At 72.5% G+C, this 54744-nt stretch carries 59 protein-coding genes and 1 riboswitch (2 of these 60 running past the window's edge); of the genes, 30 read left to right on the top strand and 29 right to left on the bottom strand.

The genetic code is table 11. The annotated features are described in order from the left end of the window. The 8 genes from DEJ43_RS04145 to bioB form a co-directional block, all read right to left on the bottom strand. Positions 1-50, bottom strand: partial view of a hemolysin family protein gene (locus tag DEJ43_RS04145; RefSeq protein ID WP_015032057.1) — the start only. The gene continues 970 nt to the left of window position 1, outside the view; 50 of the gene's 1020 nt are visible here — the first part of the coding sequence; the start codon lies at positions 48-50; the stop codon falls past the left edge of the window. Beyond that, positions 47-1390, bottom strand: a complete 1344-nt coding sequence (locus DEJ43_RS04140) for a hemolysin family protein (RefSeq protein WP_015032056.1) — start codon at positions 1388-1390, stop codon at positions 47-49. The genes DEJ43_RS04145 and DEJ43_RS04140 overlap by 4 nt, the downstream gene beginning before the upstream one ends. A 184-nt stretch (positions 1391-1574) precedes the next feature. Beyond that, positions 1575-2036 carry a GNAT family N-acetyltransferase gene (locus DEJ43_RS04135; protein WP_015032055.1) on the bottom strand — a complete coding sequence of 154 codons (462 nt, stop codon included), beginning with the start codon at positions 2034-2036 and terminating at the stop codon, positions 1575-1577. A gap of 65 nt (positions 2037-2101) precedes the next feature. Then, positions 2102-2767: a class I SAM-dependent methyltransferase gene (locus tag DEJ43_RS04130; RefSeq protein ID WP_015032054.1), complete on the bottom strand. Its 666-nt coding sequence runs from the start codon at positions 2765-2767 to the stop codon at positions 2102-2104. Positions 2768-2800: 33 nt separating this feature from the next. Continuing rightward, positions 2801-3145 (bottom strand): VOC family protein, encoded by a 345-nt coding sequence (locus DEJ43_RS04125; protein ID WP_015032053.1) that lies wholly within the window; start codon positions 3143-3145, stop codon positions 2801-2803. A gap of 38 nt (positions 3146-3183) precedes the next feature. Continuing rightward, positions 3184-3918: a dethiobiotin synthase gene (bioD, locus tag DEJ43_RS04120; protein WP_015032052.1), complete on the bottom strand. Its 735-nt coding sequence runs from the start codon at positions 3916-3918 to the stop codon at positions 3184-3186. Positions 3919-3998: 80 nt separating this feature from the next. Further along, entirely contained in the window at positions 3999-5279 is a 1281-nt protein-coding gene (locus tag DEJ43_RS04115; protein WP_015032051.1) for an adenosylmethionine--8-amino-7-oxononanoate transaminase, read from the bottom strand. Between the two features lie 4 nt (positions 5280-5283). Continuing rightward, on the bottom strand, positions 5284-6528 hold the full coding sequence (bioB, locus tag DEJ43_RS04110; RefSeq protein WP_041662080.1) for a biotin synthase BioB: 1245 nt from the start codon (positions 6526-6528) through the stop codon (positions 5284-5286). Between the two features lie 143 nt (positions 6529-6671). Between bioB and DEJ43_RS04105 the strand changes: the two genes are divergently transcribed. Together DEJ43_RS04105 and DEJ43_RS04100 are read left to right on the top strand one after the other, a co-directional pair. Next, positions 6672-7853 carry an 8-amino-7-oxononanoate synthase gene (locus DEJ43_RS04105; protein ID WP_015032049.1) on the top strand — a complete coding sequence of 394 codons (1182 nt, stop codon included), beginning with the start codon at positions 6672-6674 and terminating at the stop codon, positions 7851-7853. Positions 7854-8010: 157 nt separating this feature from the next. Then, positions 8011-8448 (top strand): ATP-binding protein, encoded by a 438-nt coding sequence (locus DEJ43_RS04100; protein WP_041662078.1) that lies wholly within the window; start codon positions 8011-8013, stop codon positions 8446-8448. Positions 8449-8515: 67 nt separating this feature from the next. Here the strand turns inward: DEJ43_RS04100 and DEJ43_RS04095 are convergent, their stop codons facing one another. The 3 genes from DEJ43_RS04095 to DEJ43_RS04085 form a co-directional block, all read right to left on the bottom strand. Then, positions 8516-8992, bottom strand: coding sequence for a C40 family peptidase (locus DEJ43_RS04095; protein WP_015032047.1), 477 nt, complete (start codon positions 8990-8992; stop codon positions 8516-8518). 3 nt (positions 8993-8995) lie between these two features. Next, positions 8996-9177, bottom strand: a riboswitch (cyclic di-AMP (ydaO/yuaA leader). A 339-nt stretch (positions 9178-9516) separates the two neighbouring features. After that, positions 9517-9822 (bottom strand): hypothetical protein, encoded by a 306-nt coding sequence (locus DEJ43_RS04090; protein WP_015032046.1) that lies wholly within the window; start codon positions 9820-9822, stop codon positions 9517-9519. Positions 9823-9829: 7 nt separating this feature from the next. Then, positions 9830-10453 (bottom strand): ATP-dependent Clp protease proteolytic subunit, encoded by a 624-nt coding sequence (locus DEJ43_RS04085; protein WP_015032045.1) that lies wholly within the window; start codon positions 10451-10453, stop codon positions 9830-9832. A gap of 58 nt (positions 10454-10511) precedes the next feature. On the opposite strand from DEJ43_RS04085, the gene DEJ43_RS04080 reads away from it, so the two are divergent. Continuing rightward, the gene (locus tag DEJ43_RS04080; RefSeq protein WP_015032044.1) at positions 10512-10790 is read left to right on the top strand and encodes a type II toxin-antitoxin system Phd/YefM family antitoxin; all 279 of its coding nucleotides are present in this window, start codon (positions 10512-10514) and stop codon (positions 10788-10790) included. Positions 10791-11017: 227 nt separating this feature from the next. On the opposite strand, the gene DEJ43_RS04075 is transcribed toward DEJ43_RS04080, so the two are convergent. After that, the gene (locus tag DEJ43_RS04075) at positions 11018-12025 is read right to left on the bottom strand and encodes a hypothetical protein (protein WP_015032043.1); all 1008 of its coding nucleotides are present in this window, start codon (positions 12023-12025) and stop codon (positions 11018-11020) included. Positions 12026-12129: 104 nt separating this feature from the next. Between DEJ43_RS04075 and DEJ43_RS04070 the strand changes: the two genes are divergently transcribed. The 8 genes from DEJ43_RS04070 to DEJ43_RS04035 all read left to right on the top strand — a co-directional run bounded on the left by DEJ43_RS04070 (position 12130) and on the right by DEJ43_RS04035 (position 19159). Next, the gene (locus tag DEJ43_RS04070) at positions 12130-12756 is read left to right on the top strand and encodes a TetR/AcrR family transcriptional regulator (protein WP_015032042.1); all 627 of its coding nucleotides are present in this window, start codon (positions 12130-12132) and stop codon (positions 12754-12756) included. Positions 12757-12912: 156 nt separating this feature from the next. Then, the gene (locus DEJ43_RS04065; protein WP_015032041.1) at positions 12913-13215 is read left to right on the top strand and encodes an urease subunit gamma; all 303 of its coding nucleotides are present in this window, start codon (positions 12913-12915) and stop codon (positions 13213-13215) included. Between the two features lie 13 nt (positions 13216-13228). After that, positions 13229-13573 carry an urease subunit beta gene (locus tag DEJ43_RS04060; RefSeq protein ID WP_015032040.1) on the top strand — a complete coding sequence of 115 codons (345 nt, stop codon included), beginning with the start codon at positions 13229-13231 and terminating at the stop codon, positions 13571-13573. Further along, positions 13566-15287 carry an urease subunit alpha gene (locus DEJ43_RS04055; RefSeq protein ID WP_015032039.1) on the top strand — a complete coding sequence of 574 codons (1722 nt, stop codon included), beginning with the start codon at positions 13566-13568 and terminating at the stop codon, positions 15285-15287. Before DEJ43_RS04060 ends, DEJ43_RS04055 begins: the two co-directional genes overlap by 8 nt. After that, entirely contained in the window at positions 15287-15952 is a 666-nt protein-coding gene (locus DEJ43_RS04050; RefSeq protein WP_015032038.1) for an urease accessory protein UreF, read from the top strand. The genes DEJ43_RS04055 and DEJ43_RS04050 overlap by 1 nt, the downstream gene beginning before the upstream one ends. Positions 15953-16020: 68 nt before the next feature. Beyond that, on the top strand, positions 16021-16698 hold the full coding sequence (gene ureG, locus DEJ43_RS04045) for an urease accessory protein UreG (RefSeq protein ID WP_015032037.1): 678 nt from the start codon (positions 16021-16023) through the stop codon (positions 16696-16698). Then, positions 16695-17438 carry an urease accessory protein UreD gene (locus tag DEJ43_RS04040; RefSeq protein ID WP_015032036.1) on the top strand — a complete coding sequence of 248 codons (744 nt, stop codon included), beginning with the start codon at positions 16695-16697 and terminating at the stop codon, positions 17436-17438. The genes ureG and DEJ43_RS04040 overlap by 4 nt, the downstream gene beginning before the upstream one ends. A 194-nt stretch (positions 17439-17632) precedes the next feature. After that, positions 17633-19159 (top strand): alpha/beta hydrolase, encoded by a 1527-nt coding sequence (locus DEJ43_RS04035; RefSeq protein WP_051026014.1) that lies wholly within the window; start codon positions 17633-17635, stop codon positions 19157-19159. Between the two features lie 58 nt (positions 19160-19217). On the opposite strand, the gene DEJ43_RS04030 is transcribed toward DEJ43_RS04035, so the two are convergent. Both DEJ43_RS04030 and DEJ43_RS04025 read right to left on the bottom strand, forming a co-directional pair. Next, positions 19218-20252, bottom strand: coding sequence for an NAD-dependent epimerase/dehydratase family protein (locus tag DEJ43_RS04030; protein WP_181399501.1), 1035 nt, complete (start codon positions 20250-20252; stop codon positions 19218-19220). Between the two features lie 64 nt (positions 20253-20316). After that, positions 20317-21036 carry a lysophospholipid acyltransferase family protein gene (locus tag DEJ43_RS04025; RefSeq protein WP_041662072.1) on the bottom strand — a complete coding sequence of 240 codons (720 nt, stop codon included), beginning with the start codon at positions 21034-21036 and terminating at the stop codon, positions 20317-20319. 79 nt (positions 21037-21115) lie between these two features. Between DEJ43_RS04025 and DEJ43_RS04020 the strand changes: the two genes are divergently transcribed. Continuing rightward, on the top strand, positions 21116-22114 hold the full coding sequence (locus DEJ43_RS04020) for a DUF3048 domain-containing protein (protein WP_015032032.1): 999 nt from the start codon (positions 21116-21118) through the stop codon (positions 22112-22114). A 5-nt stretch (positions 22115-22119) separates the two neighbouring features. On the opposite strand, the gene DEJ43_RS04015 is transcribed toward DEJ43_RS04020, so the two are convergent. From DEJ43_RS04015 to DEJ43_RS03995, 5 genes are all read right to left on the bottom strand, one after another. Beyond that, entirely contained in the window at positions 22120-22332 is a 213-nt protein-coding gene (locus tag DEJ43_RS04015; RefSeq protein ID WP_015032031.1) for a hypothetical protein, read from the bottom strand. A gap of 186 nt (positions 22333-22518) precedes the next feature. Beyond that, positions 22519-23469: a cytochrome c oxidase assembly protein gene (locus tag DEJ43_RS04010; RefSeq protein ID WP_015032030.1), complete on the bottom strand. Its 951-nt coding sequence runs from the start codon at positions 23467-23469 to the stop codon at positions 22519-22521. Positions 23470-23584: 115 nt separating this feature from the next. Further along, the gene (locus tag DEJ43_RS04005) at positions 23585-24610 is read right to left on the bottom strand and encodes a 6-phosphofructokinase (RefSeq protein WP_015032029.1); all 1026 of its coding nucleotides are present in this window, start codon (positions 24608-24610) and stop codon (positions 23585-23587) included. 181 nt (positions 24611-24791) lie between these two features. Next, the gene (locus DEJ43_RS04000) at positions 24792-25520 is read right to left on the bottom strand and encodes a type 1 glutamine amidotransferase (protein ID WP_015032028.1); all 729 of its coding nucleotides are present in this window, start codon (positions 25518-25520) and stop codon (positions 24792-24794) included. Positions 25521-25539: 19 nt separating this feature from the next. After that, a complete protein-coding gene (locus DEJ43_RS03995) occupies positions 25540-26787 on the bottom strand; it encodes a Mur ligase family protein (RefSeq protein WP_015032027.1) in 1248 nt (415 codons plus the stop codon). 126 nt (positions 26788-26913) lie between these two features. Between DEJ43_RS03995 and def the strand changes: the two genes are divergently transcribed. Continuing rightward, positions 26914-27477, top strand: coding sequence for a peptide deformylase (gene def, locus DEJ43_RS03990; RefSeq protein ID WP_015032026.1), 564 nt, complete (start codon positions 26914-26916; stop codon positions 27475-27477). Positions 27478-27499: 22 nt separating this feature from the next. Here def and DEJ43_RS03985 read toward each other — a convergent pair whose 3' ends face one another. Continuing rightward, positions 27500-28147 carry a TetR/AcrR family transcriptional regulator gene (locus DEJ43_RS03985; protein WP_015032025.1) on the bottom strand — a complete coding sequence of 216 codons (648 nt, stop codon included), beginning with the start codon at positions 28145-28147 and terminating at the stop codon, positions 27500-27502. 164 nt (positions 28148-28311) lie between these two features. Here DEJ43_RS03985 and DEJ43_RS03980 point away from each other — a divergent pair, with 164 nt between their 5' ends. Further along, the gene (locus DEJ43_RS03980; RefSeq protein WP_015032024.1) at positions 28312-29526 is read left to right on the top strand and encodes an acyl-CoA dehydrogenase family protein; all 1215 of its coding nucleotides are present in this window, start codon (positions 28312-28314) and stop codon (positions 29524-29526) included. A 47-nt stretch (positions 29527-29573) separates the two neighbouring features. On the opposite strand, the gene DEJ43_RS03975 is transcribed toward DEJ43_RS03980, so the two are convergent. Beyond that, complete coding sequence (locus DEJ43_RS03975; RefSeq protein WP_015032023.1) at positions 29574-30041, bottom strand: VOC family protein; 468 nt, start codon at positions 30039-30041, stop codon at positions 29574-29576. A 145-nt stretch (positions 30042-30186) separates the two neighbouring features. Between DEJ43_RS03975 and DEJ43_RS03970 the strand changes: the two genes are divergently transcribed. Next, complete coding sequence (locus DEJ43_RS03970; protein WP_015032022.1) at positions 30187-31563, top strand: cytochrome P450; 1377 nt, start codon at positions 30187-30189, stop codon at positions 31561-31563. Between the two features lie 45 nt (positions 31564-31608). On the opposite strand, the gene DEJ43_RS03965 is transcribed toward DEJ43_RS03970, so the two are convergent. From DEJ43_RS03965 to DEJ43_RS03950, 4 genes are all read right to left on the bottom strand, one after another. Continuing rightward, entirely contained in the window at positions 31609-32817 is a 1209-nt protein-coding gene (locus DEJ43_RS03965; RefSeq protein WP_015032021.1) for a PucR-like N-terminal domain-containing protein, read from the bottom strand. A gap of 213 nt (positions 32818-33030) precedes the next feature. Next, positions 33031-33975, bottom strand: coding sequence for a hypothetical protein (locus tag DEJ43_RS03960; protein ID WP_015032020.1), 945 nt, complete (start codon positions 33973-33975; stop codon positions 33031-33033). A 94-nt stretch (positions 33976-34069) separates the two neighbouring features. Next, positions 34070-35722 carry a DUF6801 domain-containing protein gene (locus DEJ43_RS03955; protein ID WP_015032019.1) on the bottom strand — a complete coding sequence of 551 codons (1653 nt, stop codon included), beginning with the start codon at positions 35720-35722 and terminating at the stop codon, positions 34070-34072. 131 nt (positions 35723-35853) lie between these two features. Then, positions 35854-36489, bottom strand: a complete 636-nt coding sequence (locus tag DEJ43_RS03950) for a hypothetical protein (RefSeq protein ID WP_015032018.1) — start codon at positions 36487-36489, stop codon at positions 35854-35856. 617 nt (positions 36490-37106) lie between these two features. On the opposite strand from DEJ43_RS03950, the gene DEJ43_RS03945 reads away from it, so the two are divergent. Genes DEJ43_RS03945 through DEJ43_RS03880 form a run of 13 tightly spaced genes read left to right on the top strand, consistent with a single transcriptional unit; the run spans position 37107 to position 49274 of the window. Beyond that, positions 37107-38123: an ABC transporter ATP-binding protein gene (locus DEJ43_RS03945; RefSeq protein WP_015032017.1), complete on the top strand. Its 1017-nt coding sequence runs from the start codon at positions 37107-37109 to the stop codon at positions 38121-38123. Further along, positions 38120-38884, top strand: coding sequence for an MlaE family ABC transporter permease (locus DEJ43_RS03940; RefSeq protein WP_015032016.1), 765 nt, complete (start codon positions 38120-38122; stop codon positions 38882-38884). Before DEJ43_RS03945 ends, DEJ43_RS03940 begins: the two co-directional genes overlap by 4 nt. A gap of 5 nt (positions 38885-38889) precedes the next feature. Continuing rightward, the gene (locus DEJ43_RS03935) at positions 38890-39696 is read left to right on the top strand and encodes an MlaE family ABC transporter permease (protein ID WP_015032015.1); all 807 of its coding nucleotides are present in this window, start codon (positions 38890-38892) and stop codon (positions 39694-39696) included. A 1-nt stretch (position 39697) separates the two neighbouring features. Next, entirely contained in the window at positions 39698-40951 is a 1254-nt protein-coding gene (locus DEJ43_RS03930) for an MCE family protein (protein WP_015032014.1), read from the top strand. Continuing rightward, complete coding sequence (locus DEJ43_RS03925) at positions 40948-42003, top strand: MCE family protein (protein ID WP_015032013.1); 1056 nt, start codon at positions 40948-40950, stop codon at positions 42001-42003. The genes DEJ43_RS03930 and DEJ43_RS03925 overlap by 4 nt, the downstream gene beginning before the upstream one ends. Continuing rightward, complete coding sequence (locus DEJ43_RS03920; protein WP_015032012.1) at positions 42000-43046, top strand: MCE family protein; 1047 nt, start codon at positions 42000-42002, stop codon at positions 43044-43046. The genes DEJ43_RS03925 and DEJ43_RS03920 overlap by 4 nt, the downstream gene beginning before the upstream one ends. Beyond that, the gene (locus DEJ43_RS03915; RefSeq protein WP_015032011.1) at positions 43043-44104 is read left to right on the top strand and encodes an MCE family protein; all 1062 of its coding nucleotides are present in this window, start codon (positions 43043-43045) and stop codon (positions 44102-44104) included. The genes DEJ43_RS03920 and DEJ43_RS03915 overlap by 4 nt, the downstream gene beginning before the upstream one ends. Beyond that, positions 44101-45324 (top strand): MCE family protein, encoded by a 1224-nt coding sequence (locus DEJ43_RS03910; RefSeq protein ID WP_015032010.1) that lies wholly within the window; start codon positions 44101-44103, stop codon positions 45322-45324. Before DEJ43_RS03915 ends, DEJ43_RS03910 begins: the two co-directional genes overlap by 4 nt. Continuing rightward, positions 45321-46595, top strand: coding sequence for an MCE family protein (locus tag DEJ43_RS03905; protein WP_015032009.1), 1275 nt, complete (start codon positions 45321-45323; stop codon positions 46593-46595). Before DEJ43_RS03910 ends, DEJ43_RS03905 begins: the two co-directional genes overlap by 4 nt. After that, positions 46592-47107: a hypothetical protein gene (locus tag DEJ43_RS03900; RefSeq protein WP_015032008.1), complete on the top strand. Its 516-nt coding sequence runs from the start codon at positions 46592-46594 to the stop codon at positions 47105-47107. The genes DEJ43_RS03905 and DEJ43_RS03900 overlap by 4 nt, the downstream gene beginning before the upstream one ends. After that, entirely contained in the window at positions 47104-47895 is a 792-nt protein-coding gene (locus DEJ43_RS37730; RefSeq protein ID WP_015032007.1) for a membrane protein, read from the top strand. Before DEJ43_RS03900 ends, DEJ43_RS37730 begins: the two co-directional genes overlap by 4 nt. A 26-nt stretch (positions 47896-47921) precedes the next feature. Further along, complete coding sequence (locus tag DEJ43_RS03885) at positions 47922-48464, top strand: membrane protein (RefSeq protein ID WP_015032006.1); 543 nt, start codon at positions 47922-47924, stop codon at positions 48462-48464. Positions 48465-48509: 45 nt separating this feature from the next. After that, positions 48510-49274 (top strand): hypothetical protein, encoded by a 765-nt coding sequence (locus tag DEJ43_RS03880; RefSeq protein WP_071891145.1) that lies wholly within the window; start codon positions 48510-48512, stop codon positions 49272-49274. Positions 49275-49385: 111 nt separating this feature from the next. Here DEJ43_RS03880 and DEJ43_RS03875 read toward each other — a convergent pair whose 3' ends face one another. Further along, the gene (locus DEJ43_RS03875; protein ID WP_015032004.1) at positions 49386-50168 is read right to left on the bottom strand and encodes a putative protein N(5)-glutamine methyltransferase; all 783 of its coding nucleotides are present in this window, start codon (positions 50166-50168) and stop codon (positions 49386-49388) included. Then, positions 50161-50643 carry a glutathione peroxidase gene (locus DEJ43_RS03870; protein WP_015032003.1) on the bottom strand — a complete coding sequence of 161 codons (483 nt, stop codon included), beginning with the start codon at positions 50641-50643 and terminating at the stop codon, positions 50161-50163. Before DEJ43_RS03870 ends, DEJ43_RS03875 begins: the two co-directional genes overlap by 8 nt. Before the next feature lie 36 nt (positions 50644-50679). On the opposite strand from DEJ43_RS03870, the gene DEJ43_RS03865 reads away from it, so the two are divergent. Together DEJ43_RS03865 and DEJ43_RS03860 are read left to right on the top strand one after the other, a co-directional pair. Further along, a complete protein-coding gene (locus DEJ43_RS03865; RefSeq protein WP_015032002.1) occupies positions 50680-50904 on the top strand; it encodes a DUF6011 domain-containing protein in 225 nt (74 codons plus the stop codon). A gap of 117 nt (positions 50905-51021) precedes the next feature. Then, positions 51022-52092 (top strand): RNA ligase (ATP), encoded by a 1071-nt coding sequence (locus DEJ43_RS03860; RefSeq protein ID WP_015032001.1) that lies wholly within the window; start codon positions 51022-51024, stop codon positions 52090-52092. Between the two features lie 51 nt (positions 52093-52143). On the opposite strand, the gene DEJ43_RS03855 is transcribed toward DEJ43_RS03860, so the two are convergent. Beyond that, positions 52144-53007 (bottom strand): acyl-CoA thioesterase, encoded by an 864-nt coding sequence (locus DEJ43_RS03855; RefSeq protein ID WP_015032000.1) that lies wholly within the window; start codon positions 53005-53007, stop codon positions 52144-52146. 14 nt (positions 53008-53021) lie between these two features. Continuing rightward, positions 53022-54744, bottom strand: partial view of a DEAD/DEAH box helicase gene (locus DEJ43_RS03850; protein WP_071891139.1) — the 3' portion only. Its footprint extends 851 nt past the window's final position; the window shows 1723 of its 2574 coding nt (coding positions 852-2574); its start codon lies off the right edge, out of view — the gene reads right to left on this strand; it ends in the stop codon at positions 53022-53024.

The raw sequence follows: 54744 nt of genomic DNA, 5'->3' as shown, positions 1-54744 counted from the left end.
GCGTTCACGACCAGGGTGAGGAAGCCGATCAGCAACTGGATGACGATCATCGGCCGGCCTCCCCGGACTCGTCCTCGGCGTGGTGGGCGACCGGGGCGTGCATCAGCACGCGGGCGGCGCGCCGGCCCGAGGCGTCGACGACGTCGAGCCGCCAGCCGGCCAGCTCCACGGTGTCGCCGGCGGCCGGGATGCGGCCCAGCTCGTGGGCGATGACGCCCGCGAGCGTCTCGTACGGGCCGTCCGGAACGCGGAGGCCGATCGCCCCCACCTGGTCGGTGCGGGCCGCGCCGTCGGCGGACCAGAGCTCGCGCCCGTCCGCGTCCTCGCCCGCCGGGGCCAGGTCCGGCGTCTCGTGCGGGTCGTGCTCGTCACGGACCTCGCCGACGACCTCCTCGACGATGTCCTCCAGGGTGGCGACGCCCGCGGTGCCGCCGTACTCGTCGATGACGACGGCCATCGTCTGCTTCCCGGAGAGGCGGTCGAGCAGCCGGTCCACGGTCAGCGTCTCGGGCACGAGCAGCGGCTCGCGCAGCAGCTCGCCGATCCGGCGGTGCGGCCGCTCCTCGGCCGGTATGGCCAGGACGTCCTTGATGTGGGCGATGCCGACGACCGCGTCCAGGCTGCCCCGGTAGACGGGGAAGCGGGACAGGCCGGTCGCGCGGGTCGCGTTGGCGACGTCCTCCGCGGTGGCCTGCACCTCGAGGGCGGTGACCTGGACGCGGGGCGTCATCACGTTCTCGGCGGTCAGTTCCGCCAGGTTGAGGGTGCGGACGAACAGCTCGGCCGTGTCCGCCTCCAGGGCGCCCTCCTTGGCGGAGTGCCGGGCGAGCGCCACCAGCTCCTGCGGGGAGCGGGCGGAGGCCAGCTCCTCGGTCGGCTCCATCCCGAGCCGGCGCAGGATGCGGTTGGCGGTGTTGTTGAGGTGGCTGATCAGCGGCTTGAAGGCGGCCGTGAAGATCCGCTGCGGGGTGGCGACCACCTTCGCGACCGCGAGCGGCGAGGAGATCGCCCAGTTCTTGGGGACCAGCTCGCCGACCACCATCAGGACGACGGTGGACAGGGCGGTGCCGATGACGAGCGCCACCGAGGAGGCGACCGAGGGGGAGAGGCCGAGGTCCTCGACCGGGCCGCGGATCAGCTTGGCGATCGAGGGCTCGGACAGCATGCCGACGACCAGGTTGGTGACGGTGATGCCCAGCTGGGCGCCGGAGAGCTGGAAGGTCAGCGACCTGACGGCCTTGAGCGCCCCGGCGGCTCCGCGCTCGCCGCGCCCGGCGGCCGCTTCGAGCTCGCCGCGCTCGACGGTGGTCAGCGAGAACTCGGCCGCGACGAAGGCACCGCACGCGACGGAGAGGAGGAGCGCCAGGAGGAGCAGAAGCACTTCGGTCATCGGTTCACCTCCGTCCCATGATCAGTCAGGGAGGGGAGGCTCGCTCGATGTCGTGCGGCGAAGCGTGTGCGGTCGGAACCAGTGCTACTGGGAGGCTCGCCCATGGGCGGACGCTCACACCTTTCGGTCGTCGGGTGATGGGGACGAGCAACCATGGTAAAGGATCGGCAAAGCGGGCGGGTGATCACCCCTGGCCGTGCGGCCGCGGGGCGCCGGCGCCCTGGTCGGTGAGCGGCTTCACCCAGCGGCGCCAGTGGTCCTCCCGCCCGTACCCGGCGGCCGTCCACAGCCCCTGCCCGGTCTCGTTCGCCTCGAGCACCATGGCGTCCGCCCGCCGTCCGCCGAGCGTGCGGAAACGGTCCTCCGCCGCGCGCAGGAGCGCCGTGGAGATGCCCCGGCGGCGGTACGACGGGAGCACGGCAAGCCGGTACAGATGGGCCCGCCAGCCGTCCCAGCCCGCGATCACGGACCCGACGATCAGCCCGTCGGCCTCGGCGAGGAGCAGCGCCTCGGGGTCGCGCTCCACGAGCCGCGTCACGCCGTGGACGTCGTCCGAGATGGACGTGCCCTCGGCGGACTCCTTCCAGAAGGCCAGCACGGCCTCGGCGTCGGCGGGGGTGGCGGCACGTATCTGAAGATCGGTCATGGCCGGATCCCATCACGGGACGCCGGGCCGGTGCGAGGGAGTTCCGGTCCGCGGGACGGGGCCGGTCACCGCCGCGCCACGCCCAGGACGCACGGCGACGACGGCAGCCGCGGGCCCTTCTCCGGCACGTCGAACGCCCGGTACGGGCCCAGGGCGAAACCGGCCGCCTCGATCGCCGCCAGCGGCGAACGCGCGGTGTGGCAGCCACCGAAGAGCACCGGCCAGACCGTCCGGTCGAGACCCCGCTGCACCCGCGCGAGCCCGGGCGTGTCGGCCAGGCCGTGCTCGAAGAAGCGCAGCTCGCCACCCGGGCGCAGCACCCGGTGCAGCTCGTCGAGGGCCTGCGGGAGGTTCCGTACCGTACAGAGGACGAGCGAGGCCACCGCCGCGTCGAAGGAGGCGTCCTCCAGCGGCAGCGCCTCGGCGGTGTCCGGCAGCACGGTCACCGGGACGGGGGCGCGGACCGCGGCCTCCCGGGCCAGCCGGCGCAGCCGGGACTCCGGTTCGAGGGCCACCACCTCGGTGACCCCGGCCGGGTAGTGCGCGAAGTTCAGCCCGTTCCCGGCACCGATCTCGATCACCCGGCCGGAGACCCCGGCCAGCAGCTCCCGCCGCAGGTCCCCGAGTCCGGCCTTGGTGTCGGCGGAGACGCTGCACCGGGCGTAGAAGCGGGCGAACAGCGGATGGTGGACACGGGACGCCGGGGCTTCCGGGCGGCGGGACGGTGTCATCGGGGCCTCCTCAGCCCGGTCGTCTGGGCTTCGTCAGCCCGTCACGAAGCAGAACTCGTTGCCCTCCGGGTCCCGCATGACCTGGAAGGCGCCCTGCTCGTCCGTGACCGGGCCGCCGACGCGCGCCGCGCCCAGGGGCAGCGCCTCGTCGGCGGCCAGGTCCGGGTCCTCGACCTCCAGGTCGAGGTGGACCCGGTTCTTCACCGTCTTGCCCTCCGGCACCCGCTGGAAGGCGAGCCGGACGAACTCCGGCGGGTCCACGTACGACCAGTCGGCGCTCCGGTCGACCGGAGCACCGCCGAGCAGCCCGGCCCAGAAGCGGACGAGCGCGGCCGGATCGGCACAGTCGAAGACGATCTCCTGAACGTGAGCGCGCATGACTCCAGCCTACGGAGTCGGAGCCCGCGTGTCCCTCGTCAGGAGGCCCCCGGAAACGGCTCCGCGAACCGCTCCCGGAACGCCTCCGCGTCCCACGTGCCGCCGAGCGCGGGCGCGAGCCAGCCGCCCGCCGCCGCCCGGAACTCCGCGGGGTCGAGCCGTCCCGAACCCTCCGGCACGGCTCCGAGCAGCGGCGCGCCCGCCGACTCCGGCAGATCCGCCAGGTTGCAGCGCATCGCCAGGTCCGGCGCGTCGGGCCAGCTGCCGACGACCACACCGAGCTGCTCGATCCCGCGGGCCCGCAGCGCCTCCGCCGTGAGCGTCGCCGAGTTGAGCGTCCCGAGCCCGGCGGGCGTCACCACCAGGACGGGTGCGCCGAGCAGGGCCGCCGCGTCGGCGAGCGTGCCGCCCTCCTCGTCGAAGCGGACGAGCAGTCCGCCCGCCCCCTCCACCAGGACCAGGTCGTGCTCGGCGGCCAGCTTCCGGGCGGCCTCGGCGACCTCGGCGGGGCCGACCGGCGCCATCCCGGCCCGCCGCGCCGCGGTGCCCGGCGCCAGCGGTTCGGGGAACCGGCCCAGTTCGGCGGAGCCGGCGGCGCCGGAGAGCCGGACGACCTCGTCCGCGTCCCCGCGCTCGTCGGGCCCGACACCGGTCTGGGCGGGCTTGAGGACGGCGACGGAACGGCCGGCGGCGGTGGCGACGGCGGCGACGGCCGCCGTGACGACCGTTTTGCCGATCTCGGTGCCGGTGCCGCTGACGACGATGACGGTCATGAGGGGTGTCCTTCTCTCGCGGAGCGGGCGACGGGGGTGGCGGCGCCCGCGAGGGCGCCGTTCCGGGCGGGCGGCACGGCTCAGCCCGCCGCCGCGGCGGCGGTCACCGCCGTACAGATGCGGGCCAGGTCGTCGTCGCTCGTCACGTAGGGCGGCATCGTGTAGATGAGGTCGCGGAACGGGCGCAGCCACACGCCCTCGCGGACCGCCGCGCGGGTCGCCGCCGCCATGTCGACCGGGTGGTCGAGCTGGACGACGCCGATCGCGCCGAGGACCCGCGCCTCGCGGACCCCGGGCAGGGCCGCGGCCGGGGCGAGCCCCTCCCGCAGTCCGGTCTCGATCCGCTTGACCTCGGTCTGCCAGTCCTGCCCGAGCAGCAGGTCGAGCGAGGCGCAGGCCACCGCCGACGCCAGCGGGTTCCCCATGAACGTCGGCCCGTGCGCGAGCACCGGGACCTCGCCCTGGGAGATGCCGTCGGCGACCCTGCTCGTGCAGAGCGTCGCCGCCATCGACAGATAGCCGCCGGTCAGCGCCTTGCCCAGGCACATCACATCGGGGGAGACCGCCACCTGGTCGGCGGCGAACAGCGTGCCCGTACGCCCGAATCCGGTGGCGATCTCGTCGAACACGAGCAGCACGTCGTGCGCGTCGCAGGCCTCGCGCAGCACCCGCAGATACGCCGGGTCGTGGAAGCGCATCCCGCCCGCGCCCTGCACCACCGGCTCCACGACGACCGCGGCCAGGGTGTGCGCGTGCTTCCCGATCTCGGTCCGCAGCAGCTCGGCGTACGACTCCTCGTACGTGGCCGGCGGGGCGTCCACGAAGACCTGCGGCTGCAGCACGCCCTGCCACAGTTCGTGCATCCCGCCGTCGGGGTCGCACACGGACATCGGCTGCCAGGTGTCCCCGTGGTAGCCGCCGCGCCAGGTGAAGAGGCGCTGCTTCTCCGGGCGCCCGAGCGAACGCCAGTACTGCAGGCACATCTTGACCGCCACCTCGACGGACACGGAGCCCGAGTCGCTGAGGAAGACGTGCCGCAGCGGCTCGGGGGTGATCTCCACGAGCCGCGCGGCGAGCCGGACGGCCGGCTCGTGGGTGAGCCCGCCGAACATGACGTGGCTCATCCGGTCGAGCTGGCCGCGCACGGCGTCGTTGAGCACCGGGTGGTTGTAGCCGTGGACCGCCGACCACCAGGAGGACATGCCGTCGATCAACTCGGTCCGGCCCTCGGCGGGTTCGGCGAGCCGCAGTCGTACGCCGGAGGCGGACTCCACGACCAGCGGGTCCGTACGGCCCGGCATGGGGCCGTACGGATGCCAGACGTGGGCCCGGTCGAGGGCGATGAGTTCGTCGTTGCGCACGGCGTTACGCGTTCGGGGCGAGGTCCGTGCCGGCGCCCCGGCGACGCACGGCGACCAGGTCGGTCCGCGCCTGGTTCGCGGCCGCGTCGGCCGGCTCGGCGGGCTCGGGCACCGCGTGACCGCCGCAGGGGCCGCAGCCGCCCGCGTGCGAGCCGCAGCCCGCGCCGTCCTCCGCCGCGTCGTGCGCACCGCAGCCCGCCGACGCCTGGGAACCGCAGCCCCCGCCCGCCGCGGCGAGCGCGTCCGCACGGTGCTTCGGGAGCGTCGTGGTGCCCGCGCCCTCCACCTCGAAGCCCGCGTCGGCGATCATGTCGAGGTCGGCCTGTCCGGCCTGGCCCTCGCTGGTCAGATAGTCGCCGAGGAAGATCGAGTTCGCGATGTTCAGCGCGAGCGGCTGCATCGAGCGCAGGTGCACCTCACGGCCGCCCGCGATCCGCACCTCGACGTCGGGGCAGACGAACCGCACCATCGCGAGGATCCGCAGGCAGCGCTGCGGGGTGAGGTTCCACTCCTTGGCGAGCGGGGTGCCCTCGAACGGGATGAGGAAGTTGACCGGCACCGAGTCCGAGTCGAGCTCGCGCAGCGCGTAGACGACGTCGACCAGGTCCTCGTCGGTCTCGCCCATGCCCGCGATCAGACCCGAGCAGGCCGACAGACCGGCGGCGTGCGCCTTCTGCACGGTGTCCACCCGGTCCGCGTACGTGTGGGTCTTGGTGATGCCCTCGTAGGTGGCCTCGGAGGTGTTCAGGTTGTGGTTGTACGCGTCGGCGCCGGCCTCCCGCAGCCGCTCCGCCTGCCCGTCGGAGAGCAGACCGAGGCAGGCGCACACCTCGACGCCCTCGTTCTGCTCCTTGATGGCCTCGATCGTCCTGCCGACCCGCTCCACGTCGCGGTCCGTCGGACCGCGGCCGCTCGCCACCAGGCAGACGCGCTTCGCCCCGCCCGCGACGCCCGCGGCGGCGGCCTGCGAGGCCTCGTCCGGCTTCAGCCAGGTGTACTTGAGGATCTCGGCCTTGGAGCCGAGGCGCTGCGAGCAGTACGAGCAGTCCTCGGGGCACAGCCCCGACTTCAGGTTCACCAGGTAGTTGAGCTTCACCCGCCGCCCGAACCACTGACGGCGCACCTTTCCGGCCGCCGCCACCACATCGAGCAGTTCGTCGTCGGAGGTCGCCAGGACGGCGAGCGCTTCTTCACGGGTCGGCAGCTCGCGCCGCAGCCCCTTCTCCACCAGCGTGTTCAGCAGGTCCATAACAGCTGATCCTTGCTTACCTCCCACCCCCGGGCCAAGGAGGATCCGAACAAACGGCCCCGCGAGAGGTGTGTGGATGACCACATCCCGACCTCGGCATCCTCCGGTTAGGGTCTGTGCGCTGCCTACAAAAGGATCGCCGCATGCCACAGGCCGACGAGGCACGGGCCGAGGGCCCGCGCCGCACCGCGTTCGACTGGACCGACGCCGAGGCGCGCCGCCGGGCGGACGCCGGACTCGTCCGGACGCTGCGGCCCCGGGCGGCCGAATCGGACCTGCTCGACCTGGCGAGCAACGACTACCTCGGGCTCACCCGGCGCCCTGCGGTCACCGAGGGAGCGGCCGAGGCGGCCCGGCGCTGGGGCGCCGGATCCACCGGTTCGCGGCTCGTCACCGGCACCACCCGGCTGCACACCCGGCTGGAGCGCGAACTCGCCGATTTCTGCGGCTTCGAGGCGGCCCTCGTCTTCTCCTCCGGCTACACCGCGAACCTGGCCGCGCTCACCGCGCTCGGCGGCCGGGACGCCCTGATCGTCTCCGACGCCGCCAACCACGCCTCGATCGTCGACGGCTGCCGCCTCGCCCGCGCCGAGACCGCCGTCGTGCCGCACACCGATCCCGAGGCCGTACGCAAGACCCTCGACGCGCACCCGGGGCGGCGGGCCCTGGTCGTCAGCGACTCCGTCTTCTCCGTCGACGGCGACAAGGCCCCGCTGCCGGAGCTCGCCGCGGCCTGCCGCGCGCACGGCGCCGGGCTCGTCGTGGACGACGCCCACGGCCTCGGGGTCCTCGGGGACGGGGGCCGGGGCGCCCTGCACGAGGCGGGCCTCGCCGGGGACGAGGACGTCGTCGCCACCCTCACGCTCTCCAAGTCCCTCGGCAGCCAGGGCGGTGCCGTGCTCGGCCCGGCCCGGGTGATCGAGCACCTGGTGAACGCCGCCCGCACCTTCATCTTCGACACCGGGCTCGCGCCGGCCGCCGCGGGCGGCGCGCTCGCGGGACTGCGCGCGCTGGTCGCCGAACCGGAGCTCGCCGAGCGGGCCCGTACCGTCGCCGGCACCCTGCACCGGCTGCTCACGGACGCGGGACTCACCTCCGCCCGGCCCGACGCGGCCGTCGTCTCGGTGCGCGCCCCCTCCCCGGAGGCGGCGCTGCGCTGGGCGGCGGACTGCCGCGAACAGGGGCTCGGGGTCGGCTGCTTCCGCCCCCCGTCCGTGCCGGACGGCATCTCGCGGCTGCGTCTCACGGCCCGGGCGGACCTCGACGACGCGCAGATCGAGCGCGCGGTCGGAACGATCCTGCGCACCGCACCGGCCGTCCCGTAGGCCCCAAGAGCGTTTCCGGGCAGCAGAGTTCACCGTTACGGGCGACAGACGGGGACATATCTTGGTGGAACGCCGCGTGGCGCGGCACGATCGGTGGCACTCTGACGCGAAGCGCAATCCGGGGCATTGGCCCCGGCGGGAAAGGGACAGCGTCGCCATGGCAGATCACCAGGAAGCATCCGTCACGCTGCCGAGCGATCCCGCCTCGGTCCCGACAGCCCGGAGGTTCGTCGCGGAGGTGCTCACCGGCTGGGGCCTCGACGACGCGGCGGAGCTCGCGGACGCGATCCGGGTGATCGTCTCCGAACTCGCCACCAACGCCGTGCTGCACACCCGGGGCCAGTCGCCCACGTTCACCGTCGACGTCCGTCTGGAGCGCGAGGAGCTGCTCCACATCGGCGTCACCGACAGCCACCCGCGGCTGCCCCGCCGCCTCCCGGCGGCGGTCCAGCAGGACAACGGCCGGGGCATGGTCATCATCCGCGTCCTGGCGGCGGAGGCCGGCGGCCGTCTCTCGGTCGCACCGACCGAGGAGGGCGGCAAGCGGGTCTGGATCACCCTGCCGTGGACCCCGGTCCCGCTCGCCAGTTGTTAGGCCTCGGACCCGAGGGGCACGGCGGCGCCACCGCACCCCTCACGAACGGACCGCTACCGCCGCCTGATCAGCGGACGCGGCCGTAGTAGACCTTCGACGACCAGATCTTGTCGAGCTTCACCCAGGAGCCCGTCTTGGGCGAGTGCCAGATCTTGCCGCTACCGGCGTAGATGCCCACGTGGTAGACCCTCCCGCCGGAGTGGAAGAAGACCAGGTCCCCCTGTTGCCTGCTGGAGGCGGAGATGTGCCGGGTCTTGTTGTACTGCTGCTGCGCGGTGCGGGGCAGCGACTTGCCCGCCTGCTTGTACGCGTAGAGCGTCAGTCCGGAACAGTCGAACCTGGAGGGTCCGCTGCTCCCGTACCGGTACGGAGCTCCCTTCTTGGACGCGGCGACGCTCAGTGCCTTGTTCGCGTGCGTGGTGGCTGCCTGGGCCTCCGATGCCGCTCCTGGTGCGAGCAGCGTGCCGCCGACGGCGGCGAGGGTGAGAGCCGAGACGGCTCCGGCCCGGGACAGCAGGGACGGGACGTGCATCTGCGCAGTCATGCGCAACCCTTCGTCAGCCGCCTGCGAAGGATGACCTGTCGGGTTCGGGCTGGCGAAGATGCCCGGCCGCTGACGCGGCTTCACCCCAAGGGACGGACTCGCTGCCGGAACAGCGCGTACGCCCCGTAAAAATCGGGTCCTCCACTCCTGCCGATCCAATCCTGTCGACCAGACGTCCGGGACAGCGGCAGGACTCGGCGTCCGCCCGGACCGCCCCGCCGCGGTGGCGGGGGCTTGTCGTCGACAGGGATCTTGACCCACACCCAGGGCGAAATCCGAGCTGAAACGGCGATATGTGAGGCTCCTCACGACTGATCCGTTCGGGTGGACAGACAGCCTTTGTGATCTTCGGCGGTTTGGCCTACGAGCCTCGCACCAGCGACGGAACGCCCGATTCCGCCAAATGCGTACACCTGTTGCGCAACTCACCCGATGCACATGTCGACTCGTCGACTACGCCGAACGGGGGAGCGATTCTGCGGCGCGTGTCGGCCGTCCGGACCTCGACACGACACGCGGGAATGTCAACTCGCCCGTGACTGCGGGACGGTGACGCGGTGGGTCCTCCGCTCCCCGTCCAACACCCGGAGGGCGCGCGCCAATGTGTCCGCGTGCACCTCGTTCTCGCCCCGCATATGCATGAGCGTCAGGGCTTCGAGGAGCGCCTCCGCGCGGCCCACCAGGGCCTGCGCCGCGCGCAACGCACCATAAGTATGCGTGCTTCTGGATGGATTGATCCTGCCGAGGAGGTCGACGACTTCCAGATAGGCGTCGACGAGTTCACCCTCGGCGCGGGTCAGGGCGGGCAGCGGGGGCAGCTCGGGCACCACGGCCGGTTCACCCGGCCGCGCCGCCGGCGGGCCCGCGCCGGCTCGTGATCACGTGGTCCACCAGGCCGTACGCGAGCGCCGCCGGGGCGTCCAGGACGGTGAGGCGGTCGAGGTCGGCGTCGATCCGCTCCCGGTCCCGGCCCGTGTGCGCGGTGAGCATCCCGGCCATCAGCGCGCGGAGCCGGAGCATCTCGCGGGCCTGGAGGTCGAGATCGCTCGGCTGGCCCCGCAGGGGCTCGTCCATGGCGGGCTCCTGGAGGGTGACGCGGGCGCCCGGCAGCATCATGCGCTTGCCCGGCGTCCCGGCCGCGAGCAGGACCGCGGCGGTGGACATGGCCTGGCCCAGGCAGGTGGTCTCCAGGTCGCAGTGGAGCGAGCCCATCGTGTCGTAGATCGCGGTCATGGCGCTGACGGAGCCGCCGGGGGAGTTGATGTAGAGCGCGATGTCCTGGTCCGGGCCGGCGTGGTCCAGATAGAGGAGCTGGGCGATGACGTCGTTGGCCGCAGTCTCGTCGATCGGCGTCCCGAGGAAGACGATCCGGGACTCCAGGAGCTTGGAGTAGGGGTCGAGGGTCCGGGTTCCGTAGCTGGTGCGCTCCGTGAACGCGGGCAGGACGTGGCGAGCATCCATGGCGGGTACCTCCATCTGTAAAAAATGTACAGGACGTACAGCCCGTAAGATGGGGAGCATGACCTACGAGATCCCGGTGACGCAAGCGCGAGCCGAGCTCGCCGACCTCATCAACCGCGTCGTGTACGGCGGGGAGCGCGTCGTCGTCACCCGCCACGGGAAGCCGCTCGTCGCCCTGGTCTCCGCCGCTGACCTGGAGGAACTCGAGGCGGCGGAGAAGCCCGCCGACGAGCAGGTGGTCAGCTCCGTCTCCGCCCTGCACCCGCTCGACTCCGCTACCGGCGAACAGCGCCGCTTCGGCATCGCCGCCCACCACCGCGAGCCCGGCGCCTCCTGACGCACCGTCCATCACCGCGAACCGGCTGCCTCCTGACGGGCCCGCGGGGTCGCGCGCCTCTGGCACCCGCGATGCGCCGCGAGCAGCCGCCTCCTGACGCACCCGCCCGCCGCTCGTGCCCAGCGCGCACGAAGAAGCCGCGTGCCCCCGTCCGCTACAGCGGGGGCACGCGGCGGTCTTCTTCGCGCTGTCGCGCTTCTTCGCGCCTGGGGTACCGGCGGTCCGGGTCAGCCCGCGCGCGCCGGAACCGGCGCTGCCGCGGCCGCGTCCCGTGCGGGTTCCGCGCTCCGCCGCCGGGCCCCGAGCGCGGTCGCCGTGAGACCCGCCGCCGCCCAGAGGGCGAGGACGAGGAGCGGTCCGCCCGCCGCCGCGCCCTCGAAGGAGGAGACGGACCGCAGGGCCGAGCCGGCGGCGCCCGGCGGCAGCCACTGGCCGAGGGTGCCCACCGCGGTCGGCAGGAGTTCCGGTGCGCTCGACACCCCCGAGAACGGGTTGCCGAGCAGGATCATCAGCAGCGCCCCGAGCCCGAGCCCGGGCTTTCCGACGAGCGCCGCGAGCCCGGCGAACGTCGAGCCGATGGCCAGGACGGTGAGGCCCAGTACCCCCGCCTCGGCCCACCAGTTCCCGCCGAGCGCGCCGAGCCAGCTGTGGGCGAGGGCCGTGCCGACGAGGCCCGCGAGCGCGGCGGCGCCGGCCAGGGCGGCCACCGCGCGACCGCCGCGCAGACCGAGGAGGGTGGTGACGACGCCCGCCGCCGCTCCGGCCAGGGCGAGCGGCAGCAGACTGGAGGCGAGGACGGCCCCGCGCGGGTCGCCCGCCGGGGCGGCGACCACATCGGTGACCTGGACCCGTGCGCCCTCCGGGGCCATGGAGGTCACGGCCTCCCGCAGCAGCCCGGCCACCACGGGGCTCGCCGCCGACGCGGTCAGGAGTTCCGTGCCGCCCGGGGTCACGACCACCGCTCCGTATACGTCCCGGTCCGCTATCGCGGCGCGGGCCGCGGCCCCGTCCTCGTAGCGGTGGACCTCGAAGGCTCCCTCGTGCCGGGCCAGGTCCTGCTCCAGGGCGGTGACCACGGTGGCGGGGCCCGCGAGGCCGATCGGCAGGTCGCGGGGGGCCGTCCGGGCCGCGGGCCAGGCGAAGGCCCAGAGGGTCAGCGTCACGACGAAGGGGATCAGCACCATCACCGCGATGATCCTGCGCCCCGCGCCGGCGGCGGTGGCGTTGGCGGACATGGCGTCCTCGATTCATAGAGAAGGATCGTTCGTTTTTCTGTGACCTCACTGTCCTGCGGGCCGTGGATGTTGTCAAGAATGAATATTCGTTTTAAGTTCGTGTCATGGCTCGTGTCTCCCAGGAACACCTCGACGCGCGGCGGCGCCAGATCCTCGACGGCGCGGCGCGCTGCTTCGCCCGCAACGGCTTCCACGCCACGTCGATGCAGGACGTGCTCAGCGAGGCCGGACTGTCGGCCGGTGCGGTCTACCGCTACTTCCGCGGCAAGGACGAGATCATCGCGGCCATCGCGACCGAGGCCTTCGCCGGTATCCGCGGCGCCTTCGAGGAGGCGTCGAGGACCACCCCGCCGCCCACCCCCGACGTCCTGATCGCCGCGGTGCTGCGGCTCTTCCTCGAAGAGCAGATCGAGGGCGCCGACCGGCAGGCCTTCGCCCGCCTGATCATCCAGGTGTGGACGGAGACCCTCCGCAACGAGCGGCTCGCGCAGACCCTCGCGGAGGGCTACAACGGCATGCGCGTCGTCTGGGCCGAACTGGTCACCGCCTACCGCGAGAGCGGCATCCTCGCCGCCGACGTCCCCGCCGACCATGTGGCCCGCACCCTGATCGCCGTCGTCCAGGGCTTCATCGCCCAGCAGGCGCTCTTCGGCGACGTCGCCGTCGACGTCCTGGAGGACGGACTCCGCGGCCTGATGTCCATGTGCGTCGACCCGGTCCGACGATCATGAGATCGCAAAGCCGCAGTTAACGAGCCGGAAAAACTTCCGCCCTAACGTGCAATGTCTGGCCGCGATCCGCATCTCCGCAGTTCAACAAGGTGTTGACGGTCGGTAGGGTCCGCAGCTGTCCGGGTGTGCCCCGGTCGACGACTGTGAGGTGGAAGAGTGCAACTGAGCCCGCACGAACAGGAACGCCTGCTCATCCATGTGGCCGCCGACGTGGCGGAGAAGCGCCGCGCCCGGGGTCTCCGGCTCAACCACCCCGAGGCCGTCGCCCTCCTCACCTCCCACATCCTGGAAGGCGCCCGCGACGGCCGCACCGTCGCCGAACTCATGGCCTCCGGCCGCAAGGTGCTGACCCGCGACGACGTCATGGACGGCATCCCCGAGATGATCCACGACGTCCAGGTCGAGGCCACCTTCCCGGACGGCACCAAGCTCGTCACCGTCCACGACCCCATCATCTGAACGGGCGCCGCCGATGATCCCCGGAGAGATCCTGTACGCGGACGGCCCCGTCGCCCTCAACGAGGGCAGCCCCGTCACGCGCCTGACCGTGCTCAACGCCGCCGACCGGCCCGTCCAGGTCGGCTCCCACTACCACTTCGCCGAGGTCAACCCCGGCCTGGACTTCGACCGGGCCGCCGCGCACGGCCGGCGGCTGCACATCGCCGCCGGGACCGCCGTCCGCTTCGAACCCGGCATCCCCGTCGAGGTCGAACTCGTCCCGCTGGCCGGCCGCCGGGTCGTCCCCGGCCTGCGCGGCGAGGTGGCCGGCCCGCTCGATCCGTCCCATCCCGCGACCGAGGGGGCCGACCGTGCCTGACCTGCACCGCGCCGTGTACGCCGACCTGTTCGGCCCCACCACCGGCGACCGGATCCGGCTCGCCGACACCGACCTCCTCGTCGAGATCGAAGAGGACCGCAGCGGCGGCCCCGGCCGGGCCGGGGACGAGGCCGTCTTCGGCGGCGGCAAGGTCATCCGCGAGTCCATGGGCCAGGCCCGCACCACCCGCGCCGAGGGCGCCCCTGACACCGTGATCACCGGCGCCGTGATCATCGACCACTGGGGTGTCGTCAAGGCCGACATCGGCATCCGGGACGGCCGGATCACCGCGCTGGGCAAGGCCGGCAACCCCGACACCATGGACGGCGTCCACCCCGACCTGGTGATCGGCCCCGAGACCGAGGTCATCGTCGGCAACGGCCGGATCGTCACCGCCGGAGCGGTCGACGCCCATGTCCACTTCATCTCGCCCACCGTCGTCGAGCAGGCCCTCGCCACCGGCGTCACCACCCTCGTCGGCGGCGGTACGGGCCCGGCCGAGGGCACCAAGGCGACCACGGTCACCCCCGGCCCCTGGCACACGGCCCGGATGTTCGAGGCCCTGGACACCTTCCCGGTCAACATCGGTCTGCTCGGCAAGGGCAACACCATGTCCCGCGAGGCCATGCACTCCCAGCTGCGCGGCGGAGCCCTGGGGTTCAAGATCCACGAGGACTGGGGAGCCACCCCCGCCGTGATCGACACCTGTCTCGGCGTGTGCGAGGAGACCGGCGCCCAACTCGCCATCCACACGGACACGTTGAACGAGGCGGGCTTCGTCGGCGACACCCTCGCGGCCATCGCGGGCCGCACCGTCCACGCGTACCACACCGAGGGCGCGGGCGGTGGGCACGCCCCCGACATCATCACGGTGGTCTCGGAGCCGTACATCCTGCCCAGCTCCACCAACCCGACCCGGCCGCACACCGTCAACACCATCGAGGAACACCTCGACATGCTGATGGTCTGCCACCACCTCAACCCGGCCGTCCCCGAGGACCTCGCCTTCGCCGAGTCCCGGATCCGGCCCTCCACCATCGCCGCCGAGGACGTCCTGCACGACCTGGGCGCCATCTCGATCATCTCCTCCGACTCCCAGGCCATGGGCCGGATCGGCGAGGTGGTCATGCGCACCTGGCAGACCGCGCACGTCATGAAGAAGCGGCGCGGCGCCCTGCCCGGCGACGGCCGGGCCGACAACCACCGCGCACGGCGCTACGTCGCCAAGTACACGATCAACCCGGCCGTCGCCCAGGGCATGGACCACCTCATCGGCTCGGTCGAGCCCGGCAAGCTCGCCGACCTGGTCCTCTGGGAGCCCGCCTTCTTCGGGGTGAAGCCGCTCGTCGTCCTCAAGGGCGGTCAGATCGCGTACGCGCAGATGGGCGACGCCAACGCCTCCATCCCCACCCCCCAGCCCGTGCTGCCCCGGCCCATGTTCGGCGCACTCGGCAAGGCCGCCGCGGCCGGCTCGGTCAACTTCGTCGCCCAGGCGGCGATCGAGGACGACATCGCCCAACGGCTCGGGGTGCACAAGGAGTTCGCCGCCATCGGCTCCACCCGGCGGGTGGCCAAGGCCGACATGCGGGAGAACGACGCGCTGCCCCGGGTCGAGGTCGACGCCGACACCTTCACGGTGACCATCGACGGCGATCCGGTCGAACCCGCGCCGGCCGCCGAACTGCCCATGGCCCAGCGTTACTTCCTCTTCTGATGACGAGTCGCGCCACGCTCCTCGTCCTCGCCGACGGACGCTTCCCCGCCGGCGGGCACGCCCACTCCGGCGGCGCCGAGGCAGCCGTCAAGGCCGGCCGCGTCAGGGACGCCGCCGGCCTGGAGTCCTTCTGCCGAGGCCGGCTGCACACCACCGGCCTCACCTCCGCGGCGCTGGCCGCCGGAGCCGCGCACGGCCTCGACCCGTACGAGCTCGACGCGGCCGCCGACGCCCGCACCCCCTCGCCGGCCCTGCGGGCCGCCGCCCGCAGGCTCGGCCGGCAGCTGATGCGGGCGGCCCGCGCCACCTGGCCGGGTCCCGAACTCGACGCGCTGGCCGCCGCGTTCCCGCGCGGCGCCCACCAGCCCGTCGTCCTGGGAACCGCCGCCCGGGCCGCCGGGCTCGGACCCGAGGACGCCGCGCACTGCGTCGCGTACGAGACCGTCAGCGGCCCGGCCACCGCCACGGTCCGGCTGCTGGGCCTCGACCCCTTCCAGGCCACCGCCGTCCTCGCCCGCCTCGCCCCCGCCATGGACGAGGTCGCGGCGGCGGCCGCGGCGGCCGCCCGCCGGGGCGTCGACGCCCTGCCCGCGGCGTCCGCGCCGCTCCTCGACCTCACCGCCGAGCAGCACGCGTCCTGGCCCGTCCGCCTCTTCGCCTCCTGACCACCCGGGTCCCCGGCACGCCCCCGTCCCGAGCACCCCCGCATCCCGAGAACCACTGGAGCCGCCCCATGCACCTCGACCACGGCCACGACCACCACGGCGCCGTCTCCGCCGACGCCCACCGCCCCGACGGCAGCCGCCGCGCCCTGCGGATCGGCCTCGGCGGGCCCGTCGGTTCCGGCAAGACCGCCACCGTCGCCGCCCTCTGCCGCGAACTGCGCGACACCCTCTCCCTCGCCGTCGTCACCAACGACATCTACACCCGCGAGGACGCCGAGTTCCTGCTCCGCAACGCCGTCCTGCCGCCCGAGCGCATCCAGGCCGTCGAGACCGGCGCCTGCCCGCACACCGCGATCCGCGACGACATCTCCGCCAACCTCGAAGCCGTCGAGGACCTGGAGGAGGCGGTGGGCCCGCTCGACCTCATCCTCGTCGAGTCCGGCGGCGACAACCTCACCGCCACCTTCTCCAAAGGGCTCGTCGACGCCCAGATCTTCGTGATCGACGTGGCCGGCGGCGACGACATCCCGCGCAAGGGCGGCCCCGGCGTCACCACCGCCGACCTCCTCGTCGTCAACAAGACCGACCTCGCCCCGTACGTGGGCTCCGACCTGGAACGGATGGCGCGCGACGCGAAGGAGCAGCGTGGCGACCTGCCCGTCGCCTTCACCTCGCTGCGCGGCGAGAACGGCGTCGCGCCCGTCGCCGACTGGGTCCGGGCACAGCTCGCGGCGTGGACCGCGTGAGCCTGCGCGCCACCGCCCGGATCGCCGCCGACGCCGGCGGCGGACTGCCCCTCCTGGTCAGCGACGGCCCCCTCGCCCTGCGCCGCACCCGGGCCGCCGGACCGTACACCCGGGTCACCGTCGTCGGGGCGATGAGCGCCCCGCTCGGCGGCGACCGGCTCGCGATCGAGGCCGAGGTACGGGACGGGGCCCGGCTCCTGGTCGACTCGGCCGCCGCCACCCTCGCGCTGCCCGGCCGGAGCGCCGAACCCGCCGCGTACGACGTGCGGATCTCCGTCGGCGAGGGGGCGGTGCTGCACTGGCTGCCGGAGCAGCTCGTCTGCGCCGCCGGCTCCCACCTGCGGATGCGGACCACCGTCGACCTCGCGCCCACGGCCCGGCTCGTGCTGCGCGAGGAGCAGGTGCTGGGCCGGCACGGCGAACCGCCCGGCACCCTCACCACCCGCCTCACCGTCCGCCGCGCCGGCCGTCCGCTGCTGGACCAGGAGCTGGCCTTCGGGCCCCTCGCGCCCGGCGGCTGGGACGGCGGCGCGGTGCTCGGCGGCCACCGGGCCACCGGTCAACTCCTGGTCGTCGACCCGGGGTTCGCCGAGAAGCCGGTGGAGGCCCGGTTGTACGGGGAGAACGCCGTGGTCAGCCCGCTCGCCGGGCCCGCCGCCCTCGCCACCGCCGTCGCCCCGGACGCGCTCGCGCTGCGCCGGGTCCTGGACGACGTGCGTGACGGACTCGTCCCGTTCTGACCTGCTCCGTACGCTCACCGCTCAGCGGTACACCTGTCACCGGTTATTGGTTCGGCAAAGAAACACGTGTACGCATTTCGTCCCGAGCCCCCGGGACGAAAGGATCCCCCGGACACACAGACCCTTCTGGGGGAGGACCATTGAGACGCACAGCAGTGCTCGGTTCGGCCGGCACTCTGATAGCGGGCACGCTCATGGCGACCGCGCTCGCGGCGCCGACCGCCGGCGCCGTCATCACCGGCCACGACCGTGACGACGAGGCCCGCGGGGCCGTCGCCGCCGCCGCGCAGGCCGCCAAGGCCGGCATCGACTGGCAGGACTGCCCCGCCGACTGGGGCCTCGAGAAGCCGATCCAGTGCGGGTGGGTCACCGTCCCGGTCGACTACGCCAAGCCCTACGGCAAGAAGATCAAGATCGCCGTGGACCGCGCCAAGTCCACCGGCACCCCCGCCGAGCGCCAGGGCGCGCTCCTCTACAACCCCGGCGGCCCCGGCGGCTCCGGCCTGCGCTTCCCGCGCCGGGTCACCACCAAGAGCGCGCTCTGGGTGAACACCGCCAAGGCGTACGACTTCGTGGGCTTCGACCCGCGCGGTGTCGGCCGCTCGGCGCCCATCTCCTGCGTCGACCCGACCGAGTTCGTCAAGGGTCCCAAGCTGGACCCGGTCCCGGACAGCGAGGCGGACAAGCTCGCCCAGCGCAAGCTGGCAGCCGAGTACGCCAAGGGCTGCGCCGAGAAGAGCGGCGACATGCTGCCGTACATGACGACGCGCAACACCGCCCGTGACCTCGACGTCATCCGGGCCGCGCTCGGCGAGAAGAAGCTCAACTTCATCGGCGTCTCCTACGGCACCTACCTGGGCGCCGTCTACGGCACGCTGTACCCGGACCACGTCCGCCGCATGATCGTGGACAGCGTGGTCAACCCGGCGAAGAGCAACATCTGGTACCAGGCCAACCTGGAACAGGACATCGCCTTCGAGGGCCGCCTCACGGACTGGATGAACTGGGTCGCCCAGAACGACGCGACCTACCACCTCGGCGACACCCTCGCGGAGGTCCGGCAGCAGTGGACGACCCTGCGCGCCGCCGCCAAGAAGGCGCCCCTGGGCGGCAAGGTCGGACCGGCCGAGCTCATCGGCTTCTTCCAGAGCGCCCCGTACTACGACTCCTCGTGGGCCCCCGTCGCGGAGGCGTGGAGCGCCTACGCCGCCGGTGACCCGCAGCCGCTCATCGACGGGGCCGCGGCCGACCTCACCGACACCGCGGGCAACATCGCGTCGGAGAACGGCAACGCCGTCTACACCGCCGTCGAGTGCGCCGACGCGCCCTGGCCGACCAGCTGGAACCGGTGGAACCGGGACAACTCCCGCCTCCACGAGCAGTACCCGTTCATGACCTGGGCGAACGCCTGGATGAACCTGCCGTGCGCCACCTGGTCCGGGCCGCGCCAGAAGCCGACCGAGGTCAAGACCGGCAAGGGTCTGCCCCCGGTGCTCATCGTCCAGTCCGAGCGGGACGCGGCCACGCCGTACGCCGGAGCGGTCGAGCTGCACAAGCGCTTCAAGGGTTCGCGTCTCATCACCGAGAAGAACGCGGGTTCGCACGGCGTCACCGGTCTGGTCAACGCCTGCATCAACCCGAGGGTCGAGGCGTACCTGCTCACCGGCAAGCTGGACAGCCGGGACGTGACGTGCGAGCCGCACGCCACGCCCAAGCCGTAACTCCGGCACCACGGCAGGGGGGCGGTCGCCACACGGCGGCCGCCCCTCCGCGCGTGTCTCAACGCGAGGCGAGCCAGGCGTCCTCGGCGGCGTAGTCGAAGAAGTCCACCCCGTACCTGGCGAGTCCGGGGAAGGCCTCCCGCCACTCCCGCCCCGCCAGGTGTCCGGCCAGCCACTCGACCGTCGCGGGCAGCGACTCCGCGTACGACACCACCGGCCGGTACCCCAGCGTGCGCTCCGCCGCCGTCATGTCGTAGACGATCGGGTGCGGCGCGGTCCACGGCGTGAGCCCCACCAGGTCCCCCGGCGGAGCCCCCTCGATCAGCACCGTCTCGCTCTCCACTCCCAGGACGGCGTCGATCGCCGCCCCGATCTCCGCCACCGTCGGCGCCTCGGGGTCGGCGCCGTTCAGCACCCGGCTGCCCGGCCGGGCGGCCGCGAGCCGGACGAGTTCCGCGAGGTTGTCCACGTGCGCCGGGTGGAACCGCGAGGCGCCCCCGTACGCCAGCGGGCGCACCGGCCGCCCGTCGAGCGCCCGCTTCACGAACCACAGTTCACGCGGCCCCGGGCAGTACGGCCCGTGGATCGCGCCGGCCCGCAGCACGGTCGTCGGCAGCGCCTCGCCCGCCGCGAGCAGCTCCCGCTCCAGGGCGATCTTCCGCGTCCCGTACGTGCCGTCCCCGGGCGCGACCGTCACCCAGTCCTCGGGGATCGGCACCGGATAGGCGGGGAAGCCGTCCGGCCGGTCCTGGGTGTCGAAGCTGCGCCCCCGGTCGTCCTCGTAGACCGCGCCGCTCGACACCACCACCGCCGAACCGATCCGGTCCGCCAGGCCCGTCAGCTGCCGGCCGTGCCCGGCGTCGTACGCGACGATGTCCACGAGCACGTCGACCCCGTCGCCCAGACCCGCCGCGAGCGCGCCCTCCTCGTTCCGGTCGAGCGCCACCGACCGGACCTCGGCGGGCCAGCGCCCGTCCCTGCCGCCGCCCCGCGAGGCGGCCGTCACCTCCCAGCCGTCCGCGAGGAGCGCCTTCACGGCCGCCCGCCCCACCTGTCCCGTCGCACCCAGCACAAACGCGTTTCCCTTGGTCATGCCGGGGACGCTACGGGCGTCCGGCGTGGCCGCCCAGAGGATTGCGCCGTGCGCGGATCCGCCCTCAGCGTTCCCCGCGCGGGAACTTCCGCGTGGGGGCGCCGGCATCCGCCTCCGCGGCCTTCACCACCGCCGCGTACTCGTCCACGTACTCCTGACCGGAGAGCCGCAGGATCTCGTACATGATCTCGTCCGTCACCGCGCGGACCACTGCCTTCTCACCCGCCGATCCCGCGTACCGCGAGAAGTCCAGCGGCTCCCCGAAGCGGATCGTGACCCGGCGGATCCTCGGCACGACCTTCCCCGGCGGCTGGATCTCGAAGGTCCCCACCATCGCGCACGGCACCACCGGCACCCCGGCCGTCAGCGCCATTACCGCCACCCCCACCTTTCCCTTGTAGAGCCGCCCGTCGTGCGAACGCGTCCCCTCCGGGTAGATGCCGAGCAGCTCGCCCCGGTCGAGCACCCCGAGCCCCTCGCGGATCGCCGCCTTCCCCGCCTCCTTGCCCGAGCGGTCGACCGGGATCTGACCGGCCGCCCGGAAGAACGCGGCCGTCAGCCGCCCCTTGATCCCCGGCCCCGTGAAGTACTCCTGCTTCGCCAGGAAGGTGATGCGCCTCTCGAGCACCACCGGCATGAGGAAGTGGTCCGAGAAGGAGAGGTGATTGCCCGCGACGATCGCCGCGCCCTCCTCAGGGATGTGTTCGAGCCCCTCGATCCGGGGCCGGAAGAGCAGCCTGAGGAGTGGTCCGAGCAGTACGTACTTCATCAGGTGGTAGAACACCCGCGACCCCCGTTCGTCGTCCGTCAAGCCCGTTGTATCCGCGCACGGGCCCGTGGTCCACTGGTGGGGGAGCGTCACCATGACGGGCGAGCGCGGAATCAGGCGACCCGGCCGTGTCCTCACCGCACTGCTGTGCGCGCTGACGGCGGCCGGGCTGTACGGCTGCTCCGGCTCGGGCCCGCCGGAACCGGCCCCCACGCCGACGACCGCGCCCGCCGCCACCTCCCCGTTCACGGGGCTGCCCGCACGAGCCGCCCCCGTCCTCGCCGTCAAGATCGACAACGTGGGCGCGGCCCGCCCCCAGACCGGCCTCGGCGCCGCCGACCTGGTCTACGTCGAGCAGGTCGAGGGCGGCCAGACCCGGCTGCTCGCCGTCTTCTCCTCCCGGCTGCCCGACCGGACAGGACCCGTCCGCAGCGCCCGCGAGTCCGACATCGAACTGCTCGCCCAGTTCGGCACCCCGGCGCTCGCCTACTCCGGCTCCCAGACCGCCCTGAAACCGCTGCTCCGAGCGGCGCCGCTGCACGCGCTGCCCCAGGAGGAAGCCCCGGCGGCCTTCGTCCGCAGCACCGCCCGCGCCGCACCCCACAACCTGTACCTGCTGCCCGGCCGCGCCCTCGCGGCGGCGCCCGGCACGAGCCCCGCCCACGACATCGGCTTCCGCTTCGGCCCGGCGCCCGGCGGCGGCACCCCGGTGCGGGAGCACACGGTGCGCTACCCCGCCGCCCGGTACGGCTTCACCTGGTCCGCGGCGGACCGGACCTGGCGGGTCGCCATGGACGGCCGGCCCGCCGGCACCACCGACGCCGGGCCGCTCAAGCCGTCCACCGTCGTGGTCCAGTACGTCGACATCCACCCCTCGCGCTTCCACGACGTCCTCGGCAGCGTCTCCCCGTACACCGAGACCGTCGGCACCGGCACCGCGCTCGTCCTGCGCGACGGGCGCGCCCACGAGGCCCGCTGGTCGCGGCCCTCGGCGACCTCGGGCACCGCCTTCACCACCCCGGACGGCGGGCCGCTGGCCTTCGAGCCGGGCCAGGTCTGGGTGCTCCTCGCACCCGAGGCGGGCCGCCCGTAGGGACCTCAGGGCCGTGCCGCGCCCGGGCCCGTGGGCGGTCGGCGGCGCGGACCGGACGGGTTCGCCCCGTCGGACGCGGCAAGGCCGATCGTCGCCACGCCGAGCACCACCGAGCCGAACCACAGCCAGCCGCTGCTGCCGAGCGCCACCGTGTACGCGGTGGTCAGCACCACCGCGGTGCAGGTGAGCACCGCCATCGTCTTCGTGCCACCGGACATCAGTCCGCCCTCCTCCCGACCGAGGTCGTGGAAGCCGTCCAGGCCATCGTGACCCCCGGAGAGGGGCGCGCGCTACTCCCCGGACGCCCCGGCGTGCGCCGGACATGCCGGCGGGCCCGGCGCCCCACCCCGTACGGGGGCGGGACACCGGGCCCGGAAGGGGGTCAGGTCAGCGACGGACGGAGATCACCGGCCGCGGGCCTGGAGCGAGGCGAGATACGCGTTGTACGCCTCCAGGTCCTTGTCGCCGTCCCGGTCGGCGGCCCGGTCCTTGCGGACCGCCTGCCGCTGCTCGGAGTGGTACCACTGGTACACCAGCGCGATCAGCACCAGCACGGACGGGATCTCGCTGAACGCCCAGGCGATGCCGCCCGCCGCGTTCTGGTCGGTGAGCGCGTCGATGCCCAGTGAGGCCGGCGGGTTCCGGTACGTGGTGACCATCGGCTCCGAGGCCATCATCAGCGCGATGCCGAAGAAGGCGTGGAACGGCATGCCCGCGAACAGCTCCAGCATCCGCATCACGTAGCCGGGCCGGTGCGGACCCGGGTCGACGCCCATGATCGGCCAGAAGAACACCAGGCCCACCATCAGGAAGTGGACCATCATGCCGATGTGCCCCGGCTTCGAGCCCATCAGGAAGTCGAAGAGCGGGGTGAAGTACAGCGCGTACAGGCTCGCGATGAACATCGGGATGGTGAACCCGGGGTGGGTGATCACCTTCATGTACCGGCTGTGCAGCAGCTTCAGGAGCAGCTCGCGCGGCCCCGTCGAGCCCCGGCCCGCCACCGGCAGCGCCCGCAGCGCCAGGGTGACCGGCGCGCCGAGCAGCAGCAGGATCGGCGACAGCATGGAGATCACCATGTGCTGCACCATGTGCACGCTGAACATGACCATGCCGTAGTCGTTGAGCTTGGTGCACATCACCAGCGCGATGGTCAGCACGCCGACCGTGAAGAACACCGTCCGGCTCACCGGCCAGGCGTCCCCCCGCCGCCGCAGCCGCGCCACGCCCCAGCCGTACAGACCGAGCCCCGCGAGGCAGCCGATCAGGAAGAAGAGGTCGGGGGAGAACTCCAGGCCCCGTCCCAGCGTGAACGGCGGCAGATCCATCGTCATGCCGTGCCCGCTGTGATCCATCGTGTGCACTCCTGGAGCCCGATTCGCGCTTGTTGTCCGCACCAGACTAGAACCGCCCCCGGCCGCGACTGCGACCGGGGGCGGTGTCACGCGAAGGCGTCCGCGCCGATGTGCGTCAGATCACGCACTCGGCCTCGGCGTAGCGGTCGGCGGGGACCGTCTTGAGGCTCTCCACGGCCCGGGCCAGCGGAACCATCGTGATCTCCGTGCCGCGCAGCGCCGTCAGCATGCCGAACTCGCCGCGGTGCGCCGCCTCCACCGCGTGCCAGCCGAAGCGGGTCGCGAGGACGCGGTCGTACGCGGTGGGGGTGCCGCCGCGCTGGACGTGGCCGAGGATGACCGGCCGCGCCTCCTTGCCGAGGCGCCGCTCCAGCTCGACCGAGAGCTGGTTCGCGATCCCGGTGAACCGCTCGTGGCCGTAGATGTCGGTGCCGGCGGTCTTGAAGTCCATCGAGCCCTCGCGCGGCTTCGCGCCCTCGGCCACCACGACGATCGCGAACCGCTTGCCCGCCTCGAAGCGCTCGCCGACCCGGGTGGTCAGCTCGTCGATGTCGAAGGGGCGCTCGGGGACGACCACGGCGTGCGCGCCGGCGGCCATCCCGGAGTGCAGCGCTATCCAGCCGGTGTGACGGCCCATGACCTCGACGACGAGGACGCGCTGGTGGGACTCGGCGGTGGTCTTCAGCCGGTCGAGGGCCTCGGTGGCGACGGTCACGGCCGTGTCGAAGCCGAAGGTGACGTCGGTGGAGGCGATGTCGTTGTCGATGGTCTTGGGGACGCCGACGATGGGCAGACCCGCCTCGGAGAGCAGGTTCGCCGCCTTGAGGGTGCCCTCGCCGCCGATCGGGATGATCGCGTCGAGGCCCAGGTCGGCCACGTGGCCGCGGGCGCGCTCGACACCGCCGACCAGGTGCGCGGGCTGGACCCGCGAGGAGCCGAGGATGGTGCCGCCCCGGGCCAGGATGCCGCCCACCGCTTCGAGATCGAGCTTGCGGTAGTCGCACTCCAGGAGGCCCTTCCAGCCGTCGTGGAAGCCGATGACCTCGTCGCCGTGGTCGACGACGGCGCGGTGCACGACGGAACGGATGACAGCGTTCAGACCGGGGCAGTCTCCGCCGGAGGTGAGCACGCCAATGCGCATAGCCCAAAAACCTTTGCAACGTGGGCCGACTCCCGGACCACGTCGTCCGGCTGGATCCCCGCCACCCTATCGCCGCAGGGTGGCGGGGCCGAACCGGATGTCCGCACAGTGGACAACGTACGTTCGTACGAGGGACCAACAACGGCGCCGGTGTTGCCGCCGGGCCGGTCCCGCTCGGTCCTTAGGCGGGCTGCGTCGCCGCGGCGATGCGCTCGGCGCGCAGCGCCTCGTACCAGCGGTCGTCGGTCGGCGGCAGCGCGTTCACGTCGAGGGCCAGCTTCAGGAGCAGGTCCGCGATCTGCGGGTTGCGGGCCATGACGGGGCCGTGCATGTACGTACCGAAGACGGTGTCGTTGTACGCGCCCTCGGTGCCGTCGCCGGTCCCGTTGCCGTTGCCGAAGACCGTCCGGGCGAACGGCCGGGCCGTCGGACCGAGATGGGTGATGCCCTGGTGGTTCTCGAAGCCGGTCAGCTGGGGCAGGCCGAGCCGCGGGTCGATGTCCCCGAGGACGTCGCCGACGCACCGGGCGCCCTCGCCGCGGGTCGTGACCACGTCGAGCAGGCCGAGACCGGGCTGGCGCTCACCGACGTCGTTGACGAACTCGTGGCCCAGGATCTGGTAGCCGGCGCAGACCGAGAAGATGATCGCGCCGTTGGAGGCGGCGCGGCTCAGGCCGCCGTCCCGGAGGAGCCGCTCGGCCGCGAGCCGCTGCGGACGGTCCTCGCCGCCGCCGATCAGATAGATGTCGCCCGAGGTCGGGATCGGCTGGTCGCTGCGGACGTCGACGCGCTCGACGCTGAGGCCGCGCTGTTCGGCACGGCGCTGGACGACGAGGACGTTGCCCTGGTCGCCGTAGGTGCTGAGCAGGTCCGGGTAGACCCAGACCAGGCGCAGGCTGCTGTCACTCATGCTGCAAGTCCTCTACGGGTCAGTTGCCGACGCGGCGGCGGACGTCCTGGAAGGCGGTGTAGTTGGCGATCAGCTCGATCTGCCCGGGCGGTGCCATCGTGACGGCCTCGTCCAGCGTCTCGCAGACGCGGAAGTCCACACCCGCGACCTCCAGGCGGACCGCGAGGTCCAGCTTCCGGTCGCCGATCACCATGATCGGGTGCCCGGCGAGCCGGCCGTAGTCCACGTCCCACAGCCAGGAGGTGTCCGTGCCGTCGGCGCCGCGGGCGTTGACGGAGAGGATCACCGGGGCGGGCGGCCCGTCGATGAGGGAAAACGTTTCGAGCCAGCCGGCCGGGTTCTTCGCGAGCAGCAGACGCAGCTCGCGGCCCTGGAAGGAGACCACGTCGTAGCGGCCGGCGACGGCCTGCACCTGGTACATGCGCTCCAGGGCCACCTGCGGCGGCACCCCGAAGACGGCGGCGACGGCGGCCGAGGTCGCGGCGTTCGCCTTGTTGGCGCGGCCGGGCAGCTGGAGCCGGATCGGCCAGGCCGAACCGTGCGGGTCGAGCACGTGGTCGCCGCTGAGCGCCCAGCTCGGCGCGGGACGGCGGAAGCCGCACTCGCCGCAGAACCAGTCGTCGCCGGGACGCTGCATCACACCGCCACAGGCGGGGCAGGACCAGGCGTCGTCCTTCCACTCCTGGCCGGCGGCCACCCACACCACGTTCGGCGAGGAGGAGGCGGCCCACACGATGAGCGGGTCGTCGGCGTTCGCGACGACGACGGCCTTCGTGCCGTTGAGGCCCTCGCGCCACTTCTCGGCGAGCATGCGGGTCTCCGCGGCGCGGTCGAGCTGGTCGCGGGAGAGGTTGAGCAGCGCGATCACCTTGGGCGTGGTGTCGCGGGCGACGCCGGCGAGGTACTTCTCGTCGACCTCGATGACGCCGTACTTGGAGTCCGAGCCGCCCGCGAGGGCGGAGGTGATCCCGGCCGGCATGTTCGCCCCGAGGGCGTTCGACACGACGGGGCCCGCGGCGCGCAGGGCCTCCGCGATCAGCCGGGTCGTGGTCGTCTTGCCGTTGGTCGCCGACACCAGGACGACGTCCAGATGCTGTGCGAGCCGGCCCAGCAGGTCGGGGTCGAGCCTCAGCGCCACCTTGCCGCCGATCACCGATCCGCTGCCGCGCCCCGCCGCACGCGACACCGCGGCCGCGGCCCTGCCCGCCGTCACGGCCAGCTTGGCGCGCGGCGACAGCGGCTCTGGATTACCGGGGTGTCCTGACATCGTTCTTGTTCCTCCTTGCGTCGGTCCGGGCTCAGCCTATCGAGATCCGGCCAGCAGCCCGAACAGCGGCACCGTGCAGAGGCCGAGTGAAACAGCCAGGTCACGGCGGACCGTACGCTTACGGCCATGCGAAACCGCCCCATCCCCGGCAGTTCCGGCCTGGTCCGAGCGATGACCCTGCTCGGCGACCCGGTGCTGCACGCGCCCTGCGCGCCCGTCACCGACTTCGGCCCCGAACTGGCCCGGCTCGTCGAGGACATGTTCGCCACGATGTACGCGGCGAACGGCGTCGGCCTGGCGGCCAACCAGGTGGGGGTGGGGCTGCGCGTCTTCGTCTACGACTGCCCCGACGACGAGGAGACCCGCCACCTGGGCCATGTGGTGAATCCGCGGCTGGTGGCGGCGGACGGCGACGTGGTCCGCGGCCCGGAGGGCTGCCTCTCGCTCCCGGGCCTGGAGGCCCCGACGCCCCGTTACGACCGTGCGGTGGTCGAGGGCGTACGGCTGGACGGCACGCCGGTACGGGTGGAGGGCACCGGGTTCTTCGCCCGCTGCCTCCAGCACGAGACCGACCACCTGGAGGGCGGGGTCTACGCGGACCATGTCACCGGGTGGCGCCGGTCACGCCTGCTCCGCGCGATCCGCAAGGAGCCCTGGGGGACCAGCGCGGGGGTGCTGGACACCCCCTAGGCCCTGTCGTTCGGATCAGGTCCTAGAAGCCGGGGCCGTCGGCGCGGTCGTCGGCCGCGGCGAGGCGGCCCCAGAGGAGGTCGGCCAGGCTGCGGACGAGTTCGTCGCGGGAGCAGGGGCGCTCGCCGAGCCACCAGTCGCCGGCCGCGTGCATCATGCCGACGATGCCGTGTCCCCAGATCCGGGCCTGCGCCTCGGCGCCGGGGCCCAGGTCGACGCGTTCGGCGATGACCTGGCCGAGCTCCTCGCCCATGCGGCGGAGCAGCGGGGCCGAGTGGCGGCCGACGTCGAAGCCCTGCTCGGTCTGGTGCGGCTCCTCCGCGGGGTGCATGAGGAAGCGGTAGACCTGGGGCATCGCCTCGATCGAGGCGAGATAGGTGTCGAGGGTGGACTCGACGCGGCGGCGGCGGTCGGCGGGCGCGTCGAGCGCGGCCCGCAGGGCGGCGAGGAGGCCGTCCGTGTGCCGGGTGGCGAGGGCGCGGTACAGGCCGCCCTTGTCGCCGAAGTGGCGGTAGAGGATCGGCTTGGTGATGCCGGCTTCCGCCGCGATCGCGTTCATGGAGGCCTTGGGGCCGTCCCGGAGCACCACCCGGTCCGCCGCCTCCAGCAGTTCGCGTCGCCGCTGCTCGGCGGGCGTCTGCTGGTCGGTGGTCCGGTGTGCGATGTCCATAAGCGTGTCTCCCCGCCCAATGCGATTCCGTGAGGCTGTCGCAACGTAACACCCGGGCGGTGTCCGGTGCGGGCCGGGCCGAACCGCTTCACCGCAGGTTGACAGCCTATACCCGCCGGTAACAGACTGGTGTTACCGCAAGTAACGTACTGCTGGGAGGGAAAATGGGCGAGTTCACGCTCGAACTCAACGATGACCAGAAGCAGGTCCGCGACTGGCTCCACGGCTTCGCCGCCGATGTGATGCGCCCCGCGGCCGCCGAATGGGACGAGCGTGAGGAGACTCCCTGGCCGATCATCCAGGAAGCGGCCAAGATCGGCATCTACTCGCTCGATTTCTACGCCCAGCAGTTCTTCGACCCGACCGGCCTCGGCATCCCCATGGCGATGGAGGAGCTCTTCTGGGGCGACGCGGGCATCGCCCTCTCCATCGTCGGCACCGGCCTCGCCGCCGTGGGCGTCCTCGCCAACGGCACCGAGGAGCAGATCGGCACCTGGGTCCCGCAGATGTACGGCGACGCGAACGACATCAAGGTCGCCGCCTTCTGCTCCTCCGAGCCCGACGCCGGCTCGGACGTCGCCTCGATGCGCACCCGCGCCGTCTACGACGAGGCCAAGGACGAATGGGTGCTCAACGGCACCAAGACCTGGGCGACCAACGGCGGCATCGCCAACGTCCACGTCGTCGTCGCCGTCGTCGACCCCGAACTCGGCTCCAAGGGCCACGCCTCCTTCATCGTCCCGCCGAACACCCCCGGACTCTCCCAGGGCCAGAAGTTCCAGAAGCACGGCATCCGCGCCTCCCACACCGCCGAGGTCGTCCTGGAGGACGTCCGCGTCCCCGGCCACTGCCTCCTCGGCGGCAAGGACAAGCTGGACGAGCGTCTCGCCCGGGCCCGCGAGAAGTCCAAGGCCGGCGGCGAGCAGGTGAAGAACGCCGCCATGGCGACCTTCGAGGCCTCCCGCCCCGCGGTCGGCGCCATGGCCGTCGGCACCGCCCGCGCCGCGTACGAGGTCGCCCTCGACTACGCCAAGACCCGCGTCCAGTTCGGCCGCCCGATCATCGAGAACCAGGGCGTCGCCTTCCAGCTCGCCGACATGGCCACCCAGATCGACGCGGCCCGCCTCCTCGTCTGGCGCGCCTCCTGGATGGCGACCGCGGGCAAGCCCTTCACCTCGGCCGAGGGCTCGATGTCCAAGCTGTACGCGAGCGAGGTCGCCAAGAAGGTCACGGCCCAGGCCATCCAGATCCTCGGCGGCAACGGCTACACCCGCGAGTACCCGGTGGAGCGGATGCACCGCGACGCGGCCATTTATACGATCTTCGAGGGCACCAGCGAGATCCAGCGCATGGTCATCAGCCGGGCCCTGGCCAAGTAGCCCCGGCGGCCGGCCGTGCCGCCCGGGCGAGGGGCGGCACGACCCGGTCAGACCAGGCAGAACTCGTTGCCCTCGGGGTCCTGCAGGACCACCGCGTAGTAGTCCATGCCGTTCGGCTCGTCCATCGCGTACAGGATCGTCGCGCCGAGCGCCGTCAGCCGGGCCACCTCGCCGTCCACCCGCTCACGGCGGACCGCCAGCGGCACGTCGCGGCCGCCGCCGACCTTGAGGTCAAGGTGGACCCGGTTCTTCACCGTCTTCGGTTCCGGGACGCGCTGGAACCAGACCCGCGGGCCGACGCCCTTCGGGTCCACGATGGACTCCGGCAGCTCCCCGGCGTCCTCGCCCAGCTCCTCCTCGGGGACACCGATGGCCTCCCAGTACGCCCGCCAGCTGGCGTGCCCGGCCGGCGGCGGATCGGGGACGTACCGCAGGGCCTCCAGCCAGAACGGCACCAACCGCTGGGGATCGGCGCAGTCGATGGTCAGTTGCAGGGTCATCTCGGGTCGCTCCATGCGGGCGAGCCTCTCAGACACCACTGACAACCGGCCGCCGAGCGCCAACGGGCCAGATCCGGTCGGCTGTTCGAGCACGCCTACCGGTCCGTCACGGCCTGCGCGACAATCGCTCCCGCAGGCGACGATCGAGGGGGAACCGTCCATGGCCATCACCACCGGCACCGAAGCACCCGAACTCGCCGGGCATCCACTGCTCGGCTCCATGTCCGACCTCAAGAACGACTCGCTGGGCACCTTCCTGCGGGCCCGGCGCGAGCACGGCGACGTCGTCCGCATCGTCGCGGGACCGCCCGGCATCCGCGCCACCGTCTACGGCGTCTTCTCCGCCGAGGGCGCGCAGCAGGTCCTCGCCGGGGAGTCCGCCAACTTCCGCAAGGACAACGCCTTCTACCAGGAGATCCGCGAGTCCTTCGGCAACGGCCTGCTCACCAGCCAGGACGAGGACTACCTCCGCCAGCGCCGGCTCGTCCAGCCCCTCTTCACCCGCCGCCGGGTCGACGGCTACGCCGCCGCCATCGCCGCCGAGGTCACCACCCTCACCGAGGAGTGGCGGGACGCCGGCGCCGAGCCCGTCGACGTCCTCGACGAGATGGCCCGCCTCGCCCTGCGCGCCGTGGCCCGCATCCTCTTCGGCACGGACGTCGACGCGGCCGTCGAGATCGTCGGAAGCGCCTTCCCCGAGCTCGGCGCGTACGTGCTCCGCCGCGGCTACAGCCCGCTCAACGTCCCCCGCAGCTGGCCCACCCCCGCCAACCGGCGCGCGGCCGCCGTCCACCGGGCGCTGTACGAGGTCTGCGACCGCATCATCGCCGGGCGTCGGAGCTCCGACGGGGCGTCCCCCGGCGACGGCCAGGACCTGCTCACCCTCCTCGTCGAGGCCGAGAGCGCCGAGGACGGCAGCTTCGACGCGACCGAGCTGCGCGAACAGGTCCTCGTCTTCCTGCTCGCCGGACACGAGACCACCGCCACCTCGCTCGGCTTCGCCCTGCACCTCCTCGCCCTCCACCCGGCGGAGCAGAAGCGGGCCCACGAGGAGGTCGACCGGGTGCTCGGCGGCCGTACCCCCGGCGCCGGCGACCTCGACGCCCTGCCCTACGTCACCCAGGTGCTCAAGGAGGCCATGCGGCTCTTCCCCGCCGCCGCGGTCATCGGGCGCCGGGCCGTCGTCGAGACCCGGATCGGCGGTGTCACCGTCCCGGCCGGGTCGGACGTGATCGTCGCCCCCTGGGTCACCCACCGCCACCCGGACTACTGGGAGGACGCCGAGCGCTTCGACCCCGACCGCTTCACTCCCGAGGCGGAGGCCGCCCGCCCCCGCTACGCCTGGTTCCCCTTCGGCGGCGGCCCGCGCGCCTGCATCGGCCAGCACTTCTCGATGCTGGAGTCGGTGATCGCGCTGGCGATGATCCTCCAGCGGTACGAGTTCGAGGCCGTCGACACCGAGGTGCCGGTGGCCCCCGCGATCACCCTCCAGGCGATGGGCCCGGCGCGCTGCCGCCTCAAGCCCCGGCAGGCGTAGCCGGGTAGGGGCCCGCTCCGGCCGGAGGAGGCGTGGGCGGGCGGCTCAGTCCGCCCGCTTCCCGCCGAGGTGGAGCGCGCGGAGGGCCGCCTCCAGGGCGAAGCGGTGGTCGGGGTCGAGCAGCCGGTCGCCGAAGTGGTTGTCCAGGTTCCGCAGGCGGTAGCGGACCGTCTGGGCGTGCACGCCCAGCATCTCGCCGACCTGCTCGGCGGGGGCGCGGGTGGAGATGTGGACCCGCAGGGTCTCGATCAGCCGGTCCCGCCGGGTGCCGGACAGCTCGTCGAGCGGGGCGAGTTCACGCCGGGCGAGCTGGGCCACCAGGGCCGGGTCGGACAGCAGCCACAACGTTGTCAGATGGTCCTCGCAGCGCACGACCGGAGCGTCCGGTACGACGCCGTCGTCGATGAGCTGGAGGACCCGCCGGGCCCAGCGGATGGAGTGGGCGGCCTGCGCGGGCGGCACGGTCAGACCGACGACGGCGGGGGTGCCGGCCAGGGCGGCGCCCAGCATCGTGAGGCGGTCGGCGCTGAGCGGGCCGGGGATGAGCAGATACGGCTGGGGAAGACTGAGGTCGGCCAGGACGTCCCGGTCGAGCCCCGCCTGGACGAGCTCGGCCACCGGCGGGCGGAGGGCGACCAGGGTGCACTCGGCGGGGAGCTCCCACGAGGCCTGCTGGCAGAGCTCGGCGATGGTCGCCCGGGGCAGTGGGGGGCCCGCGACGACCAGGTGGAGTAACTGTCTTCGCAGCGCGGCCACATCGGACACCGCGCGGGCCTGGACCATGACGTACCCCTCGCGGGAGAGCGCCTCCAGCTCGTCGACGTAGGCGAAGAGGGCGTCGGCGAAGGCCAGGATCACGGTGGGGGAGAGGTTGTACCGGCGGCCGATGATCTTGGCCCGGCGCAGCGCGATGCGGGCGCCGAGGCGGTAGGCGCCCTGCAGGGTGTCGAGGTCACGGCCCTCGTAGGCCTCCACCCGGCCGAACTTGCGCAGCAGTTCGTCCCGGAGGGCCGAGTTCGTCCCCGGATCGGCGACCCGTTCCACGAAGGCGGCCAGCGCCTGTTCCACGCCCTGGCGGATCGCGTCCGAGTGGGGCCCGTTGAAGAGGTGGGCGTACACGGGATAGGTCCGCTGGACCTCCGCGCCGATCTCCTTGATCAGGCCGGGGATCTCCGGTCTCATCAGCGCGGCGAACTCCCTCGGGAGCGGGTCGAGCGGCTCACCGACGTCCGGTGACTGTGCGATTGCGGGCATGGACCGATCCCTTGCTCTCCTACGCGACCGGTGGGGGAGCGACGGTGCGGGCCCGCCTGGAGGGCGGGCACCGCCGTGGCCGTCAGGTGCGTACCTACGTGGACTGCTGAAGCTAGGTCAACTGCTGTGTGGTGTACACATGTTGCGCAAGAGTTGGGGTGCCGGAGGGGCTCGGGCACGCGGAGTCGGCCGGGAATCAACCCTGGTTGGCTGTTACTTGACGGCGGAGTGCCAGTTCCGGGACAGCGTCCGGCCGGCATCGGGGGCGGCGAGGCCGGGGGCGAAGAGGCCGGTCAGATGGGTCTGGGTGTTGTTGAGGGTGAGGCTGTTCTTTCCGGCGGCGGAGGGCAGCCCCGTCTTGAGGTTGACCGCGGCGTCGATGATGCCGAACCACCCGAGGCCGCAGCCGCTGGCGCCGGGGACGGCGAAGGTCTTGTCGACCTGGGTGGAGCCGAGGATGTTGAGGCGGCTCATGTCGCCCTCCTCGTTCGGGGAGCCGTCGCCGTTGAAGCGCTCGACGCCGAAGTCCGGCGAGGTGAGGTTGCTCGGGCGCAGGATGATCGGGTTGGCCTTCGTCCCGATGTAGCAGTTGCTGCCGAGGAACGGGTTCTCCAGGTGGATGCGGACCGGGATGGACACGATCGGCTTGTCGGTGAGGACGCCCGCGATCTGGTCGAAGTCCGAGGGGGTGCCGACCGACTCGACCGTGGCGGTGATCTTGTTGAGCTTGGCGTCGGTCAGCTGCCGGCAGATGTCGGTGATGAACGGGATGTCGCTCGGACACATCAGACCGAGCAGCCCGCCGGGGACGGTGGCGGAGTCGGCGATGAGCGCGCCGCCGGCCGGGGCGGCGACCGTGCTGGTGCCGTCGGGGTTCTGGACGACGCCGATCTGGAGGTTGGTGTTCCCGGTGTTCACGACCGTGTTGCCCAGCTTGATGGAGCCGCTGGCGGAGTAGGAGACGACGCACTGGGGCGCGGTCTCCAGGCCGTCCGCGGCGAGCATCGGCGCGGCGTCGACGGGGCAGCGGGTGGACGGCGCCCAGCTGCCGTTGAGCTGCGGGTTGCTCGCCGTGGCCGTCCCGACGGAGGCGAAGGCGCCGAGCGCGGTCAGGGCGGAGAGGGTGGCGAGACGCGTGCGCGAGGAGACGAGGGGCATGGCGGGGTGCCTTCCGTTGAGGGGCGGGGGATGCGGTGGGTCCGGGGGACGAGGGGATGCGGGGGGAAGCGCGGGGTTCGGCGGGTGGGCCGGCTCAGCGCTCGGGCTTGGGGACCACGTACGGCTGGCGGTCCTTGGTGCACTGGCCCTCGGTGGGCACCTCGACGCCCACCGCGCAGGTCTGGCCCTGGATCTGCTTGATGTGGTTGCCGGGGCCGGAGATGGAGGCGGTGAGGAGCCGGTCGAGGTTCTCGCCGCCGGCGCCGCAGCCCTTGAAGGCGGGGACGGTCACCTCGCCGGTGAGCGGGCCGCCGCTGGTGAGGACGTAGCCGGTGGCGTCGGTGCCGTTGAGGAGCTGGCCCTTGCCGAGCAGCACCAGGTGGTCGCCGGGGTACTTGGCGGGATTCGGCTCGGGGGAGGCGAGCGGTGTGACCGTGCGGCAGTTCGGGCCGACGTCCAGTCGCGTGCCGTTGACCTTGACGTCGAGGACGCGCAGGACGAGCGGCACCCGGATGTAGGTCTCCGCGATGTTGTCGGGGAAGACGAGGAGGACGTCCGACTCGACGGTCATGGGTCCGGCCTGCTCCAGGACCAGGGTCGCCGTGGTCGGGGCGAAGCCGAAGGTCAGGAACGTGGAGGTGAAGGGCGGGGACTGCTTGCGCCCCTGGTACAGGAGCGAGCCCATCGACTTCTGGAGCAGGTGGATGGTTCCGTCCGGCCGGAAGTCGATCACCGGCTCGCCCTGCTCGATCTGCACGCAGGACACCGGGATGAGCGAGGCCCCGTTCAGCTTCCGCACGTTGGAGTAGCCGGTGATGTACGCGGAGAGCGAGGTGGAGGTCGGCTTCTCGGTCACGCAGGGCGGCGCCTTCCGCCGGCCCGCCGGCCCGCCGGTCGCGTTCTCGGCGACCGCCCGCGGGCCCTTCGCCGCCTCGTGCGGGGACTCCGGGTCCTTGGGCGCCCCGCTCGTCCCGCCTCCGGTCGGCCGCCCGGTCGGGGACGACGGCAGCGGAGAGCCGGATGAGCCGGATGAGGCAGAGGGGACGGAGGGGGCGGAGGGGAGGCCGGAGGACGGGGAGGCCGACGGGCCGGCGGGATAGCTCGGGCTCCCGGTGGGGGTGCCGGCGCCGACGGGGACCGTGGCGAGCACCGTGCGGCCCTCCGCCTCCTTCGCCGGGACGCAGGTGACGGAGAGGGACGCCGGGGTGGTGGCCGCGCCGTCGGCCGTGCTGAGGGCGAGGCCGAGGGCGAGCTTCCCGGCGGTGAGGGTCAGGTCACCGGCGCTGTCCGTGGTGAGGGTGGGGACGTCGCCGGTCGTGGTGAGCGCGAGCGGGCCCTCGGCGGGCACCCCGACGGGCTGCGCCGTGCCGGCCCAGGTGACCTCGGTGGTACGGCCGTTCTGGCCCGCGGCGACCGAGAGCAGCGTCTCCGCCCCGACGGTGGCGGCCTTGAGCGCGGTGAGATCGGCGACGGCCGCGGCCGGGAGCTCCACGGTCGTGCCGGCCCCGGTGGGCCGGACCGCCTCGCCGACGGCCACCCGGTCGGGGAGGGTCGCCCGGATCCGTACCTTCGCGGGTTGTTCGCCCGAGGGCAGCGCGCAGAGATAGGGCAGTTCGGCGTCGACCGTGTGCGGGTCAAGGGCCACGGCCGCGGCGGGGAGGAGGGGGGCGAGCGCCACGAGTGCGGCGATGGCCGCGCCGCGGGCGGGGGCGCGGGAGGGTCGCTGGGCGGCTCGCAGGCCTCTCATCTGGTGCTCCGCTCGGGGTCGTGCGCGTGCGAACGCGAAGGGGGACGGCGGTCGGGGAAGGGGGGCGGGGGCCGGGGACAGCCCGGTCCGCCCGGCCGGGGTCACCGGCCGGGCGGACGCGGTCGCGCGCCTTACGGGTTGGAGCCGACGATCGTCGGGATGGTGTTGGTGCCGGTCACCTTGACGAGGTAGGCACCGGTGAACAGCGGCTTGGCGCCGACCGGGACGGCCGAGCCGCAGTTCGTCGAGGAGACGACGGTGAGCTCACCGGAGGTGCTGTTGACGGCGAGCTTGCCCGTCGAGTTGGTGTACGTGCCGGAGGCCTTGCCCGTGACGCGGAAGACGCAGGCGCCGACCGTCACCTTGGCGTCGACGTTGCCGACGTAGCCCTTGGTGACACCGGTCGCGGCGGTGTAGTCCTGCGCCACCACGGTCCACGGGGTGGTCGCGACGGTGGTCACGTTGCCCAGCACGCTGGTGCAGGGGGCGCCGGTGGCGCCGAAGGCGATGGAGGTGATGGAGGCGACGGTCGCCGGGTTGCCGGTGGCGCTCGCCATCGTGCCGGCGGCGTTCGACTTCGTACACGTCATGGCGATGCCGTTGACGCTGAGGACGACGTTGCCGGTGTTGGTCGCGGTGAAGCTGGCCGGCGTCGGGTTGACGGTCCAGACCGTCGAGGGAACCGCCGAGGCCGGACCCGCGGCCAGGGCGAACGCGGCGGTGGCCGCCCCGGCGACGACGGCGAGGTTTCTCATCTGCTTCTTCATGGGTCGGGGACTCTCCTTGGGGATTGACCAGCAGAGGGTGGCCGCGGTGGGGGAGCGGCCCGCGGCCCGGTAATTCTCGGCCGCGAAACCTGACGTTACTTGCGGGAAACTTAGCTGAACAATGGCACAGCCCATGATTCTTTGAAGAGGCTGAATTGCCTGTCAAGCCGGTGAGCGGTGGCTTGAATCCCCTTGGTTCCGGGGTGCGCAATGTCGACAATTATGATCGATCAACCGAGGTCACCGGGCGATTTGTCACGTGCTGCTCGCCGGTGCGCCGCCGGGGCGGCCATTTACTCTCGGCGATGACAAACCAAGACCCGGAACTATGTCCTGGCTGATAAATGACCGGACGGTCGCCGCCGCCCGGAGAAAACTGGGAATCCGGTATTGCCCGGGGAGGTTACTGGGCCGTAGCGTTCCCGGGGCGGTGCTCAGTCGCAGGTCGGACCACCACTATGTGCCGACGGAGACAAACGCCCCGCCCGGCTTTGTCTCCACGGTGACAAATTCCGGAGCGGATCAAGGATTCTGCGCCACGCCCCTTGTCCGAGTGATCCGCACCGACTTAACGTGCGCCCGCGGCGCACGCCCGACGCATGCTTGCTGGAGGTGGGATGGGAATCGAAGTAGTGGTTGAGGGTCTGACCATGTCCTTTGGCAAGCAGAATATCTGGCAGGACGTGACCTTGACATTGCCGGCCGGAGAGGTGAGCGTCATGCTCGGCCCTTCCGGTACCGGGAAGACGGTCTTCCTGAAATCGCTCATCGGGCTGCTGAAACCCCAGCAGGGCCGCGTCCTCATCAACGGGGTCGACATGGTCAGCAGCCCCGAACGGGACATCTACGAGACCCGGAAACTCTTCGGCCTCATGTTCCAGGACGGCGCCCTCTTCGGCTCGATGACCCTCTTCGACAACATCGCCTTCCCGCTGCGCGAGCACACCCGCAAGCGGGAGTCCGAGATCCGCCGCATCGTCATGGAACGGATCGAACTCGTCGGCCTCCTCGGCGCGGAGGGCAAACTCCCCGGCGAGATCAGCGGCGGCATGCGCAAACGAGCCGGCCTCGCCCGGGCCCTGGTCCTCGACCCGCAGATCGTCCTGTGCGACGAACCCGACTCCGGACTCGACCCCGTCCGCACCGCGTACCTCTCCCAGCTCCTCATCGACCTCAACGCGCGGATCGACGCGACGATGCTGATCGTCACCCACAACCTCGACATCGCCGCCACCGTCCCCGACAACATGGGGATGTTCTTCCGGCGCAACCTCGTCACCTTCGGCCCCCGCGAGGTGCTCCTCACCAGCGACGAGCCCGTCGTCACCCAGTTCCTCGCCGGCCGCCGCGAAGGACCCATCGGCATGTCCGAGGAGAAGGACGCCGCCCTGCTCGCCGCCGAGCTGGACAACCCCGCGCCGCACGTGGCGGCGCCCCGCGTCATCGTCCCGCAGCTCGAACCGTCCCCCGGCCTGCCGCCCCGCGCGGCCGTCGGACGCCGCCGCGAGCGCGTCCTCGGGATGCTCGACCGGCTCCCGCCCGCCGCCCGGGCCGCCATCCGCGACACGTACGCCAAGAGCGATACGCCGTACACCCTGCCCCAGCGGGAACGGATCACCGGGAGCGGCTCGTGATCACCGGCGCGCTGCGGCAGACCGGCCGCCTCTTCGCCCTCGCCGCAGAGGTGAGCCGGGCCGTCTTCCGGCGGCCCTTCCAGTTCCGGGAGTTCCTCGAACAGTTCTGGTTCGTCGCCAGCGTCACCATCCTGCCCGCCGCGCTCGTCTCCATCCCGTTCGGCGCGGTGATCGCCCTTCAGGTCGGCTCGCTCACCCAGCAGTTGGGTGCCCAGTCGTTCACCGGCGGCGCCAGCGTCCTCGCCGTCATCCAGCAGGCGAGCCCGCTCATCGTCGCCCTCCTGATCGCCGGCGCCGGCGGCTCCGCCATCTGCGCCGACCTCGGCTCCCGCAAGATCCGGGAGGAACTCGACGCGATGGAGGTCATGGGCGTCTCACCCGTCCAGCGCCTCGTCGTCCCGCGGGTCCTCGCCACCATGGCGGTCGCCGTGCTGCTCAACGGCATGGTCTCGGTCGTCGGCACCCTGGGCGGCTACTTCTTCAACATCATCCTCCAGGGCGGCACCCCCGGCGCCTACCTCTCCAGCTTCTCCGCCCTCGCCCAGCTGCCCGACCTCTACATCAGCGAACTCAAGGCCCTCATCTTCGGGTTCATCGCCGGCATCGTCGCCGCCTACCGGGGACTCAACCCCCGCGGCGGACCCAAGGGGGTCGGCGACGCCGTCAACCAGTCCGTCGTCATCACCTTCATGCTGCTGTTCTTCGTGAACATGGTGCTGACCGGCATCTACCTCCAGATCGTCCCGCCGAAGGGAGGCTGAGAGCGATGGCCTCCCCCTTCGTCTGGCTCGACCGGTCCGGCGACCAGCTCCTGTTCTACGTCAAGGCCCTGCTCTGGATCCCCAGAACACTGCGCCGGTACCTCAAGGAGGTGCAGCGCCTGCTCGCCGAGGTCGCCTTCGGCTCCGGTGGCCTCGGCGTCATCGGCGGCACCATCGGCGTCATGGTCGCGATGACCCTCTTCACCGGCACCGTCGTCGGCCTCCAGGGCTACGCCGCCCTCGAACAGATCGGCACCGCGGCCTTCACCGGCTTCGTCTCCGCGTACTTCAACACCCGCGAGATCGCCCCCCTCGTCGCCGGACTCGCCCTCTCCGCGACCGTCGGCGCCGGATTCACCGCACAGCTCGGCGCCATGCGCATCAACGAGGAGGTCGACGCCCTCGAAGGCATGGGCATCCGCTCCATGCCCTACCTGGTCACCACCCGCATCATCGCGGGCGTCGTCGCCATCGTCCCGCTGTACGCGATCGGCCTGCTCTCCTCCTACCTGGCCTCCCGCTACGTCACCGTCCTCTTCAACGGCCAGTCCCAGGGGACCTACGACCACTACTTCAACCTCTTCCTGTCGCCGACGGACGTCCTGCTCTCGGTGCTCAAGGTGCTGATCTTCAGCGTGATGGTGATCATCGCCCACTGCTACTACGGCTTCCGCGCCTCCGGCGGCCCCGCCGGCGTCGGCATCGCCGTCGGCCGCTCCGTGCGCAACGCCATCGTGCTGATCAGCGTCACCGACTTCTTCCTGTCGCTGGCCCTCTGGGGCGCGACCACGACCGTGAAGGTGGCGGGGTGAGATGAGCGACTCAACGGCCGAGACCCTCCGCCGCCGGTTCGCCGGCGTCGTCTTCCTGCTGGTGCCCGCCCTGCTTGCCTGGCTGGCGGTCGCCGTCTACGACAAGAAGTTCACCGACTCCGACCCCGTCGTCGTCGAGACCGGCAGCGTCGGCAACGAGATGCACCTCGGCGCCGAGGTCAAACTCCGCGGCGTCGTCATCGGCGAGGTCCGCGCCATCGACGCCGTCGACGGCGGAGCCCGGCTCACCCTCGCCATGCGGCCCGGCACCCTCCGCCACGTCCCCTCCGACGTCCGCGCCCAGATGCTGCCCACCACGCTCTTCGGCGAACGGTTCGTCGCCCTCGTACCGCCAGGGAACCCCTCGGCGAAGCCACTCGGCCCCGGAGCCGTGATCCCGGAGGACCGCTCGAGCAACGCCGTCGAACTCCAGCAGGTCCTCGACAACGTCCTGCCGATGCTCACCGCCGTCCAGCCGCAGAAGCTGTCGGCGACCCTGTCGGCGGTCTCCAAGGCACTGGAAGGCCGCGGCGACAAGCTCGGCGACACCCTCGCCCAGCTCGACGCCCACCTGCGCGCCTTCAACCCCCAACTGCCCGCCCTCACCCGGGATCTGAAACAGCTCGTGAAGGTCAGCCACCTCTACGCGGACGCCGCACCGGACATCGTCACGGCGCTCACCGACTTCACCACCACCAGCGGCACCCTCGCCGAGAAGGAGGGCGAGCTGGCCCGCACCTTCGGCGCCACCACCCGGACCGCCGAGGACGTCACCGCCTTCCTGCGCCAGAACAAGGACAACATCATCCGGCTCAGCGCCACCAGCCGGCCCACCCTCGAACTGCTCGCCGAGTACTCCCCGTCCTTCCCCTGCACCCTGCGCACCCTCGCCCAGTTCGTGCCGGCCATGGACAAGGCGCTCGGCAAGGGCACCGACCGCCCCGGACTCCACGTCGACGTCACCACCGTGCCCTCGCGCGGCGCCTACGTCCCCGGCCGGGACAAGCCCTCGTACGGAGCGGGCGGCGGCCCGCGCTGCTACCCCGTGCCCTACCTCGGCATCCCGACCGCCCCCGCCGCACGCGCGTCCGTCGCCGCCGACCAGCAGCTCGGCCCCGCCAACTCCCCGCAGGAGAACGACCTCGTCAACGAACTCCTCGCCCCCGGGGCGCAGAAGCGGCCCGGCGACCTCCCCGACTGGAGCAGCATGCTGGCCGGCCCCGCGTTCCGCGGCGCGGAGGTGACCCTGCGATGACGACACCGCCCTCCCACACCCGGCGCCGCGGCCTGACCGGGACGCTCCTGAAGTCCCTCGCCTTCGTCCTGGTCACGGCGCTGGCCACCACGGTGCTCGGCCTCAGCATCGCCAACACCGGCGTCGGCTCCGCCACCCACTCGTACAAGGCGCTGTTCACCGACGTCACCGGGCTCGTCAAGGGCGACTCGGTGCGCATCGCCGGCGTGAAGGTCGGCGAGGTCACCGACGTGCGCGTCGTCGAACGACGCACGGCCCAGGTCACCTTCACGGTCCGCGAGGACCGCTCCGTGCCCCGCTCCGCGACCGCCGCCGTGAAGTACCTCAACATGGTCGGACAGCGCTACGTCTCCCTCGGCCGGGGCAGCGGGGACCTGAACGGCACCCTCGCGGAGGGGGAGACCATCCCCCTCGACCGCACCACGCCCGCCCTCGACCTGACCCTGCTGTTCAACGGCTTCAAACCGCTCTTCGAGGGCCTCTCGCCCGCCGACGTCAACGACCTCGCCGGCTCGCTCGTGCAGGTCCTCCAGGGCGAGAGCGGCACCGTCGACAGCCTCATGCGCCACATCGGCTCCCTCACCAAGACGGTCGCCGCCAAGGATCAGGTCATCGGCCAGGTCATCACCCACCTCAACACCGTCCTCGCCACCCTCAACAACCGCGAGGCCGCCTTCGGCGACCTCGTCGTCACCCTCCAGAAACTCGTCACCGGCTTCAACGCCGACCGCAAGCCCCTCGGCGAGGCCGTCCAGGCCATCGGCGCCCTCACCACCACGACCGCCGGACTGTTCCAGGAGGGCCGGGCCCCCCTCAAGAAGGACATCCGCGAACTGGGCCGGCTCTCCGGCACCCTCGGCGACCACACCCCCGCCATCGAGGCCTTCCTCGCCAACAACCCGGCCAAGATGACCGCCCTGGCCCGGCTGTCCTCGTACGGCTCCTGGTTCAACCTCTACCTCTGCGAGGCGCGCGTGAGCGGCGTGGGAACCTCCGACGGCTCCAAGCCGCCCACCGGCATCGCCGTGACCGAACCGAGGTGCCGCGGATGAGCCCCCGCCCCCTGTTCAAGCCGGTCAAGGAACGCAGCCCCGTCGCCGTCGCCGTCGTCGGGCTCCTCCTCCTCGCCCTGCTGGCCGCCCTCGCCTACAACGTGGAACGGCTCCCCCTCGTCGGCGGCGGCACCACCTACAGCGCCGACTTCACCGAGGCCGCCGGACTCGACACCGGCGACGAGGTGCGCGTCGCCGGCGTCAAGGTCGGCGAGGTCACCGAGGTCGCCCTCGACGGGGCCAAGGTCAAGGTGTCGTTCGAGGTCGGCGACGCCTGGGTCGGCGACCGCTCCACCGCCGCCATCGCCATCAAGACCCTGCTCGGCGAGAAGTACCTGGCGCTCGACCCGCTGGGCTCCGAACGGCAGGACCCCCGGACCCGCATCCCGCAGTCGCGCACCACCTCCCCGTACGACGTCACCCAGGCCTTCCAGGACCTCAGCGGCACCGTCGACGCGATCGACACCGAGAAGCTCGCCGAGAGCTTCGAGACGATCTCCGACACCTTCAAGAACTCGCCGCCGCACGTCCGCAACGCCGCCACCGGACTCTCCGAACTCTCCCGGTCCGTCTCCAAGCGCGACGCCGAACTCGCCCGGCTGCTACGGAACAGCAAGCAGTTCACCAAGACCCTGGAGAACAAGAAGTCCAGCTTCGAGACGCTCCTGGAGGACGGCGGTTCCCTCCTCGGCGAACTCCAGAAGCGCCGCGACGCCATCCGCGCCCTCCTCAAGGGCAGCAGGGCCCTCGGCACCGAACTCAGCGGCCTCGTCGGCGACAACGACCGGCAGCTCGGCCCGACCCTGAAGGCCCTCAGCAGGGTCACCGGCGTCCTGGAGAAGAACAGCGGCCAGCTGGAGAAGACCCTCGCGCTCGTCGGCCCGTACTACCGGCTCGTCGGCAACACCCTCGGCAGCGGCCGCTGGTTCGACAGCTACCTGTGCGGCGTGGTGCCCCGTACCTATCTGCCCGAAGCCTCGCAGCCCACGACCGGATGCCAGCCGCCGAAACAGAAGGCGACGGCCAAGGGGAGCGGTGAATGATGACCAAACCCAGAAGACCCCTCGTCGCCGGGCTCGCCCTCGTGCTGCTCGCCGCCTGCGGGACCTTCGCCGTCCGCGCCCTCGGCGACGACGGCACCCGGATCACCGCCTGGTTCGACCGGGCGGTCGGCATCTACGCCGGCTCGGACCTGCGCGTCCTCGGCGTACGGGTCGGGGAGGTCGAGTCCGTCGAGCCGCAGGGCACCCGGGTCCGGGTCCGGCTCCGCCTCGACGAGGGCGTACGCGTCCCCGCCGACGCCCGGGCGCTCGTCGTCGCCCCCAGCATCGTCGCCGACCGGTACGTCCAGCTCACCCCCGCCTACCGCACCGGCCCCGCCCTCGCCGACGGCGCCGAACTGCCCGCCGCCCGCAACCGCACCCCCGTCGAGATCGACCAGCTGTACGACTCCATCACCGAACTCAGCCGGGCGCTCGGCCCCGACGGCGCCAACTCCGCCGGAGCCCTGTCCGAACTCCTCGACACCGGCGCGAAGAACCTCAAGGGCAACGGCACGGCCATCGGCACCTCCATCGAACAGTTCGGCAAGGCCGCCAAGACCCTCGACGGCAGCAGCCAGGACCTGTTCACCACCCTCGGCCAGCTCCAGACCTTCACCACCATGCTCAAGGAGAAGGACGGCGACGTCCGCACCGCGCAGGAACGCCTCGACGACGTCGTCGGCTACTTCGCCGAGAACAAGGACGACCTGGCCGGCGCCCTCAAGGAACTCGGCAAGGCCCTCGCCCAGGTCAAGACCTTCATCAAGGACAACCGCGGCGAACTGAAGAAGAACGTCGACCGGCTCGTGCCGATCACCCAGGCCCTCGTCGAGCAGCGCGCCTCCCTCGCCGAGGCCCTCGACGTCGCCCCGCTCGCCGCGGGCAACGTCGTCAACGCGTACAACAAGGACACCCGCACCCTCGACGGCCGCGCCAACCTCAACGAGATCAGCATGGGCGGACCCCTGCTCCCGCTGCCGGTGACCGGGGGCGCCTCGGCCGGCGGCGGAGCCGCCCCCGGCGGTCCGTCCACCGGCACCGGAAAGGGGGAGCGGTGAGACGCGCCACGCTGCCCTCCCGCAAGGCGGCCGGGGCCGGAGCCGTCGGCGTGATCGCGGTCGGCCTCGGGCTCGCCGTCATCCTCGGCGCGACCCCCGCGAACCCCTTCCGGTTCGACGGCATCGAGGACCTGCCCCTGCCCGGCGGCGCCGACCTCGGCTCCCATCCGTACACCGTCACCGCCGAACTCGACGACGTGCTCAGCCTCGTCCCCCAGTCCGCAGTCAAGGTCAACGACGTCGCCGTCGGCCGCGTCACGGCCATCGAGCTCGGCACCGGCGACTGGTCCGCCCGCGTCACCCTGAAGATCAACGGCGACGTCCGGCTGCCCGCCGGCGCCGGGGCCCGCCTGGAGCAGTCCAGCCTGCTCGGCGAGAAGTACATCCAGCTCGTCGCGCCGGCCAAGGACGACGGCGGCAGGCTCGCCGACGGCAGCGTCATCCCGCTCGCCCGCACCAGCCGCAACACCGAGGTCGAGGAGGTGTTCGGCGCGCTGTCCCTGCTCCTCAACGGCGGTGGCGTCAACCAGCTCAAGACCATCACCCGGGAACTCAACGCGGCCCTCGGCGGCCGCGAGCCCGAGGTCCGCTCCATGCTCAAGCGGGTCGACACCCTGGTCACCACCCTCGACGCCCACCGCGGCGACATCACCCGCGCACTCGACGGGCTCAACCGGCTCTCCGCCACCCTCGCCGGACGCAAGAAGGACGTCGACACGGTCCTCACCGGCCTCTCACCCGGCCTGAAGACCCTGGAGAACCAGCGGGGTTCCCTGCTGACCATGCTCCGCGCCCTGGACACCCTGTCCGGTGTCGCCGTCACCACCATCGACGCGAGCAAGAAGGACATGGTCGCCGACCTCAAGGCCCTCGCCCCCACCCTGACCGCCCTCGCGGACGCCGGGGCCGCCCTGCCCGCATCCCTCCAGGTGCTCCTCACATATCCCTTCACCGACGAGGTGATGCGGGGCATCAAGGGCGACTACCTCAACACCTATCTGCACCTCTCCGCCGCCCCCGGAACCCAGGTGATCCCCCCGCTGATCCCCCGGAACGAGCCCACCCCCACCCCCAGCCCCACACCGACCGACCCGGCCCCGACCGAGCCGGAACCCGAACCCGAACCCACCGAGCCCGAACCCACCGAGCCCGGACCGACCGACACGGACCTGCCGCTGCCCCCGGCCGCCGCACCGAAGCAGGGAGGCGCGCACCGGTGATCACCCGCACCGTACGGCTGAAGAACCTCGCGTTCCTCGTCATCGCCGTCCTCGTCCTCGGCTTCGTCGGCGTCCGCTACGCCGACCTCGGCCGGTACGCCGGCGTCGCCGACCACTACACCGTCCGGGTCCATCTCGCCCGCACCGGAGGCCTGTTCACCCACTCCGACGTCACCTACCGGGGCGTCTCCGTGGGCCGCGTCGGAGCCATCGACCTGACCGCCGACGGCGTCGTGGCCGAACTGCGCATCAAGAAGTCGGCCCCCGCGATCCCCGCCGACGCCCGGGCCGTCGTCGCCGGACTCTCCGCCGTCGGCGAGCAGTACATCGACCTGCGCCCCGAGAGCGACGCCGGCCCCTTCCTCGCCGACGGCGCCCGCATCGAACAGTCCGACACCCAGGTACCGGCACCGGTCACCGACGTGCTCGCCGGCATGAACGACCTCACCAGCTCCGTACCGCTGGAGTCCCTGCGCACGGTCGTCGACGAACTCGGCAAGGCCTTCGAGGGACACGGCGACGACCTCCAGGTCCTGCTCGACAGCGGCAGCCGGTTCGTCCAGGCCGCCGACACCTCGCTGCCGGTCACCACCCGTCTCATCCAGGACGGGGAGGTCGTCCTGCGCACCCAGGCCGACGAGAGCCGCGCCGTCCGCGACTTCGCCACCGGCGCCCGCGACCTCGCCGCCACCCTCAAGGGCTCCGACCGCGACCTGCGCCGCCTCCTCGCCGTCACCCCCGACGCGACCGGCCAGGTCAGCGGCCTGCTGCGGGACCTCGACCCCAGCCTCGGCGTCGTCCTCGCCAACCTCCTCACCACCTCGGAGATCGCCGTCACCCGGCAGCGCGGCACGGAGGAACTGCTCGTGAAGTTCCCGGCGGCCGTCTCCGCCGGAGCCACCGCCGTCGACGGCGGCCGCGTGAACTTCGGCATGGCCGTCACCTTCTTCAAGCCGCTGCCCTGCACCTCCGGCTACGGCGCCACCCGCTACCGCAACGGGCTCGACCTGGGCACGGCCCCCGCCCTCAACACCGGCGCCGCCTGTACGGGTTCGGCGGCGGCCGGCGTCAACGTACGCGGCTCCGCGCAAGCGCCCAAGGGCGGGCCCGTGCCCGTCCCCGCCAAGCCCGGGTCCCTGCCCTCGGGCAGCGCGCGGAGCACCGGCGGCACCCAGCAGGCGCTGCCCGGCGCGCTCGCCCTGTCCGCCCAGAACGGCGGACCGACCGACATGGCCGGACTGCTCGGCCTCGGCACCGGGAGCACGCGATGAGGCGCGGCCGGATCGTCGGCGCCGCCGCGCTCGTCGTCGCGCTCGGCTTCTGCGGAACCGGCGCGTGGACCTACACCCAGGCCCGTACCGACGAGACCCTCGCCTACGGCCACGCACGGGACACCGCGCTCGCCCAGGGCCGGGACCGCCTCACCGTCCTGAACACCCTCGACGCCTCCACCCGCGAGCACGCCGAGACGGGCATCCGGGCCTGGCGCGAGGCGTCCACCGGCCCGCTCAGGACCGAACTGGGGCGCACCCAGCCCACGGTGGGCGCCTCGGCCCGCGCCACCGTCACCGAGGCCGCGCTCACCGCGCTCGACACCAGAGCGGGTACGGCGAAGCTCATCGCGACCGTCCGGGTGGACGTCACCCCGCGCGGCGGCGGCGCCCCGAGCACCGACCGCAAGCGCCTGGAGGCCGTCCTGACGCGCACCGCCGAGAACACCTGGCGCGTCGCCGCGCTGAGCGCGGTCCCGGTGACCGGAGCAGAGGAGGAGAAGAACGAATGACACGCCTCCTACGCCACGGGGCACCCACGAGACCGAGCCGGACCCCGAAGGCCCCCGAGACGCCTGAGGCATCCGAGACGCCTGAGGCCCCCGAGACGCCTGAGGCCCCCGAGACGCCTGAGGCCCCCGAGACGCCTGAGGCATCCGAGACGCCTGAGGCCCCCGAGACGCCTGAGGCGCCCGAGACGGTCGAGACACCCGCCGACGCCGAGGCGACCGTAGCCGACGAGGACGCCTACGGTGACGACGGGCGCGCCGCCCCCGCCCGCCCGGCGTTGCGGCAACTCGTCGGCGGCCCGCGCCGCGTCGCGCTCCTCGGTGCCGTCGTCGTTCTGCTGCTCGGCGGCAGTGGCTTCTTCTACGGGGCCCACCAGCTCCGTACCACCGCCTCGGCCCGCAACCACGCGCTCACCGACCAAGGGGCCACCGCCCGCGTCGGCGGCGATGTCGGGGAAGGGCTCGCCCGGATCTTCTCCTACACGCCCACCAGCACCGACGGCGCCGAGCGTTCCGCCAGGACCGTGCTGGCCGGGCGGGCGGCCCGGCAGTACGACGACCTGTTCGAACAGGTGCGCGCGAGCCTGGTCGAGCAGCGCATCACCCTCACCACCCAGGCCGTGCGCACCGGCGTGATCGAGCTCGACGGGGACGACGCGCGCCTGCTCGTGTTCCTCGACCAGACCTCACGCCGGGACAAGGCGGCCGCCACGACCGCCGCGGCCCAGCTCACCGTCACCGCGAAGTTCCAGGGCGACCGGTGGCTGATCGTCGACATCAAGGCCCGCTGAGCATGCGCGGGAGACGGGAGCACCCCATGAACCGCCCGGTCCGCACCCCGGCGGGCGTCCGCCCGGCCCTGGCGGTGGCCCTCGCGCTCACCCTCGCCGCGGGCGCCTCCGCGGCCTGGGCCGGGCGCGACTGGTACGCCGCCGCCCACGACGACGCCGCCGCCTACGCCGTGCAGCGCGACGAGGCGCTCGCGGCGGGGGAGCAGGCCGTGCAGAACCTCAACACGCTCGACCACCGGAGCGTGGAACGGGGACTCGACCTCTGGGAGTCGTCCACGACCGGCGATCTCCACAAGCAACTCGTCGACGGCCGCGAGGAGTTCACCGGGCAGGTGAAGACGGCGAAGACGGTCACCACGGCCCGGGTGCTGTCCGGCGCCGTCACGGAGCTCGACGACCGGGCGGGCCGGGCCCGGCTGCTCGTCGCCCTGCGCATCACCGTCACGACGCCGGACAGCAAGAGCTCGGACAAGGACAGCCGCATGCTGGGCGAACTCACCCGTACCGACGGCGGGTGGAAGCTCAGCGCTCTGGGGCAGGCCCCCGTGGGCGGTACGGCGGCCGGCTGACCGGGCCGGACCCCGACAGCCCCCGCACCCGAAAGGACACGCACGATGCCGACGCCCCGCCACCACCTGAACCGCCAGCGCCGCCGCCAGGCCCTCGCCGAGGCGCCGGCCCCGCGCTCCACCGGGTCCGAGGGCGCCGCCTCCCGGCCGTCCGCCGCCGGCCGGGCCCGCACCTCCGTGGGCGTCCTGACCGAGCCGGGGCCACGGACCCGGCCGGCCCCGCCGGCGAAAACCGAGGAGGGGGCGACGGCGACGGCTCCACGGCCCCGGCCCCTCGTGCCGCTCGTGGTGCTCTGCGTGCTGACCCTGCTGCTCGGCGGCTTCGCGGGCCTGGCGTACAGCAGGGCCGGAGAGCTCCGCGACGACCCCGCACGCGGCAACACCGCCCTCACCGATGCCGCCCGCACGAGCGAGATCAAGGGCCAGACGGCCGCGGCCGTCGCCGCGCTCTTCTCGTACGACCACGCCGACCCCGCCCCCTTCGAGCGGGCGGGGAAGACGCTCCTCACGGGCAAGGCGGTCGAACAGCACCGCACCCTCCTCGGCGGGGTCCTCTCCAACGCGGCCCAGCAGAAGTCGGTGATCACCACGACGGTCACCGACAGCGCGGTCGAGCGGATCGACGGCGACCGCGCCCGGGTGCTCGTCTACGCCGACCAGAGCAGTGTGAGCACGGCCGGGACGGGAAAGGCGGGGAAGCAGCCGAAGGCTCAGGACCAGGGGGTCTACGCGGGCGCGATGTTCGCGGTGGACGTCGTGCGGCGCGACGGGCGCTGGCTCGTCGAGAACATCGACACGTTCGGCCGCTGAGCCGCGCGAGGCCGCCCGTCGACGGCCGGTGACGCGGCGGGAGCCCCGTACCGCCGTCCAGGACGGGATACGGGGCTCCCTGCCGGGCTCCCTACGGGGCTCCCGCGCGCCTCACACCGGCCGGGTGGCGACGAGCACCGTGGCGTACCGCTCCTCGCAGCTCACGATCCGCGCCCGGAGGCCGGCCGCGGCGGCTACCTCGCACGCCCGCCCGGCCTGCCGCTCGCTCGTCTCCACGAGCAGGTGCCCGCCCGGCGCCAGCCACTCGGGCGCCCCGGCGGCGACCCGCCGCAGCACGTCGAGGCCGTCCGGGCCGCCGTCGAGGGTGACGAGCGGTTCGTGGTCGCGTGCCTCGGGCGGCAGCAGCCCGATGTCCTCGGTCGGGACGTACGGCACGTTGGCGACGAGGATCTCGACGCGGCCCCGCAGCTCCGGCGGCAGCGGGGCGAACAGGTCGCCCTCGTACACCCGGCCGCCGCGCGGCTCGACGTTCCGGCGAGCGCAGCGCACCGCGGCCGGCTCGATGTCCGAGGCGTGCACCTCGGCGCCCTCGACCCGGTCGAGGAGGACCGCTCCCGCGGCGCCGGAGCCGCAGCACAGGTCGACGCACACGGCGCCCGGCCGGGCCAGTTCCACGGCGTGCTCCATCAGGAACTCCGTACGCCGCCGGGGGACGAACACCCCGGCGTCCACCTCGACGCGCAGCCCGGCGAACCCGGCCCAGCCCACCACGTGCTCCAGGGGCAGGCCGGAGGCCCGGCGCTCGACCATCAGGTCCAGCTCGGCGGGCCCGGCGGCGCTCGCGAGGAGCATCTCCGCCTCTTCCTCGGCGAAGACGCAGCCGGCGGCCCGCAGCCGCTCGACGACCCCGGCGCCGTCCGCCAGGTCAGGCAAGCTGGGCCTCGATCGCGGAGACGATCTCAGGGGCGTCGGGCTCGGTGCGGGGACGGAAGCGGGTGACCCGGCCGTCGCGGCCGATCAGGAACTTCTCGAAGTTCCACTGCACGTCACCCGCCTCGCCCTCGGCGTCGGCGATCTGGACCAGCTCGGTGTAGAGCGGGTGACGGGCCTCGCCGTTGACGTCGGTCTTCTCCAGGAGCGGGAAGGAGACGCCGTACGTCGTCGAGCAGAAGGTCTGGATCTCGTCGGCGCTGCCGGGCTCCTGGCCGGCGAACTGGTTGCAGGGCACGCCGAGCACGGTGAAGCCGCGCTCGCCGTACTCCTGCTGCAGCTTCTCCAGGCCCGCGTACTGCGGGGTGAGTCCGCACTTGGACGCGACGTTCACGATCAGGACCGCGCGGTCCCGGTAGTCGGCGAGGGAGGTCGGCTCGCCGGTGAGGGTCTTCAGCGGAATGTCGTACAGGCTCATGGACAGCTCCTCGTCGGAATGAGGTTTGATCTCAACATGGGAGACGAACTACTGGCAATCTCGATCGATTCCGCGTCCGGGGACGGACCGCGCCGGGTGCACTGCCGTCTCTGCGGCCGCCCCCTGACGGGCGCGGACTCCCGCCGGACGGGCCTCGGCCCCACCTGCGACGCCAAACTCCATCCGCCGGCCCCCGACATCCGCACCCGGCGCCACGAGGTGGACCAGGACGCCCTTCCGGGCATCGACCAGGCCCTGTAGGGCGGTCCGGCCGGACCGGGTGACGCTACCAGCGGGCAAATCGATCGCCCAGCGCATTCCCGTCGTGCAGGGTGGGCCGCGATGAGAACGAAACCCGAGCATCCGGAGTCCTGAACCATGTCGACCCTGCGCGTCACCGCCGAAGTCCTGACCGTCCATCCCCACCCCAACGCCGATGCCCTGGAACTGGCCCAGGTCGGCCTGTACCGGGCCGTCGTCGCCAAGGGCGCGTACCGCACCGGCGACGCCGCCGTCTACATCCCGGAGCAGGCCGTGCTGCCCGTCGCACTCGTCGACGAGCTCGGGCTGACCGGGCGGCTCGCCGGCGGGAAGTCGGACCGGGTGAAGGCGGTACGGCTGCGCGGGGAGCTGTCGCAGGGCATCGTCTGCCGCCCCGGCGCGCTCGCGGACGTCGACCTGGCGGCGGCCGCCGCCGCGGGGACCGACTTCGCCGAGACGCTGGGCATCGTCAAGTGGGTGCCGCCGATACCGCCGACGATGAGCGGCGACGTGGAGGTCGCGCCTGACCTGCTGCCGTGGGTCGACATCGAGAACCTCCAGCGCTACCCGGGGATCTTCGAGCCCGGCGAGCCGGTCGTCCTGACGGAGAAGCTCCACGGCTCGGCCTGTCTGATGACCTTCCTCGCCGAGGAGGGGCGCGTCCAGGTGTCGTCCAAGGGCTTCGGGTCGAAGGGCCTGGCCCTCCAGGAGGACCCGCGGAACCTGTACTGGCGTGCCGTCCACGGGCACGGCCTCGCCGCCGTGGCCGAGCGGCTGGCGAAACGTCTCGGCGCCCGCCGGGTCGGGTTCTTCGGCGAGGTGTACGGCTCCGGGGTGCAGGATCTCGCCTACGGCGCCGACGCCCGCTCCGAGACCGTCGGCTACGCGCTGTTCGACGTCTCGGCCGAGATCGACGGACGGGTGGAGTGGCTGGACCCGGCGGAGGTCCTGGAGCCCGGCGAGGTCCCGCTCGTCCCCCGGCTCTACTCGGGGCCGTACGACCTGGACACGGTGCTCGCCCACGCGAGCGGCCGGGAGACCGTCTCCGGGCGGGAGACCCATCTGCGCGAGGGCGTCGTGATCCGGCCGGCGACCGAGCGGTACAGCCCGGTCACCGGCGGCCGGGCCATCGCCAAGGCGGTCAGCCCGGCCTACCTGACGCGGAAGGGCGGCACCGAGTACGAGTGAGCGGCAGGCGCGGGCCCGGCCGGGCCCGGCCCGCGCCGGGCGTCCGGCCGCTCAGAGCTTCCTGAACAGGCCCTCCTGGACCACCGACACCAGGAGCTGCCCCTCACGGTCGTAGATCCGGCCCCGGGCGAGTCCCCGGCCGCCGGTCGCGATCGGGGACTCCTGGTCGTACAGGAACCACTCGTCCGCCCGGAACGGCCGGTGGAACCACATCGCGTGGTCCAGCGACGCCATGTCGAAGCCCCGCGGGCCCCACAGCGGCTCGACCGGGATGCGGACCGCGTCCAGGAGCGTCATGTCCGAGGCGTACGTCAGCGCGCAGGTGTGGATCAGCGGGTCGTCGCCCAGCGGCCCCACGGCCCGCATCCACACCGCGCTGCGCGGGTCCGCGCCCTTGACCTCGTCCGGGGTCCAGCGCAGCCGGTCGACGTACCGGATGTCGAAGGGCTGCCGGCGGGCCATCCGCTCCAGCGCCTCCGGCAGCGCGCCCAGGTGCTCGCGGATCTCGTCCGCCAGGTTCGGCAGGCTCTCCGGGTCCGTCAGGTGCCTCGGCGGCAGCTGGTGCTCGAAGGCGCCCTCCTCCGGCTTGTGGAAGGAGGCCGTCAGATTGAAGATCGTCCGGCCCTCCTGCACCGCCGTGACCCGGCGGGTCGTGAAGGACCGCCCGTCCCGCACCCGCTCCACCTGGTACACGATCGGCACCCCGGGCCGGCCCGGGCGCAGGAAGTAGGCGTGCAGCGAGTGCACCGGCCGGTCGCCCTCGGTGGTGCGGCCGGCCGCGACGAGCGCCTGCCCGGCGACCTGCCCGCCGAAGACCCGCTGCAGCGACTCCTGCGGGCTCCGCCCACGGAAGATGTTGACCTCGATCTGCTCCAGGTCGAGCAGATCCACGAGCCTCTCGGCGGGATTGGTCACGTCAGCCCTCTCCTCTACAGCTGTCCGACGGACGTCACGCGGAGCACCGCCCGGCCCTCCTCGTCGGAGGCCGCGAGATCCACCTCCGCGCTGATGCCCCAGTCATGGTCGCCGTTCGGGTCGGCGAAGGTCTGCCGGACGCGCCACAGGCCGTGGGCCGCGTCCTCCTCGATGGCGAGCAGCTTCGGGCCGCGCGCGTCCGGGCCCGTACCGAGGTCGTCGTACTCGTCCCAGTACGCGTCCATCGCCTCGCCCCACGCGTCCGCGTCCCAGCCCGCCTCGGCGTCCAGCTCGCCGAGCGCGGTCAGGTTGTCCAGGGCCGCGAGCTCCACCCGGCGGAACATCGCGTTGCGGACCAGGACCCGGAAGGCGCGGGCGTTGGCCGTGACCGGCTTGACCTGGTCGGCCTTCTCCTGGGCCTCCTCGGCGGTCTGGATCTCCGGGTTGGCCAGCTGCTCCCACTCGTCGAGCAGCGAGGAGTCCACCTGGCGCACCATCTCGCCCAGCCAGGCGATCAGGTCCTCCAGGTCCTCGGTCTTCAGGTCGTCCGGGATGGTGTGGTCGAGCGCCTTGTACGCGCTGGCGAGGTAGCGCAGCACGATGCCCTCGGTCCGCGCGAGCTCGTACCAGGAGGTGAACTCGGTGAACGTCAGGGCCCGTTCGTACATGTCACGGATGACGGACTTCGGCGACACCGGGTGGTCGCCGACCCACGGGTGCGACTTCCGGTAGACGTTGTACGCGTGCCAGAGCAGCTCTTCGAGGGGCTTCGGGTACGAGATGTCCTGGAGCCGCTCCATCCGCTCCTCGTACTCGACGCCGTCCGCCTTCATCTGCCCGACCGCCTCGCCGCGCGCCTTGTTCTGCATGGCGGCGAGGATCTGGCGCGGGTCGTCGAGCGTCGACTCGACGACGGAGACCATGTCCAGGGCGTACGAGGGGGACTCCGGGTCGAGCAGGTCGAAGGCGGCGAGCGCGAACGTCGACAGCGGCTGGTTCAGCGCGAAGTCCTGCTGGAGGTCGACCGTCAGGCGGATCGTGCGGCCCTCGGCGTCCGGGGTGTCCAGCTGCTCCACCACACCGCCGTCGAGCAGCGAGCGGTAGATCGCGATGGCCCGGCGGATGTGCCGCAGCTGGGCCTTGCGCGGCTCGTGGTTGTCCTCCAGGAGCTTGCGCATGGCCTCGAAGGCGTTGCCCGGGCGGGCGATCACCGAGAGCAGCATGATGTTGGTGACCTTGAAGCGCGAGGTCAGCGGCTCGGGCTCGGCGGCGATCAGCTTCTCGAAGGTCGTGTCGCTCCAGGCCACGAAGCCCTCGGGGGCCTTCTTCCGGACCACCTTGCGGCGCTTCTTCGGGTCGTCGCCGGCCTTGGCGAGCGCCTTCTCGTTCTCGATGACGTGCTCGGGGGCCTGCGCCACGACCAGACCGGCGGTGTCGAAGCCGGCCCGGCCGGCCCGGCCCGCGATCTGGTGGAACTCACGGGCGCGCAGGGTCCGCACCCGGTTGCCGTCGTACTTGGTGAGGGCGGTGAAGAGCACCGTGCGGATCGGCACGTTCACGCCGACGCCGAGGGTGTCCGTGCCGCAGATCACCTTCAGGAGACCGGCCTGCGCCAGCTTCTCCACGAGCCGCCGGTACTTCGGCAGCATGCCCGCGTGGTGCACGCCGATGCCGTGCCGGACGTAGCGCGAGAGGTTCTGGCCGAACTTGGTGGTGAAGCGGAAGTTGCCGATCAGC

This window comes from Streptomyces venezuelae ATCC 10712 (assembly GCF_008639165.1).
GTDB classification, from domain to species: domain Bacteria; phylum Actinomycetota; class Actinomycetes; order Streptomycetales; family Streptomycetaceae; genus Streptomyces; species Streptomyces venezuelae.
Note: the sequence above shows the minus strand (reverse complement) of the source record. Positions and strands in the feature narration are given on the sequence as shown.

Coding starts and splice junctions, on each gene's coding strand:
- DEJ43_RS04140 (WP_015032056.1), bottom strand. CDS start 1,390: ATGACCGAAGTGCTTCTGCTCCTCCTGGCGCTCCTCCTCTCCGTCGCG.
- DEJ43_RS04135 (WP_015032055.1), bottom strand. CDS start 2,036: ATGACCGATCTTCAGATACGTGCCGCCACCCCCGCCGACGCCGAGGCC.
- DEJ43_RS04130 (WP_015032054.1), bottom strand. CDS start 2,767: ATGACACCGTCCCGCCGCCCGGAAGCCCCGGCGTCCCGTGTCCACCAT.
- DEJ43_RS04125 (WP_015032053.1), bottom strand. CDS start 3,145: ATGCGCGCTCACGTTCAGGAGATCGTCTTCGACTGTGCCGATCCGGCC.
- bioD (WP_015032052.1), bottom strand. CDS start 3,918: ATGACCGTCATCGTCGTCAGCGGCACCGGCACCGAGATCGGCAAAACG.
- bioB (WP_041662080.1), bottom strand. CDS start 6,528: ATGGACCTGCTGAACACGCTGGTGGAGAAGGGGCTGCGGCGCGAGCTG.
- DEJ43_RS04105 (WP_015032049.1), top strand. CDS start 6,672: ATGCCACAGGCCGACGAGGCACGGGCCGAGGGCCCGCGCCGCACCGCG.
- DEJ43_RS04100 (WP_041662078.1), top strand. CDS start 8,011: ATGGCAGATCACCAGGAAGCATCCGTCACGCTGCCGAGCGATCCCGCC.
- DEJ43_RS04095 (WP_015032047.1), bottom strand. CDS start 8,992: ATGACTGCGCAGATGCACGTCCCGTCCCTGCTGTCCCGGGCCGGAGCC.
- DEJ43_RS04085 (WP_015032045.1), bottom strand. CDS start 10,453: ATGGATGCTCGCCACGTCCTGCCCGCGTTCACGGAGCGCACCAGCTAC.
- DEJ43_RS04080 (WP_015032044.1), top strand. CDS start 10,512: ATGACCTACGAGATCCCGGTGACGCAAGCGCGAGCCGAGCTCGCCGAC.
- DEJ43_RS04075 (WP_015032043.1), bottom strand. CDS start 12,025: ATGTCCGCCAACGCCACCGCCGCCGGCGCGGGGCGCAGGATCATCGCG.
- DEJ43_RS04070 (WP_015032042.1), top strand. CDS start 12,130: ATGGCTCGTGTCTCCCAGGAACACCTCGACGCGCGGCGGCGCCAGATC.
- DEJ43_RS04060 (WP_015032040.1), top strand. CDS start 13,229: ATGATCCCCGGAGAGATCCTGTACGCGGACGGCCCCGTCGCCCTCAAC.
- DEJ43_RS04050 (WP_015032038.1), top strand. CDS start 15,287: ATGACGAGTCGCGCCACGCTCCTCGTCCTCGCCGACGGACGCTTCCCC.
- ureG (WP_015032037.1), top strand. CDS start 16,021: ATGCACCTCGACCACGGCCACGACCACCACGGCGCCGTCTCCGCCGAC.
- DEJ43_RS04035 (WP_051026014.1), top strand. CDS start 17,633: ATGGCGACCGCGCTCGCGGCGCCGACCGCCGGCGCCGTCATCACCGGC.
- DEJ43_RS04030 (WP_181399501.1), bottom strand. CDS start 20,252: ATGACCAAGGGAAACGCGTTTGTGCTGGGTGCGACGGGACAGGTGGGG.
- DEJ43_RS04020 (WP_015032032.1), top strand. CDS start 21,116: ATGACGGGCGAGCGCGGAATCAGGCGACCCGGCCGTGTCCTCACCGCA.
- DEJ43_RS04015 (WP_015032031.1), bottom strand. CDS start 22,332: ATGTCCGGTGGCACGAAGACGATGGCGGTGCTCACCTGCACCGCGGTG.
- DEJ43_RS04010 (WP_015032030.1), bottom strand. CDS start 23,469: ATGGATCACAGCGGGCACGGCATGACGATGGATCTGCCGCCGTTCACG.
- DEJ43_RS04005 (WP_015032029.1), bottom strand. CDS start 24,610: ATGCGCATTGGCGTGCTCACCTCCGGCGGAGACTGCCCCGGTCTGAAC.
- DEJ43_RS04000 (WP_015032028.1), bottom strand. CDS start 25,520: ATGAGTGACAGCAGCCTGCGCCTGGTCTGGGTCTACCCGGACCTGCTC.
- DEJ43_RS03995 (WP_015032027.1), bottom strand. CDS start 26,787: ATGTCAGGACACCCCGGTAATCCAGAGCCGCTGTCGCCGCGCGCCAAG.
- def (WP_015032026.1), top strand. CDS start 26,914: ATGCGAAACCGCCCCATCCCCGGCAGTTCCGGCCTGGTCCGAGCGATG.
- DEJ43_RS03985 (WP_015032025.1), bottom strand. CDS start 28,147: ATGGACATCGCACACCGGACCACCGACCAGCAGACGCCCGCCGAGCAG.
- DEJ43_RS03980 (WP_015032024.1), top strand. CDS start 28,312: ATGGGCGAGTTCACGCTCGAACTCAACGATGACCAGAAGCAGGTCCGC.
- DEJ43_RS03975 (WP_015032023.1), bottom strand. CDS start 30,041: ATGGAGCGACCCGAGATGACCCTGCAACTGACCATCGACTGCGCCGAT.
- DEJ43_RS03970 (WP_015032022.1), top strand. CDS start 30,187: ATGGCCATCACCACCGGCACCGAAGCACCCGAACTCGCCGGGCATCCA.
- DEJ43_RS03965 (WP_015032021.1), bottom strand. CDS start 32,817: ATGCCCGCAATCGCACAGTCACCGGACGTCGGTGAGCCGCTCGACCCG.
- DEJ43_RS03960 (WP_015032020.1), bottom strand. CDS start 33,975: ATGCCCCTCGTCTCCTCGCGCACGCGTCTCGCCACCCTCTCCGCCCTG.
- DEJ43_RS03955 (WP_015032019.1), bottom strand. CDS start 35,722: ATGAGAGGCCTGCGAGCCGCCCAGCGACCCTCCCGCGCCCCCGCCCGC.
- DEJ43_RS03950 (WP_015032018.1), bottom strand. CDS start 36,489: ATGAAGAAGCAGATGAGAAACCTCGCCGTCGTCGCCGGGGCGGCCACC.
- DEJ43_RS03945 (WP_015032017.1), top strand. CDS start 37,107: ATGGGAATCGAAGTAGTGGTTGAGGGTCTGACCATGTCCTTTGGCAAG.
- DEJ43_RS03935 (WP_015032015.1), top strand. CDS start 38,890: ATGGCCTCCCCCTTCGTCTGGCTCGACCGGTCCGGCGACCAGCTCCTG.
- DEJ43_RS03930 (WP_015032014.1), top strand. CDS start 39,698: ATGAGCGACTCAACGGCCGAGACCCTCCGCCGCCGGTTCGCCGGCGTC.
- DEJ43_RS03925 (WP_015032013.1), top strand. CDS start 40,948: ATGACGACACCGCCCTCCCACACCCGGCGCCGCGGCCTGACCGGGACG.
- DEJ43_RS03920 (WP_015032012.1), top strand. CDS start 42,000: ATGAGCCCCCGCCCCCTGTTCAAGCCGGTCAAGGAACGCAGCCCCGTC.
- DEJ43_RS03915 (WP_015032011.1), top strand. CDS start 43,043: ATGATGACCAAACCCAGAAGACCCCTCGTCGCCGGGCTCGCCCTCGTG.
- DEJ43_RS03900 (WP_015032008.1), top strand. CDS start 46,592: ATGAGGCGCGGCCGGATCGTCGGCGCCGCCGCGCTCGTCGTCGCGCTC.
- DEJ43_RS37730 (WP_015032007.1), top strand. CDS start 47,104: ATGACACGCCTCCTACGCCACGGGGCACCCACGAGACCGAGCCGGACC.
- DEJ43_RS03885 (WP_015032006.1), top strand. CDS start 47,922: ATGAACCGCCCGGTCCGCACCCCGGCGGGCGTCCGCCCGGCCCTGGCG.
- DEJ43_RS03880 (WP_071891145.1), top strand. CDS start 48,510: ATGCCGACGCCCCGCCACCACCTGAACCGCCAGCGCCGCCGCCAGGCC.
- DEJ43_RS03870 (WP_015032003.1), bottom strand. CDS start 50,643: ATGAGCCTGTACGACATTCCGCTGAAGACCCTCACCGGCGAGCCGACC.
- DEJ43_RS03865 (WP_015032002.1), top strand. CDS start 50,680: ATGGGAGACGAACTACTGGCAATCTCGATCGATTCCGCGTCCGGGGAC.
- DEJ43_RS03860 (WP_015032001.1), top strand. CDS start 51,022: ATGTCGACCCTGCGCGTCACCGCCGAAGTCCTGACCGTCCATCCCCAC.